Source organism: Nostoc sphaeroides (assembly GCF_003443655.1).
GTDB classification, from domain to species: domain Bacteria; phylum Cyanobacteriota; class Cyanobacteriia; order Cyanobacteriales; family Nostocaceae; genus Nostoc; species Nostoc sphaeroides.
The window spans coordinates 5,871,716-5,929,386 of the sequence record NZ_CP031941.1 but is presented as its reverse complement, the minus strand read 5'-3'; the positions used below and the strand labels follow the sequence as shown (position 1 = coordinate 5,929,386).

The window sequence follows — 57,671 nt, the reverse complement described above, 5'->3', positions numbered from 1 at the left end:
GAGCCATTTTTCTAGTTGTACGGGATGCAGCAGACTATCACGAATTGCATCTGTTGGTGCTTCAATTTCGATCCGCAGTTGGCTTTGTTGAAAATTACCCAGCATTTTACTCAGATTACCTAAAGGTGAGCGATCGCTATTTCTAATATTGCAAATAGTTTTTGTCATTGGTCATTAGTCCAAAGTCCAATTGCAAATAACTAATGACTAATGACCAATGACAGGCGTTTATTTGCGTAACAGCCCACTACGTTACTTTTCTTGCAGCAGAGAACTTAGAATAGAAAAAGTGAACTTGTTAAGAAATGTAAGGTTATTCATGGCGGATCAGTTAATTCGTGCAACAGCAGCCGAAGGTGGAATTCGTGCCGTAGGTGTGATCACCACACGTTTAACAGAAGAAGCACGCGGGCGTCACAAGCTTTCTTATGTGGCAACGGCAGCACTGGGTCGGACTATGGCGGCGGGCTTATTAATGGCTTCTAGTATGAAGCGAACTGGGTCAAGGGTCAATGTCCGGGTGAAGGGCGATGGGCCTTTGGGTGGCATATTGGTAGATGCAGGCTTAGATGGTACGGTACGCGGGTATGTGGGGAATCCATCTGTGGAATTGCCTCCCAATCCCAAAGGGAAGCTAGATGTTGGTGGTGCAGTGGGTGGTGGCTACCTCTATGTTGTCCGGGATATTGGTTACGGTTACCCATACTCTAGTACCGTTGAACTAGTATCTGGAGAAATTGGCGATGATGTGGCTCATTATCTGGTGAATTCCGAACAAACACCTTCGGCTTTAGTTTTAGGTGTGTTCGTGGGAGCAGGTGGAGTAACTGCGGCTGGAGGATTACTGATACAAGTATTGCCCAAAGCTGCTAGAGACGAAGCTTTAGTCGAAACCTTGGAATCACGGGTTGCTGGTCTAGCAGGATTTACGCCATTATTGCAAGCTGGGAAGACGTTACCTGAAATCTTGAACGACTTGTTGGGAGACATGGGACTGGTAATCTTTCCCGAACGGCAAATGGTGCGCTTCCACTGTGGTTGTTCTTTTGATCGCGTTTTGGGGGCACTGAAGATTTTGGGAGAAGCGGAACTGCAAGATATGATTGTTAAAGATGATGGTGCTGAAGCAATTTGCGAATTTTGCGGCAACGTCTACCAGGCAAGTAGCGATCAGTTAGCTCAACTAATTGCCGATTTGCAAGCTGAATCTACTGTTTTAGGATAGCGTATAAAATAACACTGATTTTTTAGATTGCTAATGGTACTCTGTGGAGAGAGATAATCAAAAAAGTAGCTTTGCTTTTTAATGATGAGAAAGTTACTATTGTCAACAATGGAATTATCAACCTAAAACAGAGCGCTATTCAATTATTTTGGTGTGAGAGATGACAGAGCGGGATATTCCAGACAGTTGGTCAAGTGCCAGTGGAAGAGAGCCAGATCAAAACAAAAGATTATCCCGAACAGAACAATTCGGTGAAACTCAGCCATTTGATTCCCCAGCTACTGGTTCTACCTCCAAGTCAGTGAAGCGGCGAAAAAAAAACCATAGGAAAGGATTACCTATAAATAGTAATTCAGAAGAAACTGCACAACTCAGTAGTACTGGGAAATGGCCACGCTGGATGAAAAGCTGGACATTATGGCTAGTACTATTAATGTTGATTCCCGGCAGTGTAGGATTCTTAGCAATGGCAATGCTGCTAAAGCTGCCATCTGCCCCTAATTGCCCCTCAATTTTCTGGCCCCTAGCTAGTGCTTCCGTGCGGTTACACTGCGCTCAGTTAGCGGCTTCTAAGCAGACAGTTAACGACCTATTACAAGCGATCGCTCTGGTGAAGCAACTACCACAAAATCACCCGTTGCATGGAGAAATTGATCGTTTTATCGAAGAATGGTCGCGGGATATTTTGAAGCTAGCTGATCAAAGTTTCCAAACTGGGAATTTAGACGAAGCGATCGCTACTGCTCGTAAGATACCCGAAAATGTGACTGCTTATAAATTAGTTAATGAGCAGATTGACAAATGGCAGTCAATTTGGTCAAAGGCAGAAGCCACATATAACGGTGCGATCGCCCAAGTTAAGGAACGGCGATGGCAATCGGCATTTATGTTATCTGCCAAAATGCTGCGCGTAGACAATCAATACTGGGCGGGTACTAAATACGACCAATTGAATCGTCTAATTGTTACAGCGCGAGAAGATGGCGATAAGTTAGGAAAAGCGGAAAATTTAGCAAACAGCAAAGTTGTCGATAATTTATTAGAAGCTATTAAGTTAGCTCAGTCCATTGGGCAAGAAAGTTACATTTACCAAAAAGCTCAGGAAGCGATCCCCGCATTTGGACGGAAAATGCTGGAATTGGCACAGGCAAAACTAGACAAGCAGGATGCGGATGAAGCACTGGATATTGCTAGACAAATTCCAGAGATTGCGAAACTACAGGGCGAAACCGATGACTTTATCGCCATAGCTGACGCGAAAAGAAGTGCTTGGATAGGTAATGTTTCTGGTTTAGAGGCTGCGATCGCTCAAGCACAACAAATTGATCCTTCTAGACCAGTGTATAACGAAGCACAACAACTGATTGCTCGTTGGCAATTGGAAATTGAAGATGTTGCCAATCTAGAAAAAGCGAGAATATTGGCTAGCCAGGGAACAGTCCCTAATTTAACAGCAGCGATCGCCCAAGTAGAATTGATCCCTGCCAGTAATCCCAGAGCCACAGAAGCTAGGCAAGAAATGGGCCGCTGGCGGGCCCAAGTGGAGACAATTGAAGACCAACCTTATTTAGAACGCGCCGAACAGATAGCAATATTTGAGGATATTAACTCTTTGCAAGCTGCGATCGGCCAGGCTAGCGAAATTCGTAGAGGTCGTGCATTATATCCAGAAGCACGGAAAAAAATTCGCACTTGGGTAGGAAAGATTCAGCGAATTCAAGACCAACCCTACTTAGATCAGGCACAAGAACTGGCTCAAAGTGGAAATCTCCCCGCCGCTATTAGCATAGCTCAACAAATTGCCTCGTCGGGAAGGGCGCTTTCACAGGAAGCACAAGCTGCGGTAAATGATTGGGAAGGGCAAATCCGCACCAGAGAAAACTGGAGAAAAGCCCAGGAAGTAGGGGCGGCTGGCACGCCAGAAGCCTTAGTTGAAGCAATCCGGCTGGCGGATCGGGTTTCAAATAATAGCATCTTGCGTATGGATGCGAATGTGGCTATTGACCAGTGGAGTCAGCAATTGTTAGAAATAGCACGCTCTCAAGGTCAGTCTGATATTGCCAGAGGGATTGACATTGCCAAATCGATTCCACGCGGTAGTGCTGCTTACAGTGCGGCGCAAGAGCAAATTAAAGCTTGGCAAGATTTTCTCAATCCTCAACCAGAACCTCAGCCTCAGCCTCAGCCTGAATCTCTACCATTTCCTCAATCAACTACTACTGGGCAGTAATATAGCGGTTCCTACTCAGATGCGGTACAAAATTATATTGCAAGGTGTAGGGGCAATTCATGAATTGCCCCTACAGGTGTACCTCACATGAACGAGAACCGCTATATCGTTATTAACAATTCAGTTAAAATTTTTTGGATTCAGCATTTTCAAAGTGTATTAGGACTTACGCAAAACTAGAGGTTGTGGCAGGGCAATACCTGGCGGGAAGTAAAGACGCGATGAATCGCGTCTCTACAAATGGTGTAATTGTTGCATTGTTTTTTTTAATTGGTATTATCTCTTTATCAACAAAGGTTTTCACCTTAATTTGACACTACTGTGTTGCATCCAAACGAGAACTGCTATATACCCAAAAATCTTTAGTCTACTTTAGTAGACTTTAGCTATTAGCCTTGAACTTTAGTTCTAGGCGGGTGATGGTATCAACTTAGGGACTGACAAATAAAAAAATACCCAAAAATTAGAAGCAATACCGTTCAGTTAAGCCCAAAAACCTTGGTAAAGACGCGAAATTTCGCGTCTCTACAGGTTTAAAATCAGTACCACAAATCCTTAACTGAACTGTATTGAAATTAGAAGTCCCTTAAGCTAAAAATAACTTCAGTTGACACCAATGCACATCTATGCGCCCCTACGAAAATTTATTCCTCCATCACTCTCCCCATTCTTTAATTACAGAAAATAGTGATGAGTAATCATCATCGGCAAATGACATTTTCACGGCTGTTTGCAAGATTTGCCGCACACCTTTAATACTGCTGAGATCCAAACTCCGAGATTTTGCTTCCGAGATAAATAATTCTGTATCTTTGAGCAAGTGTTTTGTGGGGAAATTCGGATCAGCATAATTGCCATCCAACATCCGTTGTAGCTTTTTGTCAAAGGTGGGTGCGTAAAGTGGACTGTCGCGCAAGATTTGCATAAACACATCCACATCGACACCCTGACGCTGGACAAAAGCCAGACTCAGAGCAAAGCTAGTTGTTAGAGAAGCTATTAGTTGATTTAGTGCCAATTTGAGCGCCGCCGCAGATCCCACTGGCCCGATAAGTAAAGGTTCTGTCCCAAAATTTTGGAGTAACTTTAAGTGGCGTTGATATTGTTCTGGCTCGGCCCCTACCATAACACTCAACTCGCCAGCTTTCGCTTCTGGGATACTCCCTAATACAGGTGCTTCTAAATACTCACCACCACCTGCAACAACTGCATCCCTAATTTCTTTGCTTTCTGTAGGAGTAATTGTTCCCATTTGGATGATCGTGCTACCTTCGAGAGTTTGCCAAGCAGTGTCTGAAAGCAACACATTATAAATGGCCGGGGCATTAGTCAGCATGAGGATTATGCACTCAGCAGCACGAATGGCGTGGCGGGGATGTGTAACAATTTCAGCCCCAGCTGCTTGTAGTGGTGCTAATTTTTCTGGGGTACGATTATAGGCAACTAGCTGTATATCTGCGGCTAATAACCTTTGAGCCATTGGTAGTCCCATCAGTCCGGTTCCCAGAAATGCCACCTTCATTTTTCACGTTCCTTTGGTACAGCGTAGGCGTAGTCTGTTGTAGACATCGCGTTTCCATCGTTTGATTTTAATATTAGTTATCAGTGAACACTTATCTTTAAATACTGATAACTGTCCACTGACTAGTGACTAACGTCTCTGGTAATTAGCCACCAGCCGCAAAAGTCGCCATAATTATCACTGAAAGTAAAATCCCTGGAGTCAGTAAGGTTACTAGCATTAACAAGTCATGAGTGGACATAATTATTACTTTGGTATTGTGTTTAGCTTTACAGTAATCACTGTTATGCTAGTCTAAATAAGACTGATACTGCATTCTTAAATAGAGTTTTAACTTTTCTTTCTTTACCTTTATTCTGGCAGGGTCAATCCTTTGAGTTTTTGAGAAGTTTCTGTATTGTCCAGACCTTTGCTCTGAATTAAGACTCCAAAGCCGCCGAGTCCTGTGGGATCTATAAGCTGGTGTAGTGCGTCCCGGCGCTGTAATAACTGTGAGAGGGGTTGCTGTTGATCAGAAAGGGCAGCAATACGATCGCCTAACCCCAACGCCATCAAAAATAATCCTTGTTGAATAAAACCAATATTCTTTAAATTGTAGTTTTCACCCCAGCGCTCCAAAGCTGTAAAGTCAACATGGGCAGTGATATCTTGTCGCCCAATATTAATGTAGGGGTTGTCATGGAAACGATGCTGATAATAACACTGTAGCGTTCCTTGCGATCGCCTGGGATTATAGTAACGGCTGGCGGGGTAGCCATAATCAATTGTTAACACATAGCCGCGCTGCAAGCGGTCTGCTACTATACTCAACCAGTCACCAGCCGCTAAATTAATTTCACTACGGTAGCCATCTGGATATGCACTTTGACTCAAGTCGATTCCCAGGAAATCCAAATGTTGAGCTAGTTGGAGGGTTGAAGGTTCCCCTGTGACTTCTATAAATGATGGGCAGGTTTCTTTCTCATTACTATCTCTGGTTACATAAATTTCTCGGAGTTCTCCCGTTTCTAGGATGAATTGATGTACGGGGAAAGCATCTACTAACTCGTTAGAGAAAAAGCAACCAGCGATCGCACTTTGTGGTATATCCTCTAAATTGCACCAACGTACCGGGAAATCTTGCAAGCGTTGCTGCTGTTCTTGTCTTAAAGTTGGCGACTTTTCAACAATGATGTACTCTAGGGCGGTAAAAAAATCTGGGTAGTGCAGTTGATGATATTTAAGGATATGCAAAGCTAGCAATCCTTGACCTGCTCCCATTTCTACCAAAGAAAACGGTACAGGTTTTCCTAAAATCTCCCACATTTGCAAAAATTGTTCTGCTAGTAACTCACCAAAGTCAGAACAGAGGTTGGGAGAGGTAAAAAAATCACTATCTTTAAAACCTATTTTGACTGCATCGCTGGAATAATAGCCGTATTCAGGGTGGTATAATGCCAGATCCATGAATTGGGCAAAAGTAATTCGTTGTTGAGGACTGGTGGTAATGTGATGAGCGATCGCTGCACACAGCAAAGCATTGGAATCCATAAAATCTTTCATTGTCGTGTTAGCCTGCTGCTCGCAGTAAGCGGATAAACCCTTCTTGCTCGAAATGTCGATCGGTAGACAATGCCTCTGTAATCCCGCGTTGGCGCATTAACACAAAACTCAACGCATAACATAGAGAGTAAGTTTTATCCTCGCGCCCCATTAAAAGATCGACTGCTGTCCGGTGCAATGACTCATCTACCCAAACCGTTTCTATGTCTGGGTTATCCAGAAAGTCAACCACAAAAGCAAGGACGGATGAACGCGGAAAACGCCTTGCAGTACCTAACGCGACGTACTCAGCAATGATATAGCTGTGGGTTAATCGGATTGTTGCTCTTTTATAGGCAGCAATAGCTTGCATTTTGCAAAGGCTCAGTCTGATAGTGCAAACAAAGCAACCCAGAGGTATCAAGGAGCATTAACCCTCCTGGTGGTTACTGGCATACTCTCTCACCAAATCTGCATCAATGCTTTCATTGTTCAAATCAATGGGATGTTCGAGATTGAGTACCCCAAAATGGCGTTCAAATCTGGCTCGTGCTGTCTCCTTTTCTGCTTCAGACAACAATTTAAAAACTTGTCCAAACTGTTGCTCTAAAAGCGTTGCAGCTAGCCGTTCAGGAGGAATGCCAATTGCCTCAGCCTGTCGCGCAATTGCAGTGAAAATCTGATCGTTCAGTTCCAGTGTTAAAAGGTGAGTCATAAAAGTATGGAACGTGGCTAGAGGCTACGGTAATTATAGCTTTGCTTGTTTGATGCCCTAATCAATGAAAAACTTGTGATATGGGAATTACCAATTTCAAAATAGCGATCGCTATTAGCCACTTACCAACGACACCAACACACCATTAGGATCGCGGACACGAGCAATCATTTGTCCCCCAGGTTGAGATTTAGGCGCATCTAGTGTTTTTGCACCAGCGCCGATCGCTCTCATGTAAGCACTGCCAACATCAGGAGTAATAAATGATATCTGGATTGATGCCGGTGGTTGTGTAACATCGTTGGGATGGCAGCCACCAGGAAATAACTTTTGTGCTTCGCTACTAGAGGAAAAAGCTAGTGTGGTGTTTCCGGTTTCGATTTCCGCCCAGATAGATTGCCCCTTATCCACGAGAGTGCGGCGAACTAAACCAAAGGCTTTTTCGTAAAACTCAACGGTCTTAACTACATCGTCTACCCAAATAACCGTGTAAGCAAATTTCATAATTCTTTCTCCTTATCTAGAAAAAATTGAGGGTATAAATCTAACTATCTTACAAAAGATAAATCGCTTAAAAGCCTTGCAATTGCTTCACTCCGCGTTGCTCTGTTCGCAATGACATAGTGATAAATTTCCCCGCCTACCTACTTAACTACGAATGACAAATCACAAATGACAAATGACAAATGACAAATTATTTTAACTCTCTAGAATATTATGATCTGTTGCTAGAGTTTGCGCCCCTGTTTGCATCATTTCTATATCTGATGACGACCAATCATGAGGCCCTTGACAGTGATGTGCTACTAGCAATCCCCATAATCCTCTAGGGATGACAATTGGTACAACCAAGTTAGCGCGAACTTGCAAATTGCGAAGAAAATCTCGGTGACAAGGCTGGATTGACTCTAATTCAATATCAGCGATCGCCTTTACCCGTCCTGCTAAGTATAAAGCAGCATACTCGTTGTTAAAACAATCATCTGGCCCAGTGGAACCAAGTATTGAAAATTCTTGAGAACTCAAAGATTCAAAAGTCACCTGCCCTTGCCACTGACTGTAAAAATAATACAATACTACCCGATCAACCTGAAGCGATTTTCTGAGTTGATTGGTTGTTTGCCGAACTAACTCATCGCGCTGCATTGTTTTAACAAGGCGATCGAGCAAATTTTGCAAACCCTGTTCAGGGCGATCGCGGCTATGGTTCAATTCCGAGTGAGGATGAATTTGCACGGTTCTAAAATTACGACTAGGTAAATGCTGCCGGATTTATATAGTAATTTATTACACCTTATTTAAATACATTTTTGTATTTATAGCAGCAATTCGATTTTAACGAAACATAATCGTAGTTACGGTAAACTAACAATGCTGCTTCTTTTATTATTGACATAGATCGCCAATAGGTGGATGCCAGCCTGCTGTTAACCAAAGTTGACGGGAATTTAGAATAAACCCATCATCGTGGTCTTGATCGTTAAAATCAAAACGATTGCAAGTTGCACGACCTATAGGAGTTGTGCCAATGATCTTTAACTTATTTTTTGTCCAGATAAAATGATCTGACCAATTTTGATCTCTTGGATTAAATAATGCAACTTCTGTTTGTGTTTCTGGATCAATTGCGGTTGTAAAATTATACCGTCTTTGATTACAACGATGACAAGCTAAAGCCAAATTATTGAGATCGTCTGATCCTCCTAAAGATCGAGGAATAATGTGATCAATGGTAAAGGGTGTTGCATTTGATCGTTCTGGAGAGTGACAATATTCACACAAATATTTTGCCTTTTTACGGACATTTAAACGAACAAAATTGTTGATAACCACAATTAAGAAGCAAGTTGAGCGTTGATAAAACTGAAGATTTTTTCTAATTCCAATAAACCAGCTAATTCTGCTTGTTCATCTGGATTAAGTAAATTGTCTTTATTTTTTTGTAATAGTTCTTCTAGACGAAATTGTAATTCTTCAGTAAAAGAAAAAGGGCGAAATTGATCAGAAAGATTAAGTTTTATTCCATTTGGTAGCCAAGATGAAGGCTGTTTCATTAATTCTTTCATGGGTATCTCCATTAATTGAGGATTGTGGTCAACTAAGGCCATGTTAGCACTGAGCCGCCGAGTCAACATGCTCTTGAATTTATCGTTAGACAAGCGTTGCTGGTAAGCTAAAAAACATCTAATTTGCATAACCCTTATTAAATATAACTCTTGTGGGGTGGGCATCCTGCCCGCCCAGTATATGCAATTTAAATTTGGAACAGCTTAGTTATCGGACTATATTGAGATTCTTTAATACAGTAATATCATGAATCGCTTCTACAGCGTCTACTTTTGCGTAAGTTCTATTTTTGAGTTTGCAAACATTGGCACAAAGTTACGATAAGCTGACAATGCTGCTTCTTTAACTGTTGCATTCACAATCGGAAAAGTAGTAAGGATGTAGCTAAATTCATCTTCGGTTAAGCCGTAAAGATGTGCTACTATTCCATCGAGTTCGGCGCGTAATTTAGCGCGTTCTGCTTCATCGGTAACGCCTTGTTGATGGGAACCTAAACCGACTTCTTGCGCGAGTTCGTCAAATTCTGGTGTGGTGCAGATGAGTTTGGCGGCGCGTTGTACAATATCGTTGAAGTTGCGATCGTTTTTTGTTAAACGGGGTATGGGTAATTGGTAAATATAGAACATATTAAGGGTTGTAGTTACCTTTTGACGTATCATCCAATCAAGCGTAAAGCTATTATTAATAGCACAAAGAAACAGCATTTGTTGATTAGAAATTCCACTTTCAATAACTTTAAGTGTAGTACTGTTAACCTCAGTAAACACATTTTTTGGCGTTATATAACAAATTAGTGTTCGTGAATCAGTGTTACGAGCAATGCGCCGATGCACCCAGCGATATCCTTGATAGTTCATCAACTGCCCTACATCTTCAGTACGACCAATAAGAGCTTTTCTACCTTCTTTTTCATCAATCCAATAAAGAGGTTTTTCTCCTGTTTGCTCAAATTGGTTAAATAACTTCCCTGTAAAAAGTGGTAGCCTTCCTGGTTTGTAATCTTGATAGAATAAGTGACTATCATTAGTCATGTGAAACTCATTACAAAGAATTAAATTCCATTTACCTTGAATCTTTTCACCCAGCAAAGGGAACTTAAGCATTTTCTCAGCTATGCGGATATCTACTTGATTCTTAAACTCCATCACAGATAAAGAATCTGGCGAGAGTTGACGCACCATATCAACGTTAATATGCAAGCTATCATCACTAGGGAATCTTTGAAGTTCCTGCACATCATGACGCATGAAAGCAGATGGAAATTCTGTTGTTGTACTACCTTTAAGAAAAGTAAGGACAACAAACTTAAAACTGCGATGAACCCCTTCAAAAACTTCCTTACGGTTCTCAAGACAAAATAAACCAGTAACTTTAGTTTGACTAAACAACATCTCCCGCAATTGCTTAGTCCCCAAATCAGTGTAAATCCCACTAGGAATTACAATTCCGCACTCACCGCCTGAACGCAAAAGATTAAAACACTGTTCTGTAAACAGCTTATAGAGATTAATATCCGTACCTGCTTTTTTACCATTTACAACAGAAATCTGATTTTTATACTGTTCAGATGAACGATAATAAGCACTCACATAAGGATATTGACTTTGATATTCTAACCAAGTACTTGCAATTATGGGATTTTGTAATAATTTATTCTGTTCTTTCTCAAAATCCTTAATATCCATTTTGTTCTTCGTCACCAGTTCATTATGCTGTGCAAAGAACTCTTTCGCCTGTGGCTTAAATATTTCCCACGGCGGATTAGTGATAATCGCATCAAAACCACCGCGTTCTAAAACCTCATTAAAATGATAACCCCAGTGAAACGGCTTTAAAGCTGCAATATCCTCAACCTTCAAAACCCGCTTCTGTGATTTTCCAGTTAACTGAACTTCTTCATACTTGATACCCAAACGCTTACTAAACTCATCCAACAGCAAAAGATTTAACTTTTCTTGCGATTTTTTGTTGAGTTGTTCAATATTTTTGCGGAGGTGTATCAATCGAGTATCTTGAGGTGTATCTGTATCGGTTAATTCTTTCGGTAAAAAAGCGTGTTTTTTGTACAACTCAACAGATTTATTCTTTTCTTCTAAAATCTGCTTATAATTATCTGCGGCTAAAGACTGTAATAGATTTCCTTGTAGAGAATTCCCCACCGCATCAAAAGCAGTATCATCAACTTTAATTAAACCAATCAGCGAATTACCCGCCATAATATTAAAATCAATATTCGGCAAAGGCTCTAACTCTTCCACATCATTAGCAGAAGAAACCAAAGCTAAGAAAAGACGCAGTTTCGCAATTTCTGTTGCTTCCTCCATAATGTCTATACCATAGAGGTTATCAGAAACAATCCGCTTTTTGATAAAATAAGGTAGTGAAGGATGTAAATGTTCTATATTTTCAAGTTTCTTTTTGAGATTATCATCACCCATCAATTTAATTGTACCGAAAACCGCGCTGTAAACTTGGATGAGCGTCTTCATCGCTGCCACAAGAAAAGCGCCAGAACCACAAGCTGGGTCAAGAATTGATAAATTAGGAAGAATATCATCCATTAGTAGACGACAAACATTTGTATCCAGCTTAATCAGAAGTTCGTTAATATCCTCAAAAGACTTATATTTATCAGACTTGTGTTGAGCGAAGTCGAAACACAGCGCATCATTTACGCGGTCTACAATTAACTTGTGGATAGTTCTATCACAGAGATATTCTGTAATTTGCGGTCTAGTATAATACGCTCCAAAAGCTTTTTGATTAATATATTTCTCGAAAATATATCCTAAAACATCAGGATTTATCTCATCGTCTTTCCCTTCCGGCGTATCATCTAAATTCCAAGAATAACGCGCAAATAAATCTAGAACTTGTTCAAACGCCTCATCAACTATAGAAATCTGATATTTCTCTTCAATATGATGTTTGAGAAATAGACCACCATTGAGGTATTTAACCTTACCTACCAATTCTTGTACAGATAAATCGCGTTCAAACTCAGGTTTAGCAAAGCTTTCAAAAAACAAAGCCTTGAGAAATTCACCATAAAAATGATTTTCAGCTTTTTGTTTACTTTGTTCAAGCTTATTTTGCAGATAATTTAAATCTTTGTTATCAATAAAACCCTTACGCTGGAGAAAATAAACAAACATCAGGCGATTCAGAATTACCGATGTATACCAACGTCTATCTATCTCATTATCAATTCCTTTCACAAACAGCAAAAACTTCTGGTGTTGCTCTTGAAATTCCTTGTAAAACTTCTTGGTTACTGGTTCAACATCGAAACCGCGTTGTAACTTATAAGCAATTTCGACAACAGTCGGTTCCCCATGTTCTAATTCAGTAATATCAATGACTAAAGAACCAAGCTTGCTTAAAAATAAGTCTCCGGGTTGACCCTTCACATATAAATGGTCACGAACGAAAGTTTTACTTCCTTCTCTTTTTACCCAATACCAAAGACTCCGTGTGCGTTCTTCCGTAACAAAGATGAGTAGATTTTCAGCTATAAGTTTAGTAATTTCTTGATGAATAGCAACTCTAACTTTAGCTTCTGGTATGTTCCCATCTGCTGCGGTGACTTCAAAGATTGCAACACCTGAAAGTTCAGCAATTTTTTGGTATTGATAGGTTTTGTTATCAAATTTTAAGGTTACAGGTTTTTGTCTAGAAGGTTTAGACCAACCTAATTCTTCTATAAACAAATTACTAAATTGAAAGTTAGAAAGTAAATCGCGGGTTCGTTGAAAATTAAGCAACATAATTTACCATGCTTGAAAAATAAAAGGCAAGCATGGTAAATTTGCCATTCAGAAAATAAATCTGTGGCTTTAGAAATTAAGTCTGCGCTGGCGGACTTTAATAAACCCTATCTATAGGAGTTAAATTTTTACCATGCTTTTTATACTTTATAAATCTTTTATCTTCCTTGCGCTTGAGAGATATTACTGAAACATTACCGATTTTTATAAGCGGCGGCTTTGTTTCAGCAATCAATTCAGCACCCTTATTTACTAACTCGTGATGTTGTTTATCTCTCGGTATCGCTGGGGTAGATTCTTCACACGCCGCCACCCGAAGCACTGCTAATTGTGATTGAGTAACGCTATTTCCATCGCGGTCAACATAAATTAAAGAATCATTCCCTTCTGTGGTTTTCATATAAAGCAATACTCCCTCTGGTTGCACAGGTTGCGGAGTATGGGCGCGGGTAGAATAAACTACATTTTCCATTTCTTCTATCGTTTTTTTCAAGCCAGGATTACTATCTGTGGCTTTTTTCCAAATTTGAAATGCTTCTGAAGTCAAATCAACTTCTGTATCTTCTTCACCATCTAAAATTCCAGATTTCTCGTTGTAGAGGTCGAGAATTACCCGTGCATCATCATCTTCAAAAAAAGCTTCATCAGTTCCCACCACTTCCGCATTTTCTTGCAGTCGTTTGCGGAGTCGTCCCCGCAAATTAATAATCCGTTCTACTCCCTCGGCTGGTAAAAAAGAATAACAAAGAATTTTATCAGCATTTTGTCCAATGCGGTCTACTCTTCCCGCGCGTTGAATTAAGCGAATAATTGCCCAAGGTAAATCCCAATTGACGATAATTGCACAGTCTTGCAAATTATGACCTTCACTCAAAACATCGGTGGCGATTAAAATACGCAACTCATCTGATGATGAAATTTGCTCACGTTTTCCATTACTCACAGGGCTAAATCTTCCCGTCATTATTGTGGGGTCTTTAGATTGACCTGTTACCCCTGCTACATGAGTAATTTGACTAGACTGCAAATTATCTTCAAGGTAGCGGACTGTATCAGCAAACTGTGTGAAAATTAGTACTTTATCCTTGGGGTGAGTTTCTGTTAGCAGTTTGATTAAAGCAGCCAGTTTTTCATCTTTTTGAGGATTCCACTCGCCACACTGTTGCAGCACATTAATCAGTGCTTTGGCATCTTCTAGCAAATCACGCTTCAGTTTTTTAATATCAAAAAGCGTAGAACGCAACCATTTAAATCTTCGTTGATATCGGGTTCTATATTCTTGATAAATTGATTCTGCTCTTTGACGAAAAAGTTTTTCTTGACTTTTCGCATAATCTGGAAAACCTCTCTCCTGCAAGGAGAGAGGCTTTGAATTCTCTCCCTTCCCTACTATGGAAGAAGGTTGGGGGGTTAGGTCAAAATTATCTTCTTCGGTTTCTGTATCAAACAAAGCTGCTGCTACAGAATCAGCATCTTCATCATTATTCCTTGTATCTAATAACTCAGATTCTTGAGTTCCAATAGGAATATCAAGCCCTTGCTCTAGGGCATATAAATAAATGAAATTCCGTAATATATGACGTTCAATTGATTGGATAAAAGCAACGCCGCTACTTTCTAAACGTTTAAATAAATTAGTGCGAGAAAAACCCATTAACCTCCTACCGCCCCGAAATAAGCTATTAATAAAGCGTTGTTCGGTGTCTGTAGGTGGCTGTTTGTGTTTCGCAATAACGTAATTTCCTAGCCCATAGCGAGGTAAATTCAGTTGATTAATTACTTCTACGACTAACTCAGAGTAAAGACGCGCATAAAAGTCTGTGTTAGAACCTTCTAAAGGAAACTTGAGACTCCGAGGTAAACGTTGAGGAAAATAAGAACGTCTACCATCAGAAAATTCTAAATATTTGCGCCCTGTTTCATCTGTGTGGGCATAATTTTCTTTAATAAAAGAGCGAGTGCGTCGCACCATGTAACGCTTCATCAATTCTCGCCAATCATCAGGGTGTTCACTTTTCTCGAAAGCAGCTAAAGAACGGACAGAACACTGATGCTTTCTGATAAACTCTAATTCTCCTACGGAACTACCGCCAAGTTCATTAATTAAAGCTTCTGGTCTTAATCCCAAATCTTCATCTTCTGGCACAAATAGCCGCAGTTGTGCGGAAAGGTCAAGATAACTTTTGTTGTAAGGAGTCGCAGATAATAAAATACATTTACTTTCATTAGCTGCAATATATTCTATTATTGTTCGATAACGTTTACCTTCGCGGTTCCGTAAATTGTGACTTTCATCAATTAACACAACTCGATAACGCCGGAGTGTTGGTAATTTATTTTGTACTTGACTAATTGGCATAATTTCGGCAAGTAACCGATAGTTATCTTTATATTCTTGCCACATTGAAACTAGGTTTTTTGGGCAAATAATCAGTGTTTCTAAATAACAATCTTCTTGTAATATCTTTGCTAAGGCGGTTCCAACTAAAGTTTTGCCCAAACCGACCACATCACCGACTAATACGCCGCCACGCCTTGTTACATGACGTGCCGCTAGCTGTACGGCAGCTTTTTGGAAGTCAAATAAGTTGTTAAATTCGCGGGGGATGCGGAATTCAGAAAGTCCTGCGATCGCTTCATGGGATAAGTGGTAAGCTATCTTCAGGTAGATGTAGTAAGGTGAGACTAAATCTTGCCTAGCCCAACTCTGATCGATAATTTCAGCTAATTCTTGAGAAATATCTACACAACCGTAATCTTGCCAGCGATCGCTAAACCACTTTTGCAGTTTATTACAAGCATCGTGGTCTAAAATATCTACATTTAACTCTCCTTGTTTCGCCAATCCGGGAAGGGTTAAATTACTACTACCCAAGAATCCCACTGTGGGAGTGTTAGGATCATTGCGATGCACAAGATATAACTTAGCGTGGAGAGAATGGCGCAAAAACAGTTTAATAATTAGTTTTTGACTTTTTAGCTGATGACTTAACCGCCGTAACCCCGCTTCATCTTGATTAGTCGGCGCACCAATAGTCAACTGCTGGCGAAATTCCGCCGCCATACGTTTTTTAAACCGCACAATGCTACTGTTGTCAATCCGTCCATCACCACTAACAAAGCTAAATGCTGCATGAACTTCATCACTGGGTAAGCTTTGCATCCCAATTAGCAAACGACAACAAGCATTTTGACTACCAACATACTTTTCAATCAAATCATCAATTCTTCGCCAACCTCTGAGGTTAAAGTAGCCAACGCAAAAGTCTGCGCGATAAGAGATTTTGAGGGTTTCTCGTAAAATCGGTAGCAGTTGCAAATCTATGTTGTCAAAAATCCGGGGCATTATTTAAAACTCATAAATATTTCGTATCTATGTTATAGTAAAAAATTTTTATAGCTAGATTAGAGACGCGATAAATCGCCGTCTGTACAATAATCAATCCTTTGTAGAGACGGCGATTTATCGCGTCTTATTTCTAGAAACGGCGATTTATCGCGTTGTCAAAAATTATAAAAAAAAGAGCAGTTGCATAATACAACTGCTCTAAAAACTAATTAAATAGATATTTTCTACCTATCTACAGACCCCATAATTACGTCAACGCTACCGAGAATCACCACAATATCTGCAACCTTCATGCCGCGCAGTAAATGTGGGACAATCTGAAGGTTGTTGAAATCTGCGGCGCGAATCTTCCATCTTGCAGGGAAGACATTATCATCGCCAACCAAATAAATTCCCAATTCACCTTTGCCACTTTCTACACGGGCGTAGATTTCACCCTTCGGCATCTTGAAAGTGGGAGAAACTTTTTTACCGATGAATTGATAATCAAATGCGTCCCACTCGGATTTTTTACCTGCGGCTAAACGCTTCGCTTCCAGATTTTCGTAAGGGCCGCCAGGAAGTCCCTTAATTGCTTGGCGAATAATCTTCACAGATTCGCGCATTTCCCGCATCCGCACTACGTAACGGGCAAAGCAATCACCGGCGGTTTCCCACTGCACATCCCAGTCGAAATCGTCGTAGCATTCGTAATGGTCAACTTTCCGCAAATCCCATTGCACGCCAGAAGCGCGTAACATGGGGCCAGAAAGTCCCCAGTTAATTGCTTCTTCACGGGTGATAGTACCAAGACCCTCAACACGTCGCCGGAAGATGGGGTTATCTGTTACCAAGCGTTCGTACTCATCAATTTTAGGTAATAAGTAGTCGCAGAATTCGACACACTTATCTACCCAACCGTAAGGTAAATCGGCTGCTACTCCACCAATGCGGAAGTAGTTGTTATTCACCATCCGATAACCTGTAGCGGCTTCCCACAAATCATAAATCATCTCCCGTTCGCGGAATTGGTAGAAGAAGGGAGTTTGTGCGCCTACGTCAGCTAAAAAGGGGCCAAACCATAGCAAGTGGTTAGCAATACGGTTCAACTCCAGCATGATGACGCGGATGTAGCTAGCGCGTTTGGGGACAGCAACACCTGCAAGTTTTTCTGGGGCGTTAACAGTAACGGCTTCGTTGAACATTCCCGCCGCGTAGTCCCAGCGACTAACGTAAGGAACGTACATTACATTAGTACGGTTCTCGGCGATTTTTTCCATTCCCCGGTGCAAATAGCCGATAACTGGTTCACAGTCAACGACATCCTCGCCATCCAGAGTCATGATTAGCCGCAGAACCCCGTGCATTGAGGGGTGGTGTGGCCCCATGTTTAGCACCATTGGTTCAGTGCGGGTTTCTAGTCTGGTCATAGATTTCGTGTTCTCCGTTCGTGAAAATTTTGAATTGAACCGCCTAGATGCCAACCACAGCCGATTTATCTAGTCTGCCAAAATGAGGTTTGTAGGGGCAATCTATATAATTTTGACTCTACAGGGTTATGTTGGAGAGAGGATAGCAGCGAAGGTGTTGTAATTGATGTTTCATTTCGTTGCACCTCTTCAATTATTATAGGGAAGCTTGATATGCAAGGGATTGAGGCACAGGTTTTTTTTCATGTAATCTCTTTTTGCATTTAAAATCTTGATGTTGAGTATTGGGAATAAGTGCTAAACAAGAATTAAATCGAACCACACAGGACGCAGAGGACACGGAGGAATAGGAGTTTAAGAGGTTTTTGGTGTAAGTCTTACCAAATAGAAACAAAAATAAAATTAAAGATGAAATCAGATTTACAAACACCGCTAGATTTAGAAGAACTGGCTTTTTCTCATATTTCCGTGTTGGGACGAGAGGTAATTGAGGGTTTGGCGGTTCGTCCAGGCGGACATTATTTAGATGTAACTGTAGGTGGTGGTGGTCATAGTCGCTTAATTTTAGAAGCTTCTGAAGATGTGCGGGTAACGGCTGTTGACCAAGATGAAGATGCTTTAGCAGCAGCGAGGAAAGAATTAGCAGAGTTTAGCGATCGCATACAATTTATCCATAGCAATTTTGCTGACTACGAATTTCCCCCCAACACTTTCGATGGTATTTTAGCCGATTTGGGGGTAAGTTCTTACCATTTAGACCAAGCAGAACGGGGTTTCAGCTTTCGCCAAGCTGCAAATTTGGATATGCGAATGGATCGAGGGCGATCGCTAACTGCTGCTGATGTGATCAATAATTGGGATGAGGCAGAATTAGCAGATATTTTCTTTAAGTACGGTGAAGAGAGATTATCGCGGCGCATTGCTCGTCGTATTATAGAACGCCGACCGTTGCACACGACTACAGAATTGGCTGATGCGATCGCTTCTTCTGTTCCCCCCAAATACCGTTATGGCAGAATTCACCCCGCTACCCGTGTTTTTCAAGCTCTGCGAATTGTCGTTAATGATGAGTTAAAATCCCTAGAAACCTTTTTGGATAAAGCCCCAAATGCCCTTGTCCCTGGCGGCAGAATTGCAATTATCAGTTTTCACAGTCTGGAAGACCGCCCGGTGAAACATGGTTTAAGAAATTCACCTTTATTAAAGGTATTGACAAAAAAGCCAATTATTGCTCAAGAAGAGGAAATTGGGAAAAATCCGCGATCGCGATCGGCCAAACTGAGGATAGCAGAAAAGCTGCTGTAAGCCTTAAACTGCTCCATCTCGTGGCTCAGAACTGCTGCGAATACGCTCAATGAACTTAGGATAATTTTCTAAATCTTGTTCTGACTGTAATGGTGGCATTTCAATCCAATTACCTTCAAGATGCAGCTTATCTACATAAGCGTAGAAGGCTTCCTGATCTTCCCGATGAGCAAAAACGTAATCATGTAGCTCTTTCTGACTCATTGCATGAAAATTAGGCTTGCTCATCCTATATATCTCCATTTACCGTTAGGGTATATCTCTATGATATTTTCCTCACCTGCCAAGAAGAATAGATTTTTTGTCCGTTCATCCATACGCACGATATTAATAGGCAAGTAAAGCTTGGTAAACCAGCAGCACAATATGTAGCACTGTGTTTTTTGTTCTGGTGTAGGAATAATCTTAACTCCTTAACATTTATTAAAGTTACTGCTAAAAAGAAATTCTCAATAACTTGCGATCGGCCAAACTGAGGATAGCTCAAAAGCTGGTGTAACTACAATGCAGCGTTAAACTGCTCTATCTCAACGATCTGTTAATCTAGCGTTGTTGGTGAATTAAAAAATAATAGATGGAAATTAGTAATCTGTTTACAGCAGGTGGCGTGGTCATGTGGCCTCTGCTAGCGTTCTCTTTGTTAGGGGTGGCGCTGATTATCGAACGGATCATCTTTTGGGTAAGGATAAATAATCGGCAAAATAAGGTAGTGCGAGAGGTGCTACAGCTTTATCGCCTTGATAATGTAGTTAGTGCTTTAGATAAGTTGCAGAAAAATGCTGATTTACCCATTGCCCGAATTTTTTTAGCAGCTTTAGAATTAGAGGAGGCGACACCAGAAGACTTTCGTTTGGCATTAGAAAGTGAAGCCCAAGCCGAAATTCCCTTACTTAAGCGATCGCAAAATATTTTTGAGACAATTATTGGTCTTGCGCCCCTGTTAGGACTTCTCGGCACTGTATTAGGATTAATTAACTCCTTTGCGTCTCTAAATATCGGAGATGTGGGAGGTACTAAAACAACAGGTGTAACATCTGGAATTAGTGAAGCTTTAGTATCCACAGCATCAGGGTTAGTAGTGGCAATCTTTACACTATTATTTGCCAACACCTTTCGCGGACTCTACCAGCGCCAGATTGCCTGGATTCAAGAATATGGTGGACAGTTAGAATTACTCTACCGCCGTCGCTACGAAAGAGGAGATAACAATTTAAAATTCAAAATGAATCCAAAATAGTTCGACTGAGACATTCGGCGATCGCTGAGTCAAGCCGCGCTCATGCCAAAGTCCAAAATCGGCAATTCCATTATCCAAAATTGATTGGCTTTAATAGTATTCTAAAATGACGAATAGCTTTTTTCGCTACAGTTTTCGAGGAAATATTCTATGACTATTTGGGTAAATGAGCAAATTGATCCGTCTGGAATGATTCATGCCTGTATTGCCACTTGTAATGAATCTCAAGCCAAAGATTGTCATGATTCATTTGAGAATAATTTAACCCAGACGCAAAAGGCAGCCGGTTGGGTAGCGCGATTGCGGACAGTGGATTCTTGGGATGATGTGCCGGTGAATTCTTTAAAACTCAATTAATTGCTATGGAAAGTAGGCTGCATAGCTTTAGCATTTCCAAAGAGACACTTTCACATTATGTGAAAAAGCCAACCATTGACCTAACCCCCAACTCGTCGCTCTAAGGGGGAAAATTCAAAGTCTCTCTCCTTTTCTGAGAGAGAAATAGAAGTGAGGTTTTCTAGATACCTCTGAATTGTCAGATGCCAATGGCGAGTGCGATCGCAACAAATCCCATGAGAACAGGTTAATAAAGGATAAAATTCGGATTAAAATTCTCCACTTATTAGCAACTGCTGCCAAAAAAAGTAACATATTAAAGGAAATTGATGATTTTTATTAACTTTTAAGAGGTATCATCTATACCGGAGATTAAATTAAAAAATTTGCATAAGCCGAATCAATTTAGTGAACTATCCCAAGGTTTACATTTCGGAGCAAGCCTGTCCCATTAACTTAGTTGGCGAAACGGGACAAGCGGTTCAAATTTCAATTCATCCTCCCAGTCAATATATCTGTGCCAACTGCGAACGGATATTACCTGATTGGAAACGGCAGCCATTTTTACGAGTAGTGATTGTCTTACAGCAATCGCGTTATGAATTAGTCGAAAAGACAGCAGAAGTCGAGTCAGAGAAAGAACGCTTGCGAGAAAAGTTTATGAGATTTGGCTGCGATTTGGCATTTAATCTGCGCGATCGCGGTTATCTAACAGACCTAATCGACCCTCGTACAGGCTACCCTTTACTGTCTCATCCCGGAGCAATTCCCCACGATGACACAGCAGTTGTCAAAGCTTTGCTTAACTATCCAGTGATTAAAAATCAATGCCGTGTGCTAGTGCATCCCGATTGGGGTGCAGCAGTTTATCCTAGCATCTTGATATCAGAAGCTCCCCCAGTTGTGATCGAATGGGTTACAAAAGGTTTAGCAGCCATGCATGGGTGGAAAGAAATTGATTATTAGTCATTGGTCATTTGTCATTGGGCATTGGTTATTTCTTCCTTATCCCTTCATATATATTGGATATGAGGAGAATAAAAAACAAGCATCATAGAATCTGTGTCTTTAGACAACTTCTTCCAGGAAGCTAAGACAGTCGAAGCCTCTAATAGTGCGGCTTACTACTTCCCTCTGATGAGTGGACGCTACGAAGTCAAGCCGGGGATGATGGCTTTTGGTTCCTGTTTTGGTAATACTCAGGCTGATCAGCAGGTATTTCAAATTGATGATAATTTTGCCCACTACCGTCAGGCTAAACTTTTAGCCCGTGGGGAACGGTTGAGCAAGTACTACCAAACCTGCAATTATTCTAAAGCTGTGGCAGGTGCGATCGCTCGTTTGATAATTAATCGCCTCACTCAAGAACACCCACAGCATTTTCACTACCAAAAGTCAATAAATAACACTCTGAAATTCCACAGCCAACTTACCAAAGAAACCCTCTATTTAGATGCAGAGTTACAGTTGCAGCAAGTTGAGGGTAGTTCTGTTGTTCCAGCTTATGCTTCTACCCTTGATGCTTTAGCTGCACAGGTACAAGAAGACCTGACAATTATCTGCCGATCTGCTGATGGTAGCAACTGGCTGAGTGCAATTCATCTCTGCTATCCCAATCACTGGTCAGCTGAAGAGAAAATTGGTAAAGATTTTGCCACAATCCATGCACCTGTGGCTGGAATGGAAAAAATTAATCGGCGAGGGGATGCGATCGCTAATACAATGATTACCCACAAACCAATGGTGCGCTTTGCTTGGGGTTTGAGTACCGACACTCGCCTTAACCACCATCCCGAACCACCGCCTAGTGTGTCAGTTGAACAATGGGAAAGGAGAAGCTTTGATTCACAGCATCCCAAACTTTATCTGCGAATTGAGCGCCAAGTAATTTGGGGGCTACCAGAGTATGAAACAGCGCTGTTTACTATTCGTACTTACTTTAGAGATTGTGGTGTAGTGAGAAAAGACCTAGTATTACGGTCTAAGCTGCGTGAGGCAATCGAATCGATGACACCGGAATCTCTAGTTTATAAAGGCTTGGCAGAGAGCAAAGCCAATATTTTGCAGTGGCTGAGTTTGTCAACAGAAATTATCTGATAAGTAGTCAGCACAATTCGCAATACTTCGACTGCGCTCAGTACAAGTTCGCTTTTTCGCCCATTCGCAATTAAAGCCCCAGGATTTATCCGCTTGCTCTGAACCCTGCATTGTTTAAAATTTATCTATCCATAAATAAATTTAGTTGCTCTGTACCATCAAGGAATAATTGATCAGACAGAATTAATTACACAATGTCATTGCGAATGGAGCGAAGCGGAATGAAGCAATCGCAAGGGCTGGGACAATACGGTTCAGTTAAGGATTTTTGGTACTAATTTTAGACCTGTAGAGACGCGAAATTTCGCGTCTTTACCAAGGTTTTTGGGCTTAACTGAACTGTATTGAGGGCTGGGATTGCTTCGCTTCTCTACGAGACGCTGCGCGAACGCTCGCAATGACTGTAAATATTTTTGTCCGACTACTTATCTGCCCTCAACTATTTTTCGGTCGTCGCAATTTCTGTGAACCAATTGGCCCGAGAATTTGGTTAAGGCTACGCAACTGTTCTGCTGTACCCATACCAATTAACCGATCGCCTGACATTAAAACCGTATCCCCAGTTGGGCCACCAATTAAAGTCCCATCAAGGCGGCGAATTGCCAGAACTAATGCCCCAGATTGCGATCGCAATCTCGCTTTTTGCAAAGTTTGACCCACAAAGGGACAAAAAGCCGGATCGAGTAAAAATTCTTCCATATACAACTGACGGTCTGCACCTGTCAAAATCCCGTCTACAAAGTCCAATACTTGGGGTCTGAGAGCCGCAGCAGCCATGCGCTTCCCACCAGTAATATAGGGGGATATCACTTCATCTGCACCACCACGTCGTAACTTCTGCAAAGCTTCTTCTGTACTTGCCCGTGCAATCACCCGAATTCCCGAATTCAATGTTTTGGCTGATAAAACAATATATAAATTTTCGGCATCTGAAGGAAGGGCTGCAACGATACACATTGCCCGTTCAATACCAACTTTCAGGAGTGTGTCATCTAGGGTAGCGTCACCTTGATATGCAGTGTAACCTTCTGTCTGCGCCCTTTGTACAGATTCCATCTCCGAATCAATCACTACAAAAGGTACGCCTTCTGCTCGAAATTCCTTGGCAATTTGACGACCAGTGCGGCTAAATCCACAAATAATGTAGTGTTCTGTTAGGGATTCCATTAACCGCCTCTGTTGCTGTAGCCGAATTCCTTCTTGAAAGTAGCCTTGAATAATCGCTTCTGTAAATCTGTTGACAATGTAACCGATATTCATTACACCCAACAAAATCAGGGCAATGGTAAACAATCGTCCTCGGCTACCTAGTGGGTGCGTCTCTCCATATCCCACAGTCGCTAAAGTGATGACTGTCATGTAAGCTGCATCTTCCCATGACCAGCCCTCCACTAGCCAATACCACAAAGTGCCAACGAAGAAAACACCGCCAAGAGCGATCGCCCCAGCCATTAACTCTTTTTGGATACGTTGATATTTTTGCTCAAGTGTTGAGAATGACGTAAGAATAGTACTTCTAGCCTACTTTTTCTAGTTTTGTACTAACTCTATCGCATTTGTGCTTTTTAGTACATTCAAACTACAAGTTATCTAGCTATGACAGGTTACTACTTTGAAGCGGCCACCGTAGGCGATACCTTTCCTGGGGAACGCTGCGCGAACGGTGAGCTTTTCTACGAGACGCTGCGCGAACGCGAACGCAACCCTTACGAACCCTGTAATTCAACCGTGCTTACATCCCCCGCCCACTCTTGGGACGGGGTTTTACACACGATCAATAAAAATATATATTGTGGGGTGGGCATCTTGCCCGCTCTGATTCATGAGCGTGCAGGATGTCCACCCCACAAAATTGATTAATCTATTTGTTGGAATTCCCAATCCTTTGCACGCAATTAAGGTGCAAGGGCATTACCCCGAATTAGGCTACCAATGGTTTTGGCAGTAATCTTCAATTGGGTGATGGGATTAGCAGGGACAACCGTCTTATACAAATAGCTATCAAATGTTAGCCGTTGTACATCCAGGTCATCGCACATTTCCACAAAGGCTTCGCGGGTGGCGTTGGAACGATAGAACACGGTTTGCAGAATGTCCAGCACCTTGTAAGTGAGTCCGTATCTTTTATCCCAACGCTTCAGGTAAACCTTCAGGTCGCCTTCTGTAGGAATCCGGCTACCACTGTTAGATGTTTCCACAATGGTTTCGGCACACATCCGCCCAGATTTAGCGGCAAAATAAATACCTTCGCCAGAGGACTTGGTAACGTAACCAGCAGCATCTCCCACTAAAGCAATGCGACCGACAACACGACGGGGACGGGGATGTTCGGGAATGGGGTGCGCTTCTACTTTGATGATTTTACCGCCTGCCAATTTCTCGGATGCACGGGCGCGGATACCAGCTTGTAACTGTTTGATGCTGGCTTTATTGACATGCATCGTACCAGTACCGACAGCTACGTGGTCATATTTGGGGAAAACCCAAGCGTAGAAATCGGTAGAAACGTCATCACCGACATACATTTCGGCGAGGTCGTTATAGTAGGCCATTTTGTCTTCGGGTAAGCGAATCCGCTCTTGGAAAGCGATCGCATAATTGTAATCCCCAGCGTCCATTTCTTTCGCAACGCGAGAATTAGCCCCATCCGCCCCAATAATGAGATCCACCTTCAGAGTTTTGGCAATACCCTGTGATATCCCTTCTGTATGGTCAACGTAATGGATGGTATAGGGATCAGTATTGTTTCCTGGTATATCAAGTTTATGAACAGTTGCATTAATTAAATTGGCGCCGACTTTTGCCGCGCGATCGCGCAAAAAGCCATCTAGTACTTCCCGGCGGCACATTCCTATATATTCATCTTCATTTATCAGATTAATATCAACCTCACGATTGGAAGGCGAAATCATTTTCATCTTCCGTACCCGGCGATCGATAATCTCTGGTGGTAAGTCAAATTCACTCACCATACATAGGGGAATTGCACCCCCGCAAGGCTTCGCATTGTCTAGCTTCCGCTCAAACAGGTAGGTTTCAATCCCAGAGGCTGCCAGTGTTTCTGCGGCAGATGAACCAGCAGGGCCTGACCCAATAACAGCAACCCGTAGTGTCAAAGGTCTTTCTCCCAAATCTTCACATTTACCGAGAGCATACTACCACGGTCTTTCTAGTGATTTGGCGCTTTTCCTTCAGGTTTATGCACAAATGCAATATTCCTTAATGTTTCGATACGAAAAGCGAGATGATAGATGGCATGAGTAAATTCTTTGTAGAGACGGCGATTTATCGCATCTCTCTAACGTGTCAGTCTTTTAGACGCGATAAATCGCGTCTCTACATGAGGGCTTTTCTGACTTGTGTGTACACCAGAGAGGTTAATTTCCCTACTCCCCCTTCCTTAAATACTGTGCGATCGCATTTACCAGTGGGAATCATAACAAACAGATTTACCTGAGTAAATAAACAATGGCTTACCAAAACATTACCGCTTCCCTTTCCCCAGAAGATATCCAAGAAATTAAAGCAGCCTTTGCGACTATCCAAGCAAAGATGCCTTTTCTGGTGACTCTGAGTGTGGAAGAACGACGCAAGTTATTTAAAATGGGCGATAAAAGCCTAGCCTTTGTCAACACTAGCCTGACTGCTGCCCAGTCTAACCGAGACATCTTACCAGCCAGCTTTGATGTAGACGAATTTGTGCGCGATTATCAATTAGCCGCCACCCTCACCGAACTGTTGATTAAACTGCAACAACTGACAGAACAGGTAGATGATACCCTAATGGCAGTCGGCAGTGAAGCAATGGGTAGCAGTTTGACTGTTTACGATTACGTGAAGACTGCTGCGAAAAAAACTCCAGGGTTAAAAACTATTGCCGAACAGTTAGGCGAACGGTTTAAAGCTATTAAAAGTAAACCTGCTAAAACTGCTTCTGATTCATAGGCAAATATTGCCATTCGGTTTATAGCCGTTCTCGCTTGCGTCAAATACAACCATTCGTAGGGGCACAGCAATGCTGTGCCCAAAGCGCGTATCGTGGTGTACTGCATTCAAACAATAAGTGCTGTAGTCTTTGAACACCGTAAATGAGTAGTTAAACCTCATTAATGAGTCTTTAATACTCGTGGACGAGTCTTTAATACTCGTGAGCGAGTCTTTGATACTCGCGGGAGAGTCTTTAATACTCGCGGACGAGTCTTTGATACTCGCGGGAGAGTCTTTAATACTCGTGAGCGAGTCTTTGATACTCGCGGGAGAGTCTTTAATACTCGTGGACGAGTCTTTGATACTCGTGAGCGAGTCTTTGATACTCGTGAGCGAGTCTTTGATACTCGCGGGAGAGTCTTTAATACTCGTGGACGAGTCTTTGATACTCGTAAATGCGATCGCCTACTACTTGTTGATACTAAATTGCATTCTCAATTAGAAATTAGGAATTGCAAGGTTGTTATTATACTCATAACCGCGTCTAATCTGCCACCTTGCTCCAAACATGGTCACAACTCCCCGCCACCGCAGCAAGCCTTCTCGCTTTATCCTTTATGCTTTAGCCTTCATCCTAACTTTCCTCTTCTCTCTACCTTGGGTAAACGCCAAAGAAACCCCCAAACCCAAACCCCAAGATTGGCAGATTAACGGTATATCAGCAGCCCTTGATGACAGACACGACCAAGTTAAAAAATATGCTCTGGATAAATTAGTTGAATATGATCTGAAAGATTTAAAATCCCTGGTGAAGAAACCAGAGGATATTGCCGAGAAAGCTGCCAAAATCCTCAAGGATGAAAGGGTTCCCGCCGACGTTCGTAGAAGTGCGGCATCGGCATTGGGCAACTTGGGAGACGCCGCAGCCAAGTATGTCCCTGACATCGCTAATATCCTCAAGGATGAAAAGGTGGACACCGACCTTCGTTATAGTGCGGCATTGGCATTGGGCAACTTGGGAGACGCCGCAGCCAAATATGTCCCTGACATCGCTAATATCCTCAAGGATGAAAAGGTGGACGCCGACCTTCGTTATAGTGCGGCATCGGCATTGGGCAACTTGGGAGACGCCGCAGCCAAGTATGTCCCTGACATCGCTAATATCCTCAAGGATGAAAAGGTGGATGCCGGCGTTCGTTTAGGTGCGGCATCGGCATTGGGCAACTTGGGAGACGCCGCAGCCAAGTATGTTCCTGACATCCTCAATTTCCTCAAGGATGAAAAGGTGTCCGCCTACTTTCGTAGAATTGCGGCATCGGCATTGGGCAACTTGGGAGACGCCGCAGCCAAGTATGTCCCTGACATCCTCAATTTCCTCAAGGATGAAAAGGTGTTCGCCTACGTTCGTTCAGATGCGGCATCGGCATTGGGCAACTTGGGAGACGCCGCAGCCAAGTATGTCCCTGACATCGCTAATATCCTCAAGGATGAAAAGGTGTCCGCCACCGTTCGTTCAGGTGCGGCATCGGCATTGGGCAACTTGGGAGACGCCGCAGCCAAGTATGTCCCTGACATCCTCAATTTCCTCAAGGATGAAAAGGTGTCCGCCGACGTTCGTTCAGGTGCGGCATCGGCATTGGGCAACTTGGGAGACGCCGCAGCCAAGTATGTCCCTGACATCCTCAATTTCCTCAAGGATGAAAAGGTGTCCGCCGACGTTCGTTCAGGTGCGGCATCGGCATTGGGCAACTTGGGAGACGCCGCAGCCAAGTATGTCCCTGACATCCTCAATTTCCTCAAGGATGAAAAGGTGTCCGCCGACGTTCGTTCAGGTGCGGCATCGGCATTGGGCAACTTGGGAGACGCCGCAGCCAAGTATGTCCCTGACATCCTCAATTTCCTCAAGGATGAAAAGGTGGATGCCGGCGTTCGTTATGGTGCGGCAGAGGCATTGGGCAACTTGGGAGATGCCGCAGCCAAGTATGTCCCTGACATCGCTAATATCCTCAAGGATGAAAAGGTGTCCACCAACCTTCGTTATAGTGCGGCAGAGGCATTGGGCAACTTGGGAGACGCCACAGCCAAGTATGTCCCTGACATCCTCAATTTCCTCAAGGATGAAAAGGTGGATGCCGGCGTTCGTAGTACTGCGGCATCGGCATTGGGAAAAATCAGACAACTGAAATTAGAAGAGGTTGCTGTGGTTTTGAATTATGTCTACGAACCAAATCAGGGAAGTTTTGGTAGTGGTAGTGGTCAGGATAAGTATGAATTTTGGCGATTTTGGACTTATTTTCTGAGTGGCGGCACTGATCAAGTGCAAACTTTACTAAAATGGCTTGGCAGACCTCAAGCAACTCCCGATAATCTGAAGCACCCTGAAGGTGTCAAAACACTAGAAGAATTCCGCAACGCTTGGAAACCCAGCGAAGACTTAGCACGATTACGAGAAGACTTAGCTAGGCAAATTGCTGTAGTTGCCAGAAAAGTCTCTTGGCAACAACAAGATATTTTGATTTTAGAAACTCACTACCACAACCTGAAAAAGGCCGGCTACAACGAAGCTGACTCACTGCAATCAGTCATAATTAACCTCAAAGGTTGGCAGTGGTTTTTCAACGCTAGAATTACCATCCTCACTCATGCCGCCTTTTGGCTAGTCCTCATCTTTGCCTACCCCAAATTTCCCCAAGTTCAAGCCATCTTCTTTTGGAACCCTTGGGTACGCCGTATTCTCGGCGTGGGCTATGTCGGCTTTCTCCTCACCTGGTTTCCCCCCTTCCGCCGCAAATTATTTGAACCCTTCAAACCTTCTCTACTAGCCGATGCCGGCTTAGATAATTTTCATGACCAATCATACTTCCCAGAATCTAAAGTCAAAGTTCCCACATCAGGAGACATCCAGCCAATTACCGCAGCCTTACCCAGTATTCAAGGACAAATTATCTTAGAAGGAGATTCCGGCTTAGGCAAGTCGATGTTTCTCCGTCATCTGTTGAAAAACTCCCAGCGCATCGTCGTTTATCTCCCTGCCCAAAAATGTCATAAAGGCGTAATAGAAGCCATCCAAGACAAGCTACACGGCCAAGCCCAAGATGCCGGCTTCTTGAAAAACCTGATTTACAGTGGCGCGATAGATATCTGCATCGACGGACTCAACGAAGTCACCGCCGAAACCCGCGCCAAAATCTGCCAGTTTGTCGAAAGCTATTTCCGGGGCAACATTATCATGACAACCCAGCCCCTAGAGTGGACACCCCCCTCAACAGCCAAAACTTACTACTTGCAGCCCCTTGAACAACAACAAATTCAAGAGTTTTTGATCTCCCGTCAGCCGCGACTCCCCCAAGATGCCAAAATTCAAGGTGCTGATTACGCCCAAGCCTGCACCATTTATTTAACAGAAGTCCTCAAAGATCAGCAAGCCAAAGAAGAGTTAGACGCAGCCCGCCGAATTCTTTCCAATCCAATGGATCTAACAGTGGTAGCGCTGATGCTATCACAAGGTAAACACCCAAACTTATTTCGTTTGCAAGAACAACAATACAACCTGATGGCGGCAGAATACCAGCAAGAATGGAAACAAGAATTTCCGCTCAAAAGATTTTCCGCCGCCGTCTACCAAATGCGACTCGAAGACAAACAAGCCTTACCCGCCGATGAATTTCACCAAGTTGTCATGTCTTTAGAAGACGATAAATACAAAATGGTAGTTAGCCGTCAGTGGCAAGATGAAAAAGGCGAAGCGAAGAAAGAATGGTACTTTCGCCACGATAAAATCATGGATTTCTTCTTAGTGCAAAACTTTCTGGGCGAAACTGATACCGCCGAATCACTATTAGTTGATAGAATGGGCGATCCGCGTTTTCGTGGCGTTTATTTCTTGCTAGCAACGTTACTTCCTTTAGATGCAGCCAAAGAACTGCGAGAAGATTTGATTCAATACGCGGCGGATACTAAAGACAATACGGTGAGTAATACTTTTGTGCAGTTGTTGCGAACTAGGTAATGCCAATTCGCAATTCGCAATGGGCTAACGCCCCGCTTCGCTAAGGCAATTCGCAATTAAGAAACTTAGATGCAGCAAGACTTTCCTCATTTACATCTGTTGCCTCATCTTGGAGAATTGATATAAGTTGGCATGGGGTATTTATGCGAACTGAAAAGTAGAGCGTGAACTACCTACACCGCCCTAACGGGTCGGTGTAGGCTTCCGGTTTCATCGACAAATGCCTTTCCACCTTGCGGCTTCATGGTCTTACTCCGCCTCAACTCGGCAAGAACGGGGTTCCCTCCGTCCATAGATAATATCCGAATGCCTTCTGTTCTGATGTTCTGGCTGGCGTTACCGTCTCTATCGTGATGAGATTTACACTTCGGGCAATCCCACTCTCTGATATCTAGCGGTAACTCATCAACAACATGACCACAACATGAACAAGTTTTTGAACTGGGGAAAAATCTATCTATTTCAACAAGCTGACCCAACGAGTCCTTCAACTTGTAATCAAGGAAATTAATGAACATCCCCCAACCCACATCGGATATACTTTTCGATAGCTTCCGGTTCCGTACCATTCCCTTGATGTGAAGGTTTTCCACAACAATAATTTGACTTTCATTAACTAACTTTCTGCTGAGTTTATGCAGAAAATCTTGGCGGGAATTTGATACTAGTTCATAAACCTTCGCTACTAGCTTTTTGTGCTTTTGTCTTGATTTACTTCCTTTAACTTTTCGGGCAAACTTTTTCTGTTTCCGGGCTAGATTTCTCTCATGACGTTTCAAGTGTTTAGGATTGGAATACTTAGTAAATTCCTCTCCATCATGAACAATTGCAAAGTCCTTTAGCCCAAGATCAATACCGAGTATTTTATCTCCACACGTAGGATTTAACTCAATCTCTACCTCACACAAAATTGAGGCAAAGTACTTATCAGTAGCAGTTTTGCTAATGGTGACAGTTTTAATTATTCCCGAAATTTTTCTGTGAAAGACTGCCTTAACTTCACCAATTTTAGGAATCTTTAACTTCTCACCCACAACAGTGACGCTTTGTGGATACTGAATAGACTGCTTATCAAATTTTGATTTAAACTTGGGAAACTTAGCCCGTCCATCAAAAAAGTTTTTGTAAGCTTTGTCTAGATTAATAGCTACGCACTGCAAAACAGAAGAATAGCAGTCTTGCTTTAACCAAGGGTACTCCACTTTTAATTGAGGTAGTAAACCCTTGTATTCACTCATTTTTAACGACTTCCCAGTTTGTCCATAGTGTTGAATGCAAGCATTAAGTGCATAGTTCCAATACCATCTTGCACAACCAAACGATCTGGCTAGACTTTCTTGTTGCTCGATTGTTGGGTATAGCCTGACCTTAACTGCTTTCAACACTTTTATCACCTCCTTGTTATCTGATAATATCATGAATGTAGGTAATACGTGGGTACAGAATGAAAACAGAATGGTTCAAAATGCGAATGAGTGAACGCAGATTAAATAAGTTACGGCTATATGCGACGATAAAGGATAGGACAATGACTCACGTTGTTGAAGAACTTATTGACTCGTTAAAAATCCCAGAGAGAGGCAATTCGTCATCTCTTCGAGAGGCTCCGCCAACGACCAACATTGCTGATTAAACTGCGTTTAATATCGCTTGTCGGTCAATTCCTTATTGCCCAGAATTCATCCCACACCTCCCTCCGGGTAGGATGTGGGGCTTCTTCTGCTTTAAGCTAAATTTTGTTTATCTATCAATAATTATATATGGTATATGTAAGACACAGTAATCCTAGCAGTGAACTGTAGATTAGTTGCAGAGGTACAGCCGCAGTGGGTATAGTAGTTGAGAATGTCTCCAAACAATTCGGGAGTTTCAAGGCAGTTGATCAGGTCAGCCTGGAAATTAAGAGTGGTTCGCTAGTTGCATTACTCGGGCCATCGGGATCAGGTAAATCTACGCTACTACGGTTAATTTCAGGTTTAGAAATGCCAGATAGCGGCAAAATCCTGCTGACTGGTAAGGACGCTACATACCAAAGCGTGCAACAGCGCAATATTGGCTTTGTGTTTCAGCACTATGCCCTATTTAAGCATCTGACTGTCAAGCAAAATATTGCCTTTGGCTTAGAAATTCGTAAGGCACAGCCAAAGAAAATTAAGGGGCGAGTAGAACAGTTACTCGAATTAGTGCAATTGAGTGGATTAGGCGATCGCTATCCATCACAACTTTCTGGTGGTCAAAGACAACGGGTAGCATTAGCAAGGGCACTGGCAGTAGAACCGGAAGTATTACTGCTAGATGAACCCTTTGGCGCACTCGATGCGAAAGTCCGCAAAGACTTACGGGCATGGTTACGCCGCCTCCATGATGAGGTTCATGTTACCACGGTTTTTGTCACCCACGACCAAGAAGAAGCAATGGAAGTCTCCGATGAAGTTGTGGTCATGAATAAAGGGCGTGTGGAACAGGTGGGGACACCAGCAGAAATTTACGATAATCCTGCCACCGCATTTGTAATGAGCTTCATAGGCCCAGTGAATGTGTTACCCAGCAACTCAAAGATTTTTCAAAGTAGCGGATTTGATGCGCCACACCCACAAGTGTTTTTACGTCCACAAGATGTGATTTTGGAAAAGGTTGCTAACGGTTCTACTACGGCTGCGACAGTGAGCCGTTTGATACATTTGGGTTGGGAAATTCAGGTGGAATTAACTTTCGATGATGGGCAAGTGGTGATGGCGCATTTAACACGCGATCGTTTTAACCAATTAGAGTTAGAACCAAAACAGCGAGTGTATGTTAGGCCAAAGGATGCCAAGTCCTTCCCCCTGTCTTATTCAATTTAGTTGGCAGTGTAGAAGTATTTATGCTTGCTGCTTTAGGCCGCAGCAGAAAAGCTTTGTCAGAATATTTGCCGAATCCACCAGTAGCCATTCTTGACAGGTTAAGGTTTTAAACAATTTGTCAATAAGTAATAGTGCTTAAAATTTTGCCAAAATAGGGGTAAAAAACATTATTTTTGGGGATGCGATGCCTACGGTGGTCACTGAGCTTTGTCGAAGTGCGGGCTGCGCCTACCCTTAATCTCTAAATGGATCACTCATTATTGTCCGAAAAACTCAGTACATAAGTTAGTTTAATACCCTATATTTAAGTTATTTTTCAGCGTAACTACTAATTGACAAAAGTAATTTAGTCTTAATCTGTCACGAATGACCAGTAGCCAGTGTAATCGGAGATGCTAATCAGATAGCTGCACAAGGATATACAGAAGCACCAGCACAGTATGATACTGAAGCTGGTGCGCTGGCTTTTTATATCATGTCCGCATAAATAGTTATGCTAACCACACCCATTACACCCCATCCACAGCCCCTCCCCGCTCTTCGGGAGGGGAGACGGGGTGGGGTTCTTCGGGTTTAATAAGCAATCAAGCGGACATGATATTACTCATTTTTTGTGAGGATTAATTTAACGGGTCTTGCCTCTACTACTCTGTCAAGTTTAAATTGATGCGTAAACAATTTCGTAGTAAAGACTTTAGTCCTTATTTTCTAAACACTAAAGTCCTTACTACAAACCATCAAAACTAGCTTGACAGACTACTACTAACAAGGAGTCAAATTAAACCTAATTCTATAAATCCCATTGAATCCAATTTGAGTTCGCTGCCCCGCAGCTACATTTGTAGCACGCGCTATCAAAGTTGTGTTGATACCGAAAACCGAATTCACTGGGTTAGCACACGCGTCTATTGTATCTGCTGTAATAGCTACATCTTTTAGCCATCCACCTGAAGAGCCAGACGGGAAGTTTGCGTTTAGATTATTACCAGATGGAATTACTTTCCCTTGAAACACTGCTCTAACCCTTAGGGCAGCACTGCCTCCCTGAGGCACATTTGTAAAACCAGAATACCTGAGGTTAATGGGGTTAACTCTGTAGCCTTTAGGCACATTAAGCCCAATTCTAAGACTGCAAGATTTTGATACAACTGTAGGAGATACAGCTGTAGCCTGAAATCGAGGGAAAGTTACAGACAGAGTATTTCCTACCAAACTTGTTTGGGCATTTCCCGACGTACAGCCAGTTCCGAAAACAGTTACTGGAACACTTTCAAACTGAAATCCATTTCCGCTGACAGCTGGTGTAACAGTTGCTGGTGCAGTTTGAAGCTGAAGTCCATTTCCGATCACAGTTGTTGGATCACTTTGTGTTTGAGCCTGTGCCTGAGATAAACCCACAACATTTAAACTCAGTAGCGTCAAACTGGAAATAAGAGCAGTTAAAACTTTCATATCTTTCATCTCAAATAAGGAGAGCTTATCAGGTTTTTTGTCAATACTATGTATCTTGATACATAGTCAAAGATTGATTCAGAGCGATTGGAAGAAATCTTTTGATAAGTTGCTAAAGCAGCTTTAGAGGAACCTAGCTTTTAGGAAAAATTAAATGCAAAAGTGACTATGCATTTAAAAAACCTAACAAGGATTAAAAGCAAACTTGATTTGGAACAATACAGGGCCGATTTCTGTATCGATTTTATCAATTCGGATTTTAGTTTCTTGATTTGCAGGTATATCTCTAGCTCTTGCCGTCAGATTTGTATTGATACCAAAAATCGAACTTACTGGGTTTTCACATGCATTTATTGTGCCTAATAAAATACCCACCTCTTTGTTCCAAGTAGCTGAAAAGCCAGGGCCAAAGGTTGCGTTTGGACTATCGATAGTTGGAAGTTCTTGACCTTCAAAAAGTATTTTCACGTTCAGGTCAGCACTACCTGCTTGAGGCACATCTGCAAAGCCAAGATACTTGAGGTTAATCGGCTGAACGTTCAATCCAGAAGGTACATTCAGAGCAATCCGCAAATTGCAGGATTTTGATACAACTTTAGGAGGTAAAGCTAAAGCTTCAAGCTCAGAAAATGTTATTGAAAGAATATCTCCATTCAAAATTCCCTTTGCTGTTCCGTTTGGGCAACCATTTCCGAAAAGAGTTACTAGAACTTCTTGAAGCTCAAACCCTGTTGTTTGAGCCTGTACCTGAGATAAACCCACAACATTTAAACTCAGTAGCGTCAAACTGGAAATCAGACCAGTTAAAACTTTCATCTAATAACTCCGCGAAAATGTGTAATCTGCTATGAATATTACATATAATGTCAAACTCCTAAGATACTTCTAGACAAAAAAATTTACCTGGCAGCCTCTTTGGGATTTGGGGATTTTTAGCAGTCCTTAAATATTGTGTAATACGCTCTGGTTAAGGGAGACAGAAATAGGATAAAACAATCAATTTCTGACTCGGAAATTATTTATCAAGAAAGGCAGAGGGCAGAAGGCAGAAGCAACAGTAAAGAATACTGTTTTCTGCTCTCTGCGACGACCGGAGGGAGTAAGGGTTTAAGACCCCCACCACACTCTCTGATTTGGTGGCCCCAATTAAGGAGGGGTCTGAATCCCCTTCTTAATTGTGCCTTCTGCCCTCTGCCTCCTGCCTTCTGCCTTTTTCAACAGCGTATTTCACTTATCAGAAAATAATTCAGGAGTCAGGACTTAGAATTCAGAATTGAATTCTGTAAAACTGGCGGTAGCGAGTCTAGCAGGGAATGAATAATTGGGTTTAAGACCCCCACTAAACCTTCTCCTTCAAAGACGCACTCCCATTCGATTTAGTCTCAAACAATAAAACGGCGGGACTGAACCCCCCACTAATTAATTCTGACTCCTGAATTCTTACTTCTGAATTCTTCTTTAATTGAGCATTGCCTTCACAAGAACTTTTGCTAACATTGTAGACCGAAGAAAAAGATATTTGGCCTATCCAAAGACAGATTTTTTACAAATTGTGATTTCCTTAGATTTTTGAGCTACTTTGGCTTGACCTAATTGTTTATCAAGACAGAGAGTCAAAGATTTTTTCAGAGCGATTGGAACAAAACTTGTGAAAAGTTGGTAAAACAGCTTTATGGGGAGCAGATTTTGTGAAAAATTCAATGCAAAAATTCTATGCATTTAAAAAACCTAACAAGGATTAAATTTAAACTGGATTTGGTACAATACATCCCCGATTGTTGTGTCAATTGTATCAATTCGGATTTGGGTTTCTCTATTTTGAGGTATACTTATACCTCTTGCGGTTAGAGTTGAGTTAATACCAAAAACCGAACTCACTGGCTTATTACATGCATTTATTGTCTTTGCTACAATATTTATATTTTTGCTCCAAGTATTTGAAAAGCCAGCCGGAAACGTTTGGTTTGGATCATTGATAGCTGAAAGCTCTGCATCTTGAAACAATATTTTAACGTTCAGGTTAGCACTGCCTCCTGTTGGCACATCTGCAAAGCCAAGATACTTGATCCTAATTGGCTGAACGTTGTATCCAGAAGGTACATTAAGAGGTAACCGCAGACTGCAAGATGCTGATACAACCCTAAAAGGTGAAGCTTTAGCTTCAAACTTAGAAAATGTTACTGAAGCAGTATCTCCATTCAAAACTAGCTTTGCTGTTCCGTTTGGGCAACCATTTCCGAAAAAAGTTGCTGTATCTATTTGAAACTTAAATCCTTGTGTTTGAGCCTCTACCTGAGATAAACCAACAACATTTAAACTCAGTAGGGTCAAACTGGAAATCAGACCAGTTAAAATTTTCATCTAATAACTCCACTAAAACGTGTAATCTATTATTAATCATATATTTATTGTAGTACATAAATATTACATAAAATGTTAAACCTATAAGATAAGTAGAGCGGCGTGAATAATTCAAGGTCTGTAGTGAACGCGAGTGCGTCTCGTAGAGAGGACTTTAGTCCTCTTATGAGGGCTGGAGCCGCTCACTACGAACTAATCTCAATATTTTTTACATTACTTAATCTAGTTTGATTTATTCTCACTGACTTACTTACTTCTAGAAAAATAACAATTGCAAAAAATGTTTTGAAAAGTTGGTAAAGCAGGTTTGGTGAAAAATTCAATGCGAAATTAACTATGCATTTGAATAACCTAACAAGGATTAAAAGCAAACTTGATTTGGAACAATACAGGGCCGGTTCATCTAATAACTCCGCGAAAATCTGTAATCTCCTATGAATATTAGCTGCAATACGAAATTCTTAAAATACTTCTGTAAAAACAAATTTTACCCAGTAGCCTTTTCCAGGTTTGGGGATTTATAGTAGTCGTTAATTTTTGCAATCCGCTCTGATTTAGGGAGACAGAGATAGGATAAAACAATCAATTTCTGACTCGGAAATTATTGATCAGCGTATTTCGATTATCAGAAAATAATTCAGGAGTCAGGACTTAGAATTCAAAACTGAATTCTGTGCAACTGGCGGATAGAGCAGCGCTAGCTAGTCTAGCAGCAAACAAATAAATGGGTTTAATATCCCACTCAATCTTTTCCTTTTGAGGCGCACTCGCGTTCGATTTAGTGTTGAACAATAAAATGGCGGGTTTGACCCTCTACTAATTGATCTGACTCCTGAATTATTACTTCTGAATTCTTCTATAATTCAGAATCGCCCTCATAATAAGCCTTGAAAAAATTCAAAATCACAGAAAAATATATTTTACCTATCTAAAGACAGATGTTTAGCAAATTGTGATTTCGTTAGATTTATCAGCTACCTTGACTTGACCTAACTATTTTTCAAGACAGAGAGTCAAAGATTTATTCAGAGCGGTTAGAAGAAATCTTTTGAAAATTTGGTAACCCAACTTTATGGGGAGTAGCTTTTAGTAAAAATTAAATGCAAAACTAACTTTGCATTTAAAAAACCTAACAAGGATTAAAATCAAACTTGATTTGGAACAATACAGGGCCAATTGTTGTGTCGATTGTATCAATTCGGATTTGGGTTTCTTGGTTTCTAGGTATAGTTGTACCTCTTGCTATCAGAGTTGAATTGATACCAAAAACCGAACTCACTGGGTTCCTACATGCATTTATTGTGTTTAATACAATACCTACATCTTTGGCCCAAACATCAGAGAAGCCAGCATTAAACCTTTGATTTGGATTATCGGTAGTTGGAACTTCTCTACCTTGAAAGAGTATTTTCACGTTCAGATCAGCACTACCTCTTGTAGGCACATCTGCAAAGCCAAGATATTTGACGTTAATCGGCTGAACGTTAAATCCAGAAGGTACATTCAGACCGATCCGCAGATTGCAGGATGCTGATACAGTCAGAGGACGTGGAGCTTTAGCTTCAAATGCAGAAAATGTTATTGAAAGGGTATCTCCATTTAAAACTCCCTGTATTGTTCCCTCATCTGGGCAACCACTTCCCGAAAAACTTACTGGAACATTTTGAAACTCAAATCCTCCTGTTTGAGCTTGTACCTGAGATAAACCCACAAGATTTAAACTCAGTAGGGTCAAGCTGGAAATAATGCCAGTTAAAACTTTCATATTGTTAGACTCCGCGAAAACGTGTAATTTCCTGTACAAATTAGCTGCAACTTAAAATTCCCTAAGACTCTTCCTTGTACACAAAAGAATTTTAACCGCCAGCCTCTTCGGTGTTTGGGGACTTATAGCAGTTCTTAATTAGTATGCAATACGCTCTGGCTAAAGCAGACAGAAATCGTATAAAACAATCAATGTCTGGCTTTGAAATTATTTATCAGCGTATTTCATTTATTTATTTATTTAAGAATTGCCATTTTGTCGCCAATACTATTTTTTAAAACAGAGAACCAAAGATTTCTTCAGAGAGGTTGCAAGAAATCTTTGGATAAGCAACTTTAGAGGATGTTTGAAAACGGTATTTGCTCTCATCATAAAGCACTGTGAACTATCTCAGTACATGGCTGAAACCTTATTTATTTGTTCCAGTTGACCTGAGCCACCGGTACTTTTAAAACATCCTCTTAGAGGCATTAGCTTTTGTGAGAAATTAAATGCAGATTATGCATTTAAAAAGTCTAACAAGGATTAAAAGCAAACTTGATTTTGAATAATACAGGCCCGATTGTTGTGTCGATTGTATCAATTCGGATTTGGGTTTCTAGACCTTCAGGTTTTGTTGCTACATTTGTAGCTCTTGCCGTCAGATTTGTATTGATACCAAAAATCGAACTCACTGGCCTCCTACATGCATTTATTGTACCTAAGACAATACCTACATTTTTGTCCCAAACATCTGAGAAGCCACCGTTAAAGTTTGCGTTTGGATTATTGATAGTTGGAACTATCTGACCTTGAAAGAGGATTCTAACGTTCAGGGCAGCACTGCCTCCTTTAGGCACATCTGCAAAGCCAAGATACTGGACGTTAATCGGCTGAACATTCAATCCAGAAGGTACATTAAGACCAATTCGCAGATTACAGGATGTTGATACAACCTTAGGAGGTGCAGCTTTAGCTTCAAACGCAGAAAATGTTACTGAAAGAGTATCTCCATTCAAAATTCCCTCTGCTGTTCCCTGTGGGCAACCAGGTCCGAAAAGAGTTACTGGAACTTTTTGAAATGTAAATCCTTCTGTTGCCTGTGCCTGAGATAAACCGACAACATTTAAACTAAGTAGCGTCAAGCTGGAAATAATGCCAGTTAAAATTTTCATAATTTTGGACTCCGCAAAAACGTGTAATTTGCTGTGGACATTAGCTGCAACTTAAAATTCCTAAGATACTTCTAAACAAAGGAATTTTACCCAGCAGCCTGTTTGGGGTTTGGGGACTTTTAGCAGTTCTTAAATCTGTGCAATACGCTCTGTTAAGGCAGACAGAAACAGGATAAAACAATCAATTTCTGACTCGGAAATTAATTATTTATCAGCGTATTTCACTTCTCAGACAAGAATTCAGGAGTTAAAATTGGCAATTTAGAATTTGATTCCGTACAACTGTGGTAACGAGTCTAGGAGCGGACGAATAAATGGTTTAAGACGGCGACTAAATTGCTCGCGTAGCGTCTCCAAAGGAGAAGATTTAGTGGTCAACTACCAATAGGCGGGTTTCAATCCCCCACTAATTGATTTTGACTCCTGAATTCTGACTTCTGAATTTCTTTATCGAAATTGCCCTTGCAACAAGTCTCGAAAAAATAGTAAGTCATTTGAGAAATATTTTATATCTATCTAAAGACATAGATTAAGTTAATTTTAACAAATTATTACGAGAAAGTACGTAGATAGGTAGTGGTGATATAGCCCCCTTGCTAAGGTTTCCCTCAGTAGGCGTAGGTTGGGTTGAGGAACGAAACCCAACATTATCAAGGCTCTGTTGGGTTTCGCTGCCGCTCAACCCAACCTACTATTCTTCTTAACTGAACCGTATTGTGATGTAGCGCCCTTGCTTGGGTTAATCCCCAAATCCAATGCAAGAGACGTTGCAATTGCTAGTCTCTACATACCTAAAATCAATACCAAAAATCCTTAACCCAGGCGTATTGCAATATAAGTGGCGTGTTTCAGCCGGGATCAAATCTCCAACTGCTTCCAATGATTAGGGACTTCCAAATAAAAAAATATAGAACTATTTATTGTGGGGTGGGCGACACGCCCATAAGTCAAAGGCGGGCAAGATGCCCACCCCACAAGATTGGATAATTTATTTCTTGGAAGTCCCTTAACTATTCACTGTTCACTGTTCGCTGATTTAACAGCTATTTGGCGTCGCTAAAGGTAAACTAATCTTTTAAAATGTGGATTTCATCAAGTTGATTAATTACCACATCTGCACCTCGGACGTTATCAGGCTTATTTATCCAAGTGATACCAATACAACCTGCGGCTTTAGCATCACGCGCCATTTGCATATCACCAACGGAATCACCCACCATCAATGTAGCGCCTGGTTCGACAGCCAAAGCTTGGCAAGCTTGCAAAAATAGCAGTGGATCGGGTTTACTCGGCCCCTCATCTACTCCCATTTCCAACTCGATATAATCACTTAATTGGTGATTCTCTACAAAGTTATGTACTTCATCACTTGTTGCAGCTGAGAGAATACCGAGTTTCAAACCACTTTTCTGTAGGTATTTCAACAAGTCTAAGCTACCCACAAACAGGGGTGAAGGAGCTTTTTCAATATATTTTTCCGCTTCATCCAAAGCTTGACGGGCTATTTTTAAAGATTCAAACCATCCTCTTCCCGTTTCGGCAATGTATGCCGCAGCCGCAACTTCTGTTTCACGGCGACTCGCTACTGATATCAAACCCGCCGGATCTAAAATATTCCCATTGATGCCAAATGCCATTAATAGCGGTTCCCCAATACCGGGAACTTGAGCGTCTATCAACCTGGCTGCTCTTTGTGCGAGCGATCGCAAATACGTTTCTGAATCTTCTAGGGTACCGTTTTTGTCAAACAAAATTGCCTGGATATTATCAAACGTGATGTTTCTACATTTAATAGTTGCCACAATATTTCATTCCATTTATTTAGTTAAAAGTAAAGAGTTATGAGTTTTTATACTTAAGGGAACTCCAAAGAATAAATTATTTTACATTCAAGTCGTTGACTGTTGACTGTTGACTGTTGACTGTTGACTGTTGACTGTTGACTGTTGACTGTTGACTGTTGACTGTTGACTGAAAACTCGTGAACCGTCAACGGTCAACAGTCAACAATAGCAATAAAATATTTTTTTACTTGGAAGTCCCTAACTCCTAACTGTTCTCAATTCTCCACATAAAAAAAGAGGGGAAAACCCTCTTTATAGAATTATTTAATACTCTTACTTAAAAATAAGTAAAACTATAAATGTATTATTCTTCAATAGCTGCTGGAATTGCCTCTTCAGTTTCCGTTGCTGGTGGAATATCTTCTTCAGTTTCCGTGGCTGCTGGAATTACTTCTTCAAGTTCTGCTGCTGGTGGAATATCTTCGTCAAGTTCTGCTGCTGGTGGAATATCTTCTTCTGCTAAAACTTCCGCAGGTGCAGCCGCCGCAGCAGTAGCACCTTGTTGCTTGGCTAAGAGTTGTTCACGATACTTAGCAGCCATTTCTTCTGCTTTATCGTAGACCAAATCCCGGTTTTTAATCATGTCGCCGGGTTCGGGTTCTAGCTGCTTGGTAGATAGGGAAATCCGACCCCTTTCTGCATCCAAGTCAATGATCATAACTTTTACTTCATCATTGACATTGAACACGCTATGAGGTGTATCAATATGTTCGTGGGAAATTTCAGAAATGTGCAGTAGACCACTGACGCCGCCAATGTCGATGAAAGCACCGTAGGGTTTGATGCCACGAACTGTACCAATTACTACTTCGCCGACTTCTAGGCGGTTCATCTTGCGTTCAACCAGTGCCCGACGGTGAGATAGAACTAAGCGGTTACGTTCTTCGTCCACCTCTAGGAATTTCAATGGCAAATCTTCGCCGACCAATTCTTCTTTAGGTTTGCGGGTACTGATATGAGAACCGGGGATAAAGCCACGTAATCCTTCAATCCGTACCAATGCTCCACCGCGATTGGTTGCAAATACGCCAGAACGGACAGTAGCATCTTCTGCTTGTAGCTGTCGCACGCGCTCCCAAGCCCGCATATATTCAATACGGCGAATGGAAAGGGTTAATTGACCATCTTCATTTTCATCGGTGAGGATGAAAAATTCCCGCGTTTCGTTTGACTGTAAGACTTCTTCCGGGCTATCTACCCGGTTAATAGACATTTCTTGTATAGGAATATATGCTGCGGTTTTAGCACCAATGTCAATCAGAGCGCCGCGCGGCTCTATACTGAAAACTGTTCCTGGGACAACATCACCAGGGCTAAAATGATAATCGTATTTGTCAAGTAGAGCAGCGAAATCTTCGTGAGTGAATCCAATTTCTGTAGCGGTTAAATTCTGATTGACCATGCTGATTTGTTCCTGGTTCTAGTCTCCGTAAAGGTTGTGTGACAGGCGTGATGTGTTATGCAAACACTTTTATGGCAGCTTACATTAACATCCATTTTCATCCTAGCGCAGAAAAGCTAGTATTAACATATATTTGCTCCAAGATTGGAAATTATATCACAACAATTAGTCATTGGTCATTAGTCATGAGTGAAAAACAACATAAAGGACAAATACAATAATATCCGTTGCTACTATCCTTAGTAGCAACGGATACTAACATTAAATCCGCTTAAGGGACTTCCAACTAAAAAAATATTCCATTGCTATTGTTCACTGTTGACCGTTGACGGTTCACGAGTTTTCAGTCAACAGTCAACGACTTGAATGTGGAATAATTTATTTTTTGGAGTTCCCAAATGTCTGGTATATAGGATCTACTTATCTTTTGGTTTCTCAAAGCGAGGGGGTTCGCGAAATGCGATCGCAAAGAAGAGAGTACCTATACACAGAGTGAAAATCAAGATGTACGCAACGCTTTCCATATTACGATTTCCTCTTTATCTAGCCAGTAGTTAAAGTTCTGAATGCTGAGTTACCTGAGAGCAGAGTCAGAGCCTTAACTCTGAACTCAGCACTCATAACTCAGCACTGAAATTATAGGGCTTCTTTCCGGCGGGTTGACTTGTCACCCACTTTCTGGAATAGACCCCACTCAACTTGCTCTTCTAAATCCGCATCAACACCAGCAAATACGTCTCGGTAGATTGTCCGAGAGCCATGCCAGAGGTGACCAAAGAAGAACAAGAGAGCAAATACTGCATGTCCAAAGGTAAACCAACCTCTAGGACTGGTGCGGAATACACCATCAGAGTTCAAGGTTTCTCGGTCAAATTCAAAGATTTCACCGCCTTGAGCTTTCCGGGCATACTTCTTCACATCAGCTGGTTCTGTAAAGGTCTTACCATTCAGATTGCCACCATAGAAGCTGACGGTGACACCAGATTGCTCGAAGCTATACTTAGATTCTGCCCGACGGAAGGGAATGTCAGCGCGGACAATTCCATCTGCATCGGTCAAAATCACTGGGAAGGTTTCAAAGAAGTTGGGGAGACGACGCACGGTCAATTCCCGGCCTTCAGAATCTTTGAATACGGCGTGACCTTGCCAAGATTGAGCAATGCCATCACCCTTGACCATTGGCCCTGTACGGAATAGACCGCCTTTAGCGGGGCTATTACCGACGTAATCATAGAAAGCCAGCTTTTCGGGAATTTGCGACCAAGCTTGTTCAAGGGTTGCACCTTGGGCAACACTTGTTTGGACGCGCTGCTGAATTTCTTGACGGAAGTAGCCTTGATCCCATTGATAGCGGGTTGGGCCAAACAATTCGATGGGAGTGGCGGCGTTACCGTACCACATAGTACCTGCAACAACGAAAGCAGCAAAGAAAACTGCTGCAATACTGCTAGAAAGTACTGTTTCAATGTTCCCCATCCGTAGGGCTTTATAGAGCCGTTCGGGGGGTCTGACTGTGAGGTGGAATAAGCCTGCAATAATACCAACAACGCCAGCAGCAATGTGGTGAGCCACAATACCACCAGGGTTGTATGGGTTAAAACCATCTGGGCCCCATTCTGGTGCGACTGCTTGCGCGGCTCCAGTTATACCATAGGGATCAGTAACCCACATGCCTGGGCCAAATAGTCCGGTGAGGTGAAAAGCACCAAATCCAAAACAAAGTAGACCAGATAAGAATAGGTGAATGCCAAACATTTTTGGCAAGTCTAGGGCAGGTTCACCAGTGCGGGGATCTCTAAAGAGTTCCAAATCCCAGTAAACCCAATGCCAAACGGCAGCTAGGAACAAAAGACCGGAAAGAACGATGTGAGCCGCAGCAACGCCTTCAAATGACCAGAAGCCAGGATCGGTTGCTGGGCCACCAGTAACGTTCCAACCACCCCAAGATTGGGTAACGCCCAAACGTGACATGAAGGGCAGGACGAACATCCCTTGACGCCACATGGGATTGAGAACAGGATCGCTAGGGTCAAAAACAGCTAGTTCGTAGAGTGCCATCGAACCAGCCCAGCCTGCTACTAAGGCTGTGTGCATTAGGTGTACAGAAATTAGCCGCCCTGGATCATTCAGAACGACTGTATGTACTCGGTACCAGGGTAGTCCCATCGACTACGCTCCTCCTCAATGAGTTAGTTTACAAAGCAATTTTCTTACTGAGATTCTGAGAAACGAAAACCGCCACTCAGAAAACTCTCTCTTGTTTTTTGTTATTGCCACAGCCAGAACCTTACCACAGCTTAGTCTTATAAGTTAGACGGCGTGGGAGATGAGGCAATGCTTACTCGCTCCCTTGAGGTTTACCTTGTAGGGTAGCCATCACTAAGCAAAAATGAGAATGTTTTAAAAAGTGTAACTATTGATGGAATTGTTTGCAAGCGTGTAAATTGATGCGATCGCGTAGCATGTCCAAGTTTTTTCGCTACCAATCGCTATCGGGGATTAAATTTCTTTATAAGGGGAGTGGGGAGTGGGGGAACAAGAGCAGGGGATAAGAATAATTATGTTGTTATGTTACTTGGCTTATTCCCTACTCCTTACTCCCTACTACTTCGGCTGCGCTCAGTACAAGTCCCTACTCCCCACCGTCTACTGAACCACCAATTGGATGTTTTGCAGTTGACACTTCGTCTCAGCCGTAGCCAGGCGTTCAATTACCTGTTCAGCGCTCATCAGACGCTTGAGTACTACTTGTCCTATGGTTTTACTGCCGATTACTGGTGTTGTTGGCTTCACTTCCACGGTTAAAACGGCTTCTTCAACTCGATAAAGCCATAGCAATTCGTTTTGTTCCACTAAACAAATATTCATTCGCTGAATATCTGGTTGGCGTCGCCATGCGGTTATTTGCCAGAGTCCATCAGATGCCCAGACTCTCGCAACTGCCCATCCCTCAGATAGAAAGAAATACTTCACGTTTTTAGTCTCACTATTAGACTTTCAATCCGCTGTTAACGATATCGTATATTATTTGTTAACAATGTATAAATAAGGATATTTTAATTTAATGCTGCCTAAATTATTATTGCCCACTTTTTAATAAGAAAAATACTGATTTCTCTCATTTAACTCAGTAGAATAAATAACAAAACTATATACTTGATTTTAAACTAATAGTTTGATTTTTTTGACCAGTTGACAATAAATATTTATGTATACTATGGTTAGCAAATGCCGAACATAATTTTATGAATAGTTCAGGTAATTATGAACAAACCTATCAACTCACCATTTAGATATCCTGGCGGCAAATTTTATGCTCGAAATTTGATTCTTAATCATATTCCTTCTCACTCCTATTATGCTGAACCTTTTGCAGGAGGTGGATCTATCTTTTTTGTAAAAGATAAAGTAAATATTAATTGGCTCAATGATATTGATGAGTTATTAATAAATACCTTATTAATAATTCGAGATAAACCCGAAGAATTAATAAAATTTTTACAAGGTGAATCTGCTACTAAAGAAAGACATACATATTACAAAAATGAATTCATACCACAAAATAACTTAGAGCAAGCTGGTAGATGGTTTTACCTCAACAGAACCTCCTACTCTGGGATCATGAAGCATCAGAACTGTTATTGGGGATATGGTGAAAAATACAGTATGCGTCCAGAGAATTGGCCCAGAAATATACGGCGAACTTCTAAGAAACTTCAAAACGTTAAAATTACTAATCTCGACTTTGAAGAAGTTATCGAATCTGTACCTGATGGATCTTTCTTATTTATTGATCCTCCTTATTTTAATGCAGATCAAGATAAATTTTATGTTCATTCATTTTCTAAAGACGATCATTTTAGGCTATGCGAAATATTAAACAGACATAAGGAGAGGATAAAATTTCTTATAACTTACGATAATAGCGAAGAAATTAGAAACCTATATGAATGGGCATTAGAAATACACGACAAAGAATGGAATTATACAATTAATAGAACCGACGATCAAAAAAATGGAAAGAGTAAACAAGATAATTTTAAAGGCGAACGATATAAGGGAAAAGAAATTTTTATATTAAATTACTCTTCTATTGACTCTACTTTTCAAAAATCTGAACAGTTAATTTTAAAAATTTGAATTATTCTATATAAATAATCACTGTAAATTTGAATGAGGTGATTATCTAAATTTTTAAAAGTAATTCATCGAAGAAAGCGTCGCATTTTTCTATTTTTATCCATTTATTTTTTCTTACAATACTTACGAATATCATTTATCCATTTTTCTTCTTGTTGTTCTTTAACCATTTTAATTAATATCTTTTAACAATTCATCTATAGCTATAGCCAGCGCCTTAGCTATTTTTCCAATATTTATAAGAGTGATGTTTTTTTCACCTCTTTCAATCATTCCTATGTATGTCCGATGAAGTTCTGCTTTTTCGGCTAATTCCTCTTGGGATAGTCCTCTCTGCAATCTTGCATCTCTGACTTGTTTTCCGAATTTATCAAGTATTTCAGCTCTCATAGAATTTTGCTAAGAAATTGTTTGAAAAGTATTTCGCTGTGACTTTAGGCACTTTTAGATCCCCCCTAACCCCCCGATAAATTGGGGGAAGAATCAAAGTCCCCCAATTTTCGGGGGATTTAGGGGGATCTAAAACTATTTGATACCGACAAGAGGACTTTTCAAACATCCTCTAAGACAATTAAAGATTGTAGTAAACTTATGCATACTAAAGTTTTATATACTATAGTTAGCATTAAAGTATTTTTATGTTAATCATCCTGAATACCATAATCCATCTATTCGAGCAAAGCTCTCTATAAAAAGTATGTAGATTAGTAATCAATTGTAAAAATTGCTATAAAACTAGCAAATATATAATATGATCACTCACCGGTAATCACAATAAAAGTTAACTGTATGACGTGGTTTTCCTTGTCCGTAAAACGGTGGGGTCGGATTACACAATTCCTATCTTTGTTCTGTCTATGTTTATTTTTAGTTGTTAGTTGCGCTCCTCGTCCTAATTCTTCTACGCCACCATCGGGTTCTGTAAATAGCCCTACAGGTGATGGTCGTATTACTATAGGTACAACGGCAAAGCCGAGAACCCTTGATCCGGCTGATGCTTATGAGTTAGCATCATTAGGCTTGGTGTTTAATATGAGCGATCGCCTCTACACCTACGAACCAGGAAGCACGGAAATTAAGCCCCAGCTAGCTACAGCATTACCTAAAGTTAGCCAAGATGCCTTAACTTATACCATTCCCTTACGTCAGGGAGTGGTTTTTCACGATGGGACTCCCTTCAATGCTCAAGCAATGGCGTTTACCATCAACCGCTTTATTCAAAATAAAGGTAAACCCTCATTCTTACTAGCTGATGTAGTAGATTTGGTAAAAACTACAGGCGAGTATGAGTTAACCATCAAATTGAAAAAACCCTTTGCAGCGTTTCCTTCATTGCTGGCGTTTCCTGGGGTGTGTGCAGTTTCGCCAAAAGCTTACGAACTTGGTGCTGGTAAATTTAAGCCGAATATCTTTGTGGGGACTGGCCCTTACAAGTTAGGACAGTATGGTACTGATTCAATCCGATTTGATGTGTTTGATAAGTATTGGGGAGAAAAACCAATTAACAAGGGTGTTAACCTGCAAATTCAAACTAGTCCGGTTAATTTGTTTAATGCTTTCCGTACAGGCGCAATCGATGTAGCTTATTTATCGCTACAGCCAGATCAAAATCGTAGCTTGTCAGAAGGTGGTAAAAAAGGGGATTGGCAAGCGATCGCAGCTGAAGGTAGTGTAGTAAGTTATCTAGTATTAAACCGGAATCAAAAGCCTTTAGATAAATTAGAAGTAAGACAAGCGATCGCTTCAATAATTGACCGTCCCCTGTTAAATGAACGGGCGTTACTTGGTCAAGCAGATCCGCTTTACAGCATGATTCCGACAACGTTGAAAGTTTCTGTGCCATTATTTAAAGAAAAATATGGTGATGCTAACTTTGATCAAGCTAAAAAATTGTTAACTACTGCTGGTTTTTCTAAAGAGAATCCGGCAAAAGTACAAATTTGGTATCCTTCTAGTTCACCTACTCGTAGTTTGGCAGCACAGACGCTCAAATCTCTTGTTGATGCCAAAATGGATGGAATACTTCAATTTGAAGTCACCCAAGCCGAAGGGCCAGCCTTCTTTAAAGACATTTCCAAAGGTTTATATCCAGGAGCCTTACTTGATTGGTATCCAGACTTTTTAGATCCAGATAATTACGTCCAGCCGTTTTTGACTTGTGATAAAGGTTCAGTTGCTAAAGGATGCGAAGATGGAGCCAGTCAAACTCAGGGTTCGTTTTACTATAGCGAAGCCATGAATAAACTGATTGACCAGCAACGCAAAGAACTAAATCCCGAAGCGCGTCAGAAAATTTTTGCAGAAATTCAAACGCAAGTTGCTACTGATGTACCTTATGTTCCTTTATGGCAAAGCAAAGACTATGTATTTGCTCGAAATGGCGTGAACAGCGTACAACTTAACCCGACCCAAATTCTGGTTTACCAGACAATTAAAAAGTAGTTAGGAATTAGGAGTTAGGAGTTAGGAATTACACTTCTTGCAAAAGTCACAAAATTATGAATGTGATTATGAGCAAAATTATAGATGTTCAACTTCACTGGATATAGTAATTAAATAATTTTGCAAGTTAGCTGTCTATCTTAATTCATAATTGCTAACTCCTAACCCCTAACCTCTAACTCCTAACTCTTAACTCCAAACTCCAAACTCCTAACTCCAAACTCCAAACTCCTAACTCCTAACTCCAAACTCCTAACTCCTAACTCCTAACTCCAAACTCCAAACTCCTAACTCCTAACTCCAAACTCCAAACTCCTAACTCCTAACTCCAAACTCCTAACTCCTAACTCCTAACTCTTAACTCCTAACTCCTACCTAAATATGTCTCGTTCTAAAGCTTTACAATATTACATTGTTTCTCGGTTGCTTCTTGCGCCACTTCAGCTATTAACTATCATCACCATTGTATTTCTCTTACTAAGAGCAACGCCGGGAGATCCAGCAGATGCGATTCTCGGCGGACGTGCGCCAGAAGCTGCTAAAGAAGAATTGCGAAAACAACTAGGTTTAAACCTTCCTCTGTGGCTACAGTACCTCAATTATTTGGGAAGCATACTACGTTTTGATCTAGGAACGTCTTTAATGAGTCGCGGACAGAATGTTTGGGACATAATTGGACAATATTTCCCGGCGACGGTGGAGTTAGCAGTATGTAGTATGGCGGTTGCACTCATCGTTGGAATTGCGGTTGGGACTCTTTCCGCTTCTCGTCCTGGGACATATTTTGATGTCGGTGGGCGCTTATTTGGTATCATCACTTACGCACTCCCCATGTTTTGGGCGGGAATGCTTTTACAGTTGATTTTCTCAGTCCAACTGGGTTGGTTTCCCAATTCCAACCGCTTTCCGCCCAATCTTCCGGCTCCCACTACTGTGACTGGATTGTATACAATTGATAGCTTACTCGGTGGAAATTTCACTCAGTTTTTCACATCTTTGCACCATCTTGCCCTACCGAGTCTCACTTTGGGAATTTTGCTCAGTGGAATTTTTGAGCGAATTGTACGAGTTAATTTAAAGCAAACCTTGCAAGCAGATTATGTAGAAGCCGCTAGAGCCAGAGGTATTGGTGAAAATAAGATTTTAGCCTCCCATGCCTTAAAGAATGCTCTAATTCCAGTAATTACAGTGTTGGGATTAACTTTTGCCTCTCTGTTAGGTGGGGCGATTTTGACAGAGGTGACATTTTCTTGGCCTGGGTTAGCAAATCGATTGTATCAAGCGATCGCAGATCGTGATTATCCCACAGTCCAGGGAGTGCTAGTCTTTTTTGGTGCGATCGTTGTCAGTGCCAGCATTTTGATTGATATTTTAAATGCTTATGTAGATCCGCGAATTCGGTATTAGTAAAGAGTTATTATAGCGTTTCCCAGGCTAATGAAGTACAATTACTCAAACAAAGCTGTGCATCTTAAGTAAATTTATAAATGAAACCATACTCGCTCGATTTACGACAGAAAATAGTTGATACATATTTACAAGGCGGAATCTCACAACGTAAGTTGGCAGCAAGATTTTGTGTGACTTTAAGTTTCATTGAAAAAATACTCAAACAATATCGAGAAACAGGAAACATAGCTTATAAAGTTAGGATAAAACAAACTCCACCAAAGTTAAACGAGCAGCAATTAAATGTCCTCAAAGAAATTGTAGAAGAGAATAATGATGCAACGTTGGCAGAGATACGGGAAGAGTTAGAAAAAAAGGTAGGAGTTCTTATTGGTCGCTCGACAGTAGATAGAATGTTACAGAAGATGGATATAACGATTAAAAAAAACATTACATGCTTCAGAAAAAGAAACAGAAAGAGTTCAATTATTAAAGGATAAATCCGTTAACTCCGATGTTCGTTACAGTGCAGCACGGGCATTGAGAAACATAGAGCAACTCAACCTGAATAATATTCTTGTAATTCTAGATAGCATTTATTACGCAGACCAATCAGAATTTACTTTGATGGTAAATAGATCCGCGCTGTAGGGGTTTAGCAATGCTAAACCCCTACGAAAGATCCACCTTTTTCTTAACGCATATTTGGGGTTTCCTGTCAATGCGTAAGTCTTAATATTAACTTCCCTTTGAAGAAGATTGTTTCTGTTTGGAAACGCTACGCTGAGGGTTTAAAAATGGGGGAATGGGACAGTCTAGCGTCATAGCGATCGCTCTTAATAAATCTGCTTCTGACTGTGTTACTTTATTATCCAAAAGTACCGTGTGGGCGCAGGCATCAACAATAGCTTGCTTCAGTTTAGGACTGGCAAGACGGAGGCGATCGATACTCTTCTTAAGCTCAGTGAAATTACAAGTAAGTGGTATTTCTGGTTTTTCTTGTTCTCCAGCTTTAGGAAGCCGAAAAACTCCAGAACGAAAAGCATAGGCGATGTCTTCGATGGACGCATCGGGTTGGGAGTATCCGACGCGGGCAATGACGGACAATACTAATAAACTATCTGGCCAAATCTCTTCTATAGAGGTAAATTCAACCGTTATCGCAGATGTGGGATTTATACTAGGTTGGAGACGATGCCACAGGATTAACTGCAACACAAAATGCCACAGTGATAAACTTCCGGTAGCTACAACTAAACCGTGGACGCATTTGCACAACCTTTGGCATTCTTTGGCAGAATTTTGGCGCAATACGGGTACTGCTAAATCCACAAGCGGCAAGCGAATTTTAGGATCTAACTGGCTAATTTCGCTACTCAATTCTAAGGTTTTATCTACCAACTCAGCAGGCTGTACCTCGCGTAACCAAGCAATTTGACGTTCTTGGATCTCGATATTTTCAGTATCTAACGCTAAGGCAAAAGCGATCGCCATTGCACTTTCCTGTTCCCGCGCACCTAAACGCAGAGATTCTGGTAACTGCGATAACAGGGCTTGAGCATGGGCAAAATGCTCTGGTGTGACGCTTCCCACTTGGTTCACAATCTGCTCTGGTGTGGTACTAGAACCACCAGCAAAGCCCATTGTTAGCGATTCCTGGGAGGGGGAACGCGCCTGATTGCGAGATGGCATTGCTGGTAAATTGCTGACGTTCAAACCCCCAACGCGGCGGATACGTTCTGCTAAGGGTGGGTGAGTAGAAAACATATTTTCCCAGAAAGAGGGGTTGAGGGCGTTGCCAAAAAACATGTGGCTAGCGGCTTCTGCTCCGGGCGCAATCAAGCGTGAATCCATCTTTTGGAGTTTTTGGAAGGCTCCGGTAAGTCCGTTGGGGTTGCGAGTGAACTGTACAGCCGAAGCATCGGCGAGAAATTCCCGTTGGCGAGAGACGGCGGCTTTAATCAAGCGTCCACAGAATAATCCAATACCGCCAATTGCCATCAATGCTAAACCAAAAGCCCAGATAGGTAAACCCTTGTCTTCCTTTCCTAAACGGAAGCTACCACGAATTTGCCACAGCAATTCCCCGGTTAAGTAAATGAACAAAATCCCGTGCAACAATCCCACCAAACGCAAATTTAGCCGCATATCTCCATTGAGAATATGACTGAATTCGTGGCCGATAACTCCTTGTAGTTCATCCCGGTTCAGATGTTGTAAGGTTCCACGGGTAACTCCAATTACAGCATCATTAGGCGTAAATCCCGCAGCAAAGGCATTAATGCTGGTTTCTCTCTCAAGCAGATAAACTTCTGGGACGGAAATACCAGAAGCGATCGCCATTTCCTCGACAATATTTAATAGTTGTCGCCCTTGTTCATCCGCCATATCTGGTAGCAGGAGTCTTCCCCCCAACTCCTCGGCAATTACGCTTCCGCCCTCACGGAGATAGGCAATTTTATATAAGCTTCCGATTGCGATCGCAATTATTGTAATCCCAGCTACGTAGAGAAATAACCCTGGATGCCACCAAACACGGGGAGCCATGCGAAACAGAAATAAAGTGGCAATATAAATCGCCATAATCATAACTGCGATCGACAGGGAAAATAACCCGATTAATTGTTGCGTATTTTGGCGTGCCCGATCCTGATGTTCAAAGAAATTCATAGACACCTAAAAAGACACGCGTGGAGCATTTCTAATTTCTGGAGTAGCTTCGGGGAGCAATTCTGCAACAGTAAAGTTAAAAGTATTGGCTACAAGGTTGCTGGGGAAAGATTCGCTCTTGGTGTTGTAAAGTGTCACGGCGTCATTAAAAGCCTGACGGGCAAAAGCAATCCGGTTTTCAGTGGAAGATAATTCTTCCATTACCTGAGTCATGGCGCGATCGGCTTTCAATTCTGGATAAGATTCTGAAAGTACCATCAACCGACTTAACGCACCCGTTAGCGCTCCTTCAGCATTGCCCAACTGTTGCATCGCTTGCGGATCGCCGGGATTTTGTGCCGCACGACTGCTAGCATTAATTGCAGAATTCCGAGCGGCAATAACTGCTTCTAGAGTTTCCCGTTCATGTTTCATGTACCCTTTGGCAGTTTCCACCAAGTTGGGAATTAAATCATAGCGGCGCTGTAATTGAACATCGATTTGAGAGTAAGCATTTTTGTAACGATTGCGATACTTGACTAAATCGTTGTAGCTATTAATGATAATTACAGCAACAATGGCAACTAAAGCAACAGAAAATATTAAAAGCCCCATATTTTTAGATGATTTCCATCAGATACTTGCTTTATATCCAGCAAAATTTGTGTGGATATAAAGATGAGTTTACTTGTAGCAAGTTGGCTTCGTCGTCTGTAAAAATAATTACGCAAATTTACTGGTGTAGCATTTTTTAAATAACCGCAGAGGCGCAGAGAACGCAGAGGTAAAGAAATAACTACAAATTTTTGTAAACTCTATTATCTCTCTTTTCTCTGTGTACTCTGCGCCTCTGCGGTTGATTAAAAATTCTAGTCAGAGTAAGTTACCCATGAATATGAAGAAATAGGGAATAACCACTGACAGCAAAAATAAAAAGGATAGCGGCAGGAAAAATTACTACATCCCTGACAATAAATAAAATCCAATCTTTTCTTAGTTCTTGTTTAAACTTTAGTTCTCGCAGTTTTCGCTCAAGTTCTAAATTTTCTTGTGACTGCAAATTTTCAGGTGAGATTATTAGTGGATTTTCAGTTTTATTGGCAATTATTTTTGATAAATCTGTTCTATCTGTCATGCTGTTTAGATGCCAACAATTAAAAGATTACTGCCGAATTTCTTTGATAAACTCTGTTCTTGCTTCAATTATTGAAGGCATTAAAACACAACGCACTAACAAGTTTATATCTAAGTCTGGTAGTAATTGGCTTTGATAAATTTGCTCATAGTTATCATGAGTGAGGTGATATACAGATATCTGATTATTTTCCCAAAACCAGACTTCGGTAATGTTAAAACGCTTATATTTTTCTAGTTTATCTATACTCCCACTAGTAATATTTACTTCAATTGCTAAATCAGGATTTTCTTTCTTTTCCCCTATATAATAAGATTCATCAGGTTCAAAAGAAGCTCCCTTTTCTTTTGCTCGACGAGTAGCGCCACCTACAGGGATAAAATTTATACCTTTTTCAAAGAAGTAAAGCGCTAAAAATATAGCAATCACACTTTTAATAGCTTGGTGTTGTTCACCAAGAGTCATAAATTCCACACACCCATCAAGATAAGTTATCCGCAAACCTGGCGCATCTGCTGTTAAGGCTTCAAGTTTCTCAAATTCTTCCCAACTGTAATGGCCAGGTAAGAGAAAACGCTGTTCTTCGAGGGTATTGATTTTGTCTAGGGTTTGTGGAGTCATATAGATAAAGGTATCAGTGTAGAGTAAAGTTGTTCACAAGCTATAATTGCGATCGCAATAGCCTTCATATTCTGAATCAAAGGTAAAAATTACTTGAAATTTCATAATAAATTAATCTTGTATATTTGAGGTCTAGAATAAATATAACGCTCAAATCCTAAGTTTGTTACTTCATCCTATTGGTAGAAGAGAAAGTGGGCGATCGCGCCTGATAATCTAATTTATAGTGGCATACAGCCAAATAATTGAGACTAACTAATGTTGAGTTTCTAAAGCAGAGTCCAGTTTTCCAGTTTTAATCCGTTGATGCGTTCGTAGTGACGAGTATTGTTTGTTACTAAAGTGTAGTTGTCTGCAAGTGCAACACTAGCAATTAGTAAATCAAATTCAGCAATTGTTTGTCCTATTCTACGGAGTTCTGCTTTTAATTCACCATACTTTCTCAGAGCAGGATTGGTTAATGGTACAACGGGTAAGTTTTGAATGAAGTTTTCTGTACGAGTTAAATTTTCCACTACTCGTTGAGAATTATAAGCACCAAAATATAACTCAGCAACCGTGATGCTGCAAATAGAAATTTGCTCCCATCCTATTTCTCTAACTTTATTTCTAACTGAATTAATATCTTTAATCCAATAAATGCAAGTATCAGTATCAAGTAAATAAGTCATAGACTAATGTCATTGTTAGAAATAGTACGGCTATCATAAATGTCTTTGACTATTTCCTCAGCAGTACGTTCATCTTCCCAAGGGCCGAGCCTTTCCATAAATGTGTCTAATGGATGAGGTTTTGGCTGCTGTTCAGATAAGACAATTATTTCATTCACTATCAATTGATTTGCTTCTGGAACTCCTAATTTTTTGGTTTCCTCTTTAGCTATAACCATAATTTGCATCAAGGTTATAGCCTGACGCAGAATATCACCTTTACTTGTGCCTATTTTATTTGCTAGTTCGTCTAATATCTGATTTAATTCAGGTGACAAATCTAAGTTTAACCGAACCATCTTTTGAGTATTAGTCATGGTTCCATCCTTGTGTAAAATCTTAAGTACATTATAGTTGGCTGAGGCTATAAGATTAACAGCGATGATTCAAGAATTTAATAGGGTTATTCTGACTAATATAATAGTTCTTATATCTGAGTTCATTTGTTTTAGAGAAATTCATCAACTGTAATTCCTGCCTGTCAAATCAAACTTCTAAGTAACCCAGGTGCTAATTACCGATGATTGGGAATTGATAAAGTTGGTTTCGATTCACACCAAAGTATAATATGGCTTCCTGTTTGATGATCTAATACATAACCAAATTTTTCAAAAATCTTGACAGCTTCCTTACCGGAGATATTTGATAAACGTCCCATTTATACTACAACTTCCCCGATAAATACTTGCGATTCTTTAACAATATAAGGTTTGCCATGTTTAGCTTGAACGTGGAGATATCCTGTAATGGCATCTTTAATATTTTCAATTGCCTCATCTAGTGTTTTGCCTTGACTCACGCAGCCTGGAAGTTCAGGAACCTCAGCAATATAGCCTTCATATTCTGAATCAAAAGTAAAAATTACTTGAAATTTCATAATAAATTAATATTGGATAGTTGAGGTCTAGAATAAATATAATGCTCAAAAAGGCGATAAACTAAAGATAAGAAGGTAGGAGAGGCGGATTGAAACTGCCGAATTATGAACTGGCAGTTGTGCCACAGCGAAAAATAACTGAGTATCTGTTGTCACCAACTCACCCCGATG

Annotated in this window: 53 protein-coding genes (2 of these 53 running past the window's edge); 17 read left to right on the top strand and 36 right to left on the bottom strand. The window is 41.2% G+C overall.

Annotation, left to right across the window (positions count from 1 at the left end; all coding sequences use genetic code 11):
- A protein-coding gene (locus D1367_RS26515; RefSeq protein ID WP_118171665.1) for a hypothetical protein crosses the window boundary here: on the bottom strand, nucleotides 1–105 show its start. It extends 282 nt beyond the left edge of the window; the window shows 105 of its 387 coding nt (coding positions 1–105); it begins with the start codon at nucleotides 103–105; its stop codon lies off the left edge, out of view.
- Between the two features lie 214 nt (nucleotides 106–319).
- Between D1367_RS26515 and hslO the strand changes: the two genes are divergently transcribed.
- The 3 genes from hslO to D1367_RS32955 all read left to right on the top strand — a co-directional run bounded on the left by hslO (nucleotide 320) and on the right by D1367_RS32955 (nucleotide 3,769).
- Complete coding sequence (gene hslO / locus D1367_RS26510) at nucleotides 320–1,225, top strand: Hsp33 family molecular chaperone HslO (RefSeq protein WP_118169604.1); 906 nt, start codon at nucleotides 320–322, stop codon at nucleotides 1,223–1,225.
- A 160-nt stretch (nucleotides 1,226–1,385) separates the two neighbouring features.
- On the top strand, nucleotides 1,386–3,455 hold the full coding sequence (locus tag D1367_RS26505) for a type 2 periplasmic-binding domain-containing protein (protein ID WP_118169602.1): 2,070 nt from the start codon (nucleotides 1,386–1,388) through the stop codon (nucleotides 3,453–3,455).
- Between the two features lie 185 nt (nucleotides 3,456–3,640).
- Nucleotides 3,641–3,769, top strand: coding sequence for a hypothetical protein (locus tag D1367_RS32955; RefSeq protein WP_276469591.1), 129 nt, complete (start codon nucleotides 3,641–3,643; stop codon nucleotides 3,767–3,769).
- Between the two features lie 341 nt (nucleotides 3,770–4,110).
- Here D1367_RS32955 and D1367_RS26500 read toward each other — a convergent pair whose 3' ends face one another.
- The 11 genes from D1367_RS26500 to D1367_RS26450 all read right to left on the bottom strand — a co-directional run bounded on the left by D1367_RS26500 (nucleotide 4,111) and on the right by D1367_RS26450 (nucleotide 17,805).
- Entirely contained in the window at nucleotides 4,111–4,977 is an 867-nt protein-coding gene (locus tag D1367_RS26500; protein WP_118169600.1) for an NAD(P)-dependent oxidoreductase, read from the bottom strand.
- Between the two features lie 351 nt (nucleotides 4,978–5,328).
- Entirely contained in the window at nucleotides 5,329–6,507 is a 1,179-nt protein-coding gene (locus tag D1367_RS26495) for a class I SAM-dependent methyltransferase (protein WP_118171664.1), read from the bottom strand.
- Nucleotides 6,508–6,526: 19 nt separating this feature from the next.
- Nucleotides 6,527–6,871, bottom strand: a complete 345-nt coding sequence (locus D1367_RS26490) for a type II toxin-antitoxin system VapC family toxin (RefSeq protein ID WP_228674735.1) — start codon at nucleotides 6,869–6,871, stop codon at nucleotides 6,527–6,529.
- Between the two features lie 57 nt (nucleotides 6,872–6,928).
- Entirely contained in the window at nucleotides 6,929–7,213 is a 285-nt protein-coding gene (locus D1367_RS26485; protein ID WP_118169598.1) for a hypothetical protein, read from the bottom strand.
- Between the two features lie 114 nt (nucleotides 7,214–7,327).
- On the bottom strand, nucleotides 7,328–7,717 hold the full coding sequence (locus D1367_RS26480) for a VOC family protein (RefSeq protein ID WP_118169596.1): 390 nt from the start codon (nucleotides 7,715–7,717) through the stop codon (nucleotides 7,328–7,330).
- 195 nt (nucleotides 7,718–7,912) lie between these two features.
- The gene (locus tag D1367_RS26475) at nucleotides 7,913–8,449 is read right to left on the bottom strand and encodes a GAF domain-containing protein (RefSeq protein ID WP_118169594.1); all 537 of its coding nucleotides are present in this window, start codon (nucleotides 8,447–8,449) and stop codon (nucleotides 7,913–7,915) included.
- Nucleotides 8,450–8,599: 150 nt separating this feature from the next.
- Nucleotides 8,600–9,046 carry an HNH endonuclease gene (locus D1367_RS26470; RefSeq protein WP_118169592.1) on the bottom strand — a complete coding sequence of 149 codons (447 nt, stop codon included), beginning with the start codon at nucleotides 9,044–9,046 and terminating at the stop codon, nucleotides 8,600–8,602.
- A 2-nt stretch (nucleotides 9,047–9,048) separates the two neighbouring features.
- Entirely contained in the window at nucleotides 9,049–9,408 is a 360-nt protein-coding gene (locus D1367_RS32455; RefSeq protein ID WP_225892405.1) for a hypothetical protein, read from the bottom strand.
- Between the two features lie 138 nt (nucleotides 9,409–9,546).
- Nucleotides 9,547–13,047 (bottom strand): Eco57I restriction-modification methylase domain-containing protein, encoded by a 3,501-nt coding sequence (locus D1367_RS26460; protein ID WP_118169590.1) that lies wholly within the window; start codon nucleotides 13,045–13,047, stop codon nucleotides 9,547–9,549.
- 97 nt (nucleotides 13,048–13,144) lie between these two features.
- Complete coding sequence (locus tag D1367_RS26455; protein WP_228674736.1) at nucleotides 13,145–16,393, bottom strand: helicase-related protein; 3,249 nt, start codon at nucleotides 16,391–16,393, stop codon at nucleotides 13,145–13,147.
- Nucleotides 16,394–16,620: 227 nt separating this feature from the next.
- Entirely contained in the window at nucleotides 16,621–17,805 is a 1,185-nt protein-coding gene (locus D1367_RS26450) for an NAD(P)H-quinone oxidoreductase subunit H (protein WP_118169588.1), read from the bottom strand.
- Between the two features lie 408 nt (nucleotides 17,806–18,213).
- Between D1367_RS26450 and rsmH the strand changes: the two genes are divergently transcribed.
- Nucleotides 18,214–19,110, top strand: coding sequence for a 16S rRNA (cytosine(1402)-N(4))-methyltransferase RsmH (gene rsmH, locus D1367_RS26445; RefSeq protein ID WP_118169586.1), 897 nt, complete (start codon nucleotides 18,214–18,216; stop codon nucleotides 19,108–19,110).
- Nucleotides 19,111–19,113: 3 nt separating this feature from the next.
- Here the strand turns inward: rsmH and D1367_RS26440 are convergent, their stop codons facing one another.
- Both D1367_RS26440 and D1367_RS33390 read right to left on the bottom strand, forming a co-directional pair.
- The gene (locus D1367_RS26440) at nucleotides 19,114–19,338 is read right to left on the bottom strand and encodes a DUF6887 family protein (protein ID WP_118169584.1); all 225 of its coding nucleotides are present in this window, start codon (nucleotides 19,336–19,338) and stop codon (nucleotides 19,114–19,116) included.
- Nucleotides 19,335–19,448, bottom strand: coding sequence for a DUF6888 family protein (locus tag D1367_RS33390; protein WP_372726492.1), 114 nt, complete (start codon nucleotides 19,446–19,448; stop codon nucleotides 19,335–19,337). The genes D1367_RS26440 and D1367_RS33390 overlap by 4 nt, the downstream gene beginning before the upstream one ends.
- 236 nt (nucleotides 19,449–19,684) lie before the next feature.
- Between D1367_RS33390 and D1367_RS26435 the strand changes: the two genes are divergently transcribed.
- The 4 genes from D1367_RS26435 to D1367_RS26420 all read left to right on the top strand — a co-directional run bounded on the left by D1367_RS26435 (nucleotide 19,685) and on the right by D1367_RS26420 (nucleotide 22,780).
- Nucleotides 19,685–20,347 (top strand): MotA/TolQ/ExbB proton channel family protein, encoded by a 663-nt coding sequence (locus D1367_RS26435; protein ID WP_118169582.1) that lies wholly within the window; start codon nucleotides 19,685–19,687, stop codon nucleotides 20,345–20,347.
- 150 nt (nucleotides 20,348–20,497) lie between these two features.
- A complete protein-coding gene (locus D1367_RS26430) occupies nucleotides 20,498–20,704 on the top strand; it encodes a glycogen debranching protein (protein ID WP_118169579.1) in 207 nt (68 codons plus the stop codon).
- A 387-nt stretch (nucleotides 20,705–21,091) separates the two neighbouring features.
- Nucleotides 21,092–21,649 (top strand): methylmalonic aciduria and homocystinuria type D protein, encoded by a 558-nt coding sequence (locus D1367_RS26425; RefSeq protein ID WP_181984967.1) that lies wholly within the window; start codon nucleotides 21,092–21,094, stop codon nucleotides 21,647–21,649.
- A gap of 171 nt (nucleotides 21,650–21,820) precedes the next feature.
- The gene (locus D1367_RS26420; protein ID WP_118171662.1) at nucleotides 21,821–22,780 is read left to right on the top strand and encodes a heme-dependent oxidative N-demethylase family protein; all 960 of its coding nucleotides are present in this window, start codon (nucleotides 21,821–21,823) and stop codon (nucleotides 22,778–22,780) included.
- Nucleotides 22,781–23,215: 435 nt separating this feature from the next.
- Here D1367_RS26420 and D1367_RS26415 read toward each other — a convergent pair whose 3' ends face one another.
- Together D1367_RS26415 and chlP are read right to left on the bottom strand one after the other, a co-directional pair.
- A complete protein-coding gene (locus D1367_RS26415; RefSeq protein WP_118169575.1) occupies nucleotides 23,216–24,232 on the bottom strand; it encodes a potassium channel family protein in 1,017 nt (338 codons plus the stop codon).
- A gap of 443 nt (nucleotides 24,233–24,675) precedes the next feature.
- Nucleotides 24,676–25,896 carry a geranylgeranyl reductase gene (gene chlP, locus D1367_RS26405; RefSeq protein WP_118169571.1) on the bottom strand — a complete coding sequence of 407 codons (1,221 nt, stop codon included), beginning with the start codon at nucleotides 25,894–25,896 and terminating at the stop codon, nucleotides 24,676–24,678.
- Nucleotides 25,897–26,248: 352 nt separating this feature from the next.
- On the opposite strand from chlP, the gene D1367_RS26400 reads away from it, so the two are divergent.
- The 3 genes from D1367_RS26400 to D1367_RS26390 all read left to right on the top strand — a co-directional run bounded on the left by D1367_RS26400 (nucleotide 26,249) and on the right by D1367_RS26390 (nucleotide 30,716).
- Nucleotides 26,249–26,725 (top strand): hypothetical protein, encoded by a 477-nt coding sequence (locus D1367_RS26400; protein ID WP_118169569.1) that lies wholly within the window; start codon nucleotides 26,249–26,251, stop codon nucleotides 26,723–26,725.
- A 181-nt stretch (nucleotides 26,726–26,906) separates the two neighbouring features.
- On the top strand, nucleotides 26,907–27,209 hold the full coding sequence (locus tag D1367_RS31325; protein ID WP_228674737.1) for a hypothetical protein: 303 nt from the start codon (nucleotides 26,907–26,909) through the stop codon (nucleotides 27,207–27,209).
- A 66-nt stretch (nucleotides 27,210–27,275) separates the two neighbouring features.
- Nucleotides 27,276–30,716, top strand: a complete 3,441-nt coding sequence (locus D1367_RS26390) for a HEAT repeat domain-containing protein (protein ID WP_118169567.1) — start codon at nucleotides 27,276–27,278, stop codon at nucleotides 30,714–30,716.
- 173 nt (nucleotides 30,717–30,889) lie between these two features.
- Here the strand turns inward: D1367_RS26390 and D1367_RS26385 are convergent, their stop codons facing one another.
- On the bottom strand, nucleotides 30,890–32,134 hold the full coding sequence (locus tag D1367_RS26385) for an RNA-guided endonuclease InsQ/TnpB family protein (protein WP_118169565.1): 1,245 nt from the start codon (nucleotides 32,132–32,134) through the stop codon (nucleotides 30,890–30,892).
- Nucleotides 32,135–32,542: 408 nt separating this feature from the next.
- On the opposite strand from D1367_RS26385, the gene D1367_RS26375 reads away from it, so the two are divergent.
- Entirely contained in the window at nucleotides 32,543–33,559 is a 1,017-nt protein-coding gene (locus tag D1367_RS26375; protein ID WP_118169561.1) for a sulfate/molybdate ABC transporter ATP-binding protein, read from the top strand.
- Between the two features lie 762 nt (nucleotides 33,560–34,321).
- On the opposite strand, the gene D1367_RS26370 is transcribed toward D1367_RS26375, so the two are convergent.
- The 10 genes from D1367_RS26370 to D1367_RS26320 form a co-directional block, all read right to left on the bottom strand.
- Complete coding sequence (locus D1367_RS26370) at nucleotides 34,322–35,011, bottom strand: DUF4360 domain-containing protein (protein ID WP_181984966.1); 690 nt, start codon at nucleotides 35,009–35,011, stop codon at nucleotides 34,322–34,324.
- Between the two features lie 183 nt (nucleotides 35,012–35,194).
- Complete coding sequence (locus D1367_RS26365; RefSeq protein WP_118169556.1) at nucleotides 35,195–35,827, bottom strand: DUF4360 domain-containing protein; 633 nt, start codon at nucleotides 35,825–35,827, stop codon at nucleotides 35,195–35,197.
- Between the two features lie 912 nt (nucleotides 35,828–36,739).
- Nucleotides 36,740–37,372 carry a DUF4360 domain-containing protein gene (locus D1367_RS26355; RefSeq protein ID WP_118169552.1) on the bottom strand — a complete coding sequence of 211 codons (633 nt, stop codon included), beginning with the start codon at nucleotides 37,370–37,372 and terminating at the stop codon, nucleotides 36,740–36,742.
- A gap of 1,129 nt (nucleotides 37,373–38,501) precedes the next feature.
- Nucleotides 38,502–39,137: a DUF4360 domain-containing protein gene (locus tag D1367_RS26350; RefSeq protein WP_118169550.1), complete on the bottom strand. Its 636-nt coding sequence runs from the start codon at nucleotides 39,135–39,137 to the stop codon at nucleotides 38,502–38,504.
- A gap of 515 nt (nucleotides 39,138–39,652) precedes the next feature.
- Complete coding sequence (locus D1367_RS26345; protein WP_118169548.1) at nucleotides 39,653–40,291, bottom strand: DUF4360 domain-containing protein; 639 nt, start codon at nucleotides 40,289–40,291, stop codon at nucleotides 39,653–39,655.
- Nucleotides 40,292–41,358: 1,067 nt separating this feature from the next.
- Nucleotides 41,359–42,093, bottom strand: a complete 735-nt coding sequence (locus D1367_RS26340; protein WP_118169546.1) for an HAD family hydrolase — start codon at nucleotides 42,091–42,093, stop codon at nucleotides 41,359–41,361.
- Nucleotides 42,094–42,439: 346 nt separating this feature from the next.
- Nucleotides 42,440–43,537 carry a 30S ribosomal protein S1 gene (locus D1367_RS26335; RefSeq protein WP_118169544.1) on the bottom strand — a complete coding sequence of 366 codons (1,098 nt, stop codon included), beginning with the start codon at nucleotides 43,535–43,537 and terminating at the stop codon, nucleotides 42,440–42,442.
- A 416-nt stretch (nucleotides 43,538–43,953) separates the two neighbouring features.
- On the bottom strand, nucleotides 43,954–44,061 hold the full coding sequence (locus D1367_RS26330; RefSeq protein WP_084227385.1) for a photosystem II reaction center protein T: 108 nt from the start codon (nucleotides 44,059–44,061) through the stop codon (nucleotides 43,954–43,956).
- 112 nt (nucleotides 44,062–44,173) lie between these two features.
- Entirely contained in the window at nucleotides 44,174–45,703 is a 1,530-nt protein-coding gene (gene psbB / locus D1367_RS26325) for a photosystem II chlorophyll-binding protein CP47 (RefSeq protein ID WP_118169542.1), read from the bottom strand.
- A gap of 480 nt (nucleotides 45,704–46,183) precedes the next feature.
- Nucleotides 46,184–46,510, bottom strand: coding sequence for a hypothetical protein (locus D1367_RS26320; RefSeq protein WP_118169540.1), 327 nt, complete (start codon nucleotides 46,508–46,510; stop codon nucleotides 46,184–46,186).
- A gap of 291 nt (nucleotides 46,511–46,801) precedes the next feature.
- On the opposite strand from D1367_RS26320, the gene D1367_RS26315 reads away from it, so the two are divergent.
- Nucleotides 46,802–47,677, top strand: a complete 876-nt coding sequence (locus D1367_RS26315; RefSeq protein ID WP_118169538.1) for a DNA adenine methylase — start codon at nucleotides 46,802–46,804, stop codon at nucleotides 47,675–47,677.
- Nucleotides 47,678–47,848: 171 nt separating this feature from the next.
- Here the strand turns inward: D1367_RS26315 and D1367_RS26310 are convergent, their stop codons facing one another.
- A complete protein-coding gene (locus D1367_RS26310) occupies nucleotides 47,849–48,067 on the bottom strand; it encodes a helix-turn-helix domain-containing protein (protein WP_118169536.1) in 219 nt (72 codons plus the stop codon).
- 399 nt (nucleotides 48,068–48,466) lie between these two features.
- Between D1367_RS26310 and D1367_RS26305 the strand changes: the two genes are divergently transcribed.
- From D1367_RS26305 to D1367_RS26295, 3 genes are all read left to right on the top strand, one after another.
- Nucleotides 48,467–50,119, top strand: a complete 1,653-nt coding sequence (locus D1367_RS26305) for an ABC transporter substrate-binding protein (RefSeq protein ID WP_118169534.1) — start codon at nucleotides 48,467–48,469, stop codon at nucleotides 50,117–50,119.
- Between the two features lie 381 nt (nucleotides 50,120–50,500).
- Complete coding sequence (locus D1367_RS26300; protein WP_118169532.1) at nucleotides 50,501–51,526, top strand: ABC transporter permease; 1,026 nt, start codon at nucleotides 50,501–50,503, stop codon at nucleotides 51,524–51,526.
- Between the two features lie 80 nt (nucleotides 51,527–51,606).
- Nucleotides 51,607–52,008: a helix-turn-helix domain-containing protein gene (locus tag D1367_RS26295; protein WP_225892408.1), complete on the top strand. Its 402-nt coding sequence runs from the start codon at nucleotides 51,607–51,609 to the stop codon at nucleotides 52,006–52,008.
- Nucleotides 52,009–52,246: 238 nt separating this feature from the next.
- Here D1367_RS26295 and D1367_RS26290 read toward each other — a convergent pair whose 3' ends face one another.
- The 8 genes from D1367_RS26290 to D1367_RS26255 form a co-directional block, all read right to left on the bottom strand.
- Nucleotides 52,247–54,178, bottom strand: coding sequence for a M48 family metallopeptidase (locus D1367_RS26290; protein ID WP_118169530.1), 1,932 nt, complete (start codon nucleotides 54,176–54,178; stop codon nucleotides 52,247–52,249).
- A 6-nt stretch (nucleotides 54,179–54,184) separates the two neighbouring features.
- Nucleotides 54,185–54,772, bottom strand: a complete 588-nt coding sequence (locus D1367_RS26285; RefSeq protein ID WP_118169528.1) for a LemA family protein — start codon at nucleotides 54,770–54,772, stop codon at nucleotides 54,185–54,187.
- A gap of 268 nt (nucleotides 54,773–55,040) precedes the next feature.
- Nucleotides 55,041–55,292 carry a hypothetical protein gene (locus D1367_RS26280; protein ID WP_118169526.1) on the bottom strand — a complete coding sequence of 84 codons (252 nt, stop codon included), beginning with the start codon at nucleotides 55,290–55,292 and terminating at the stop codon, nucleotides 55,041–55,043.
- Between the two features lie 27 nt (nucleotides 55,293–55,319).
- Nucleotides 55,320–55,913 carry a Uma2 family endonuclease gene (locus D1367_RS26275; protein ID WP_118169524.1) on the bottom strand — a complete coding sequence of 198 codons (594 nt, stop codon included), beginning with the start codon at nucleotides 55,911–55,913 and terminating at the stop codon, nucleotides 55,320–55,322.
- A gap of 269 nt (nucleotides 55,914–56,182) precedes the next feature.
- The gene (locus tag D1367_RS26270; protein ID WP_118169522.1) at nucleotides 56,183–56,584 is read right to left on the bottom strand and encodes a type II toxin-antitoxin system VapC family toxin; all 402 of its coding nucleotides are present in this window, start codon (nucleotides 56,582–56,584) and stop codon (nucleotides 56,183–56,185) included.
- Nucleotides 56,581–56,940: a ribbon-helix-helix domain-containing protein gene (locus D1367_RS26265; protein ID WP_118169520.1), complete on the bottom strand. Its 360-nt coding sequence runs from the start codon at nucleotides 56,938–56,940 to the stop codon at nucleotides 56,581–56,583. The genes D1367_RS26270 and D1367_RS26265 overlap by 4 nt, the downstream gene beginning before the upstream one ends.
- 197 nt (nucleotides 56,941–57,137) lie before the next feature.
- Entirely contained in the window at nucleotides 57,138–57,281 is a 144-nt protein-coding gene (locus D1367_RS26260; protein WP_225892409.1) for a type II toxin-antitoxin system HicA family toxin, read from the bottom strand.
- Nucleotides 57,282–57,500 (bottom strand): type II toxin-antitoxin system HicB family antitoxin, encoded by a 219-nt coding sequence (locus D1367_RS26255; protein ID WP_094350665.1) that lies wholly within the window; start codon nucleotides 57,498–57,500, stop codon nucleotides 57,282–57,284. It abuts the gene before it with no gap.
- Nucleotides 57,501–57,589: 89 nt separating this feature from the next.
- On the opposite strand from D1367_RS26255, the gene D1367_RS26250 reads away from it, so the two are divergent.
- Nucleotides 57,590–57,671: the 5' portion of a DUF6883 domain-containing protein gene (locus D1367_RS26250; protein ID WP_118169518.1), read on the top strand. It continues 266 nt past the right edge of the window; 82 of the gene's 348 nt are visible here — the first part of the coding sequence; it begins with the start codon at nucleotides 57,590–57,592; its stop codon lies off the right edge, out of view.

What these genes read in the sequence shown, in the direction of transcription:
- D1367_RS26400 (WP_118169569.1), top strand. Translation starts at nt 26,249, where the DNA reads ATGGCTTACCAAAACATTACCGCTTCCCTTTCCCCAGAAGATATCCAA.
- D1367_RS26495 (WP_118171664.1), bottom strand. Translation starts at nt 6,507, where the DNA reads ATGGATTCCAATGCTTTGCTGTGTGCAGCGATCGCTCATCACATTACC.
- D1367_RS32455 (WP_225892405.1), bottom strand. Translation starts at nt 9,408, where the DNA reads ATGCAAATTAGATGTTTTTTAGCTTACCAGCAACGCTTGTCTAACGAT.
- D1367_RS26505 (WP_118169602.1), top strand. Translation starts at nt 1,386, where the DNA reads ATGACAGAGCGGGATATTCCAGACAGTTGGTCAAGTGCCAGTGGAAGA.
- D1367_RS26450 (WP_118169588.1), bottom strand. Translation starts at nt 17,805, where the DNA reads ATGACCAGACTAGAAACCCGCACTGAACCAATGGTGCTAAACATGGGG.
- D1367_RS26460 (WP_118169590.1), bottom strand. Translation starts at nt 13,047, where the DNA reads ATGTTGCTTAATTTTCAACGAACCCGCGATTTACTTTCTAACTTTCAA.
- D1367_RS26435 (WP_118169582.1), top strand. Translation starts at nt 19,685, where the DNA reads ATGGAAATTAGTAATCTGTTTACAGCAGGTGGCGTGGTCATGTGGCCT.
- D1367_RS26480 (WP_118169596.1), bottom strand. Translation starts at nt 7,717, where the DNA reads ATGAAATTTGCTTACACGGTTATTTGGGTAGACGATGTAGTTAAGACC.
- D1367_RS26275 (WP_118169524.1), bottom strand. Translation starts at nt 55,913, where the DNA reads ATGACTCCACAAACCCTAGACAAAATCAATACCCTCGAAGAACAGCGT.
- D1367_RS26265 (WP_118169520.1), bottom strand. Translation starts at nt 56,940, where the DNA reads ATGACTAATACTCAAAAGATGGTTCGGTTAAACTTAGATTTGTCACCT.
- hslO (WP_118169604.1), top strand. Translation starts at nt 320, where the DNA reads ATGGCGGATCAGTTAATTCGTGCAACAGCAGCCGAAGGTGGAATTCGT.
- D1367_RS26295 (WP_225892408.1), top strand. Translation starts at nt 51,607, where the DNA reads ATGAAACCATACTCGCTCGATTTACGACAGAAAATAGTTGATACATAT.
- D1367_RS26300 (WP_118169532.1), top strand. Translation starts at nt 50,501, where the DNA reads ATGTCTCGTTCTAAAGCTTTACAATATTACATTGTTTCTCGGTTGCTT.
- D1367_RS26430 (WP_118169579.1), top strand. Translation starts at nt 20,498, where the DNA reads ATGACTATTTGGGTAAATGAGCAAATTGATCCGTCTGGAATGATTCAT.
- D1367_RS26440 (WP_118169584.1), bottom strand. Translation starts at nt 19,338, where the DNA reads ATGAGCAAGCCTAATTTTCATGCAATGAGTCAGAAAGAGCTACATGAT.
- D1367_RS26500 (WP_118169600.1), bottom strand. Translation starts at nt 4,977, where the DNA reads ATGAAGGTGGCATTTCTGGGAACCGGACTGATGGGACTACCAATGGCT.
- D1367_RS26420 (WP_118171662.1), top strand. Translation starts at nt 21,821, where the DNA reads ATGAGTGGACGCTACGAAGTCAAGCCGGGGATGATGGCTTTTGGTTCC.
- D1367_RS26280 (WP_118169526.1), bottom strand. Translation starts at nt 55,292, where the DNA reads ATGACAGATAGAACAGATTTATCAAAAATAATTGCCAATAAAACTGAA.
- D1367_RS26385 (WP_118169565.1), bottom strand. Translation starts at nt 32,134, where the DNA reads ATGATATTATCAGATAACAAGGAGGTGATAAAAGTGTTGAAAGCAGTT.
- D1367_RS26370 (WP_181984966.1), bottom strand. Translation starts at nt 35,011, where the DNA reads ATGAAAGTTTTAACTGCTCTTATTTCCAGTTTGACGCTACTGAGTTTA.
- D1367_RS26305 (WP_118169534.1), top strand. Translation starts at nt 48,467, where the DNA reads ATGACGTGGTTTTCCTTGTCCGTAAAACGGTGGGGTCGGATTACACAA.
- D1367_RS26270 (WP_118169522.1), bottom strand. Translation starts at nt 56,584, where the DNA reads ATGACTTATTTACTTGATACTGATACTTGCATTTATTGGATTAAAGAT.
- D1367_RS26255 (WP_094350665.1), bottom strand. Translation starts at nt 57,500, where the DNA reads ATGAAATTTCAAGTAATTTTTACTTTTGATTCAGAATATGAAGGCTAT.
- D1367_RS26485 (WP_118169598.1), bottom strand. Translation starts at nt 7,213, where the DNA reads ATGACTCACCTTTTAACACTGGAACTGAACGATCAGATTTTCACTGCA.
- D1367_RS26390 (WP_118169567.1), top strand. Translation starts at nt 27,276, where the DNA reads ATGGTCACAACTCCCCGCCACCGCAGCAAGCCTTCTCGCTTTATCCTT.
- D1367_RS26350 (WP_118169550.1), bottom strand. Translation starts at nt 39,137, where the DNA reads ATGAAAGTTTTAACTGGCATTATTTCCAGCTTGACCCTACTGAGTTTA.
- D1367_RS26315 (WP_118169538.1), top strand. Translation starts at nt 46,802, where the DNA reads ATGAACAAACCTATCAACTCACCATTTAGATATCCTGGCGGCAAATTT.
- D1367_RS26355 (WP_118169552.1), bottom strand. Translation starts at nt 37,372, where the DNA reads ATGAAAATTTTAACTGGTCTGATTTCCAGTTTGACCCTACTGAGTTTA.
- D1367_RS26285 (WP_118169528.1), bottom strand. Translation starts at nt 54,772, where the DNA reads ATGGGGCTTTTAATATTTTCTGTTGCTTTAGTTGCCATTGTTGCTGTA.
- D1367_RS26365 (WP_118169556.1), bottom strand. Translation starts at nt 35,827, where the DNA reads ATGAAAGTTTTAACTGGTCTGATTTCCAGTTTGACGCTACTGAGTTTA.
- D1367_RS26290 (WP_118169530.1), bottom strand. Translation starts at nt 54,178, where the DNA reads ATGAATTTCTTTGAACATCAGGATCGGGCACGCCAAAATACGCAACAA.
- psbB (WP_118169542.1), bottom strand. Translation starts at nt 45,703, where the DNA reads ATGGGACTACCCTGGTACCGAGTACATACAGTCGTTCTGAATGATCCA.
- D1367_RS26345 (WP_118169548.1), bottom strand. Translation starts at nt 40,291, where the DNA reads ATGAAAATTTTAACTGGCATTATTTCCAGCTTGACGCTACTTAGTTTA.
- D1367_RS26260 (WP_225892409.1), bottom strand. Translation starts at nt 57,281, where the DNA reads ATGGGACGTTTATCAAATATCTCCGGTAAGGAAGCTGTCAAGATTTTT.
- D1367_RS26310 (WP_118169536.1), bottom strand. Translation starts at nt 48,067, where the DNA reads ATGAGAGCTGAAATACTTGATAAATTCGGAAAACAAGTCAGAGATGCA.
- rsmH (WP_118169586.1), top strand. Translation starts at nt 18,214, where the DNA reads ATGAAATCAGATTTACAAACACCGCTAGATTTAGAAGAACTGGCTTTT.
- D1367_RS26455 (WP_228674736.1), bottom strand. Translation starts at nt 16,393, where the DNA reads ATGCCCCGGATTTTTGACAACATAGATTTGCAACTGCTACCGATTTTA.
- D1367_RS26415 (WP_118169575.1), bottom strand. Translation starts at nt 24,232, where the DNA reads ATGGCTGGGGCGATCGCTCTTGGCGGTGTTTTCTTCGTTGGCACTTTG.
- D1367_RS26335 (WP_118169544.1), bottom strand. Translation starts at nt 43,537, where the DNA reads ATGGTCAATCAGAATTTAACCGCTACAGAAATTGGATTCACTCACGAA.
- D1367_RS26490 (WP_228674735.1), bottom strand. Translation starts at nt 6,871, where the DNA reads ATGCAAGCTATTGCTGCCTATAAAAGAGCAACAATCCGATTAACCCAC.
- D1367_RS26330 (WP_084227385.1), bottom strand. Translation starts at nt 44,061, where the DNA reads ATGGAAAGCGTTGCGTACATCTTGATTTTCACTCTGTGTATAGGTACT.